This window comes from Arthrobacter sp. LAR12-1-1.1 (assembly GCF_040676555.1).
Taxonomy (GTDB): Bacteria; Actinomycetota; Actinomycetes; order Actinomycetales; family Micrococcaceae; genus Arthrobacter.
This window is the reverse complement of sequence record NZ_JBEGIG010000045.1, coordinates 1-56,384: the sequence shown is the minus strand read 5'-3', so window position 1 is coordinate 56,384 and position 56,384 is coordinate 1. Positions and strand designations below refer to the sequence as shown.

The following is a 56,384-nucleotide window of genomic DNA, read 5'->3' as shown; positions in this document are numbered from 1 at the left end:
CGCGGGCGGGGTGGTCGGCCGCGACGATGAAGTTCTGCCGATGGGCCCTGACGCCGGGGTGGCGGCGGCGTGCCTTGGCAGCGCGCGCAATCGCTTCCGGGTCTTCGAGCCGGATGATGCTCAGGTGCTCGTAGCGGCGGGGATCATCGTTCACCGCGAGGGCGGCGGAGGCGGTGTGGACACTCACAGTATTGCTCCTTCGGTGGCGTAGGTACCCGGCACGAGGCGGCCGCGTTCGGCGAGCAGGCCGGTGACTTCCTCGGGCGTCGGCATCGCGTCGGCGCAGGACAGGCGGGAGGCGACGAGGGCGCCGGCAGCGTTGGCGAAGTCGAGCACCTGGGCGAGCGGCCAGCCGGAGAGGAGCCCGTGGCAGAAGGCCCCGCCGAAGGAGTCCCCGGCTCCCAGGCCGTTGACGGTTTCCACCGGCACGGGGGCGGAAACCACGCGCTCGGTGCGGGTCTTGGCCATGACCCCCTCCGGGCCCAGCTTCACGACGGCGATTTCGACGCCGGCGGCGAGCAGGCGGTCCGCCTGTTCGTCCGGGGTGCCCTCGCCGACGGCGACGGCGCATTCCTTGTCGTTGCCGATCGCGACTGTGACGTGCGGCAGAATCTTGGCGACCTGCTCCCGGGCTTCTTCCTCGGAGGCCCAGAACATCGGGCGGTAATCGAGGTCCAGGATGGTGAACTGGCCGGGCTTCAAACCGGTGCGGGGCCGCGCCTCGTGGGCCGTGAGATGGGCGGTCCGGCTGGGCTCCTGGCAGAGGCCGGTGACAGTGGACCAGAAGATTCCGGTGTCCCTGATGGCGTCCAGGTCCAGCTCCTCGGCCTTGATCTGCAGGTCCGGCGCCGTGGGAAAGCGTCCGTAGAAGTAGAGCGGGAAGTCTTCCGGCGGCTTGATTGCGCAGAACGTGACCGCGGTGGGCCATTCCTTGACCGCCGTGACGAAGGAGTCGTCCACGTTGAACTTGTGCAGTTCGCGGTGCAGGTATTTGCCGAAGGCGTCGTCGCCGGTGCGGGTGATGACGGCGGTGCGGCGGCCATGGCGGGCAGCGGCGACCGCCACGTTGGACGGGGATCCGCCAAGGTACTTTCCGAAGGACATGACATCCTCCAGATCCACCCCGATGTCGTTCGGGTAGATATCAACACTGATGCGCCCGATCGTGAGCAGTTCGTGGGTCACGGTGATCGTGGACCTTTCTGGTGTGAACTCGGTACCTTTGCGCAGCCGGAGCTTCGGTGATTAGGGGCCGGCGTGAGCCGGGCCACAACCACTACTTTGCCTTAGAATCCATGTACTGTCAAAGGTTTGTACTGACATATTTACAACATGACACAGAGGGCTGGAATTGCCCCGTCGCGCCGGTGTCATTGCGGCCGGGGAAGCGCCCTGCGGCTACCTGCCGGGGACTCCAAGTTCGCCGGTGACATACTGGGCCTGCCCGAAGCCGAACGACCAGTCGCCCGCGGTGTTCTCGACATATCCGATGAATACGTCCTCGCCGGCGACCCCCACAGCGGCCAGCCTGTCCGCAATGGCGGCATACAGGGACTGCTTGGTTGGCTGGCTGCGCCCGGCCTGGGTGAAGATCTGGATCATCACCACATCCGGCGTCCGCTCGAAGCCGAGCCCGGCATCCTGGGCGACAATCTGCCCGGCGGGGTGTTCCGTCAGCACGTGGAAGTAGTCCCGCTCCGGAATGCCAAATTCGGCCACGATGGCGGCATGGATTCCCTGGCTGAGGCCGCGAAGCTGCTCCGCAGTGCGGCCCTGGTTGACGTCGATTCGCACGAGAGGCACTCGCATCTCCTTCGGTAGTTTGTCCTGACATACTAACAAAGTAATTCGGAGCTGCGCAAGGATTCCGGAGCAGCACACAGCCACGCGGGTCACGCAGCGCCCGTTCCACCAGCCTGGACAGGAGCTAAGGATCCCCGCATTGGGGTATTGCGCAGAGGTGAAGCCGGGCGTAGCGTTAACAACCTAAAGGTTGATCAATGAATTAGTTGATTAGCATCTCATGTTGATTACCGTCTTTTCCGGCAGACACCGAGGAGGTGGGGACACCAAGTGGATTCCAGCGACGACGGCGAGCTCGATGCGGCGTTCCTGGCCCTCGCCGATCCGGTCCGACGCCGCATCATTGCCCGGCTCAGCCGGGGTCCGGCCACCGTCAATGAACTGGCGGAGCCCTTCGCGATCACCAAGCAGGCGGTCTCGAAACACATCCAGGTCCTCGAGCAGGCGCAGCTTGTCACGCGCACCCGTGACGCCCAGCGCCGGCCTGTGCACCTGAACCCCGCACGGCTGGAAGCGCTCACCGCGTGGCTCGACCAGTACCGGCTGGTCCGCGAGCGGCAGTTCCGCAGCCTTGACGCCGTGCTTGAAAATCGCGCCGCCCGAGGCGGCACACAGGCAAAGGATGCATCATGAGCAACGCACTGAAACTGACCATCCCCGAGGGGCTGCCCTTCATCGACTTCGAGCGCGAGTTCGACTTTCCCGTGGCCGAGGTCTTCCGGGCACACAAGGACCCCGAGCTCGTTGCCCAGTGGCTCGGGCCGCGGCAGATGACCATGAGCGTTAGCCATTACGACTTCAGGACAGGCGGCAGCTACCGTTACACCCACACCGCGCCGGACGGCAGCGCGTATGTTTTCAGCGGCGTCTTCCACACCGTCCGCGAGAACGACTTCGCCATCCAGACCTTCGAGTTCGACGGCTACCCAGATGTGGTGAGCATTGAGTTCCTGACTTTCGAGGACCTCGGCGGTGGCCGTTCGCGGCTCAGCGCCCGCGCGGTCTACCCCAGCATGGAGGCGCGCGATGGCATGGCGCAGTCCGGGATGGAGGGCGGCATGTCCGAAGGCTACGAACGGCTCGAAGAACTCCTCACCGGGGCAAAGGTCTAGGACCGCAGGGGCTGGACCCAAAGACTCAAAAGTTCGACGGCGGCAGGCGCCTTCGCCGGGAAGGTGGCCTGCCGCCGTCGTACTTAAAGCCGTAGTACTTAAAGAGGCAACGCGGGGTCACTTCGCTGCCCATCCCACCGAGTGGAATGAACCGCAAGTGACCCCGCGTTGCTGTGGTGCTGTGGTGCTTCGGACCTAGAGGGTCGCGAAGACCTCGCGCAGGAGCTTGGCGGTCTCGGACGGCGTCTTGCCGACCTTGACGCCGGCAGCCTCGAGGGCTTCCTTCTTGGCCTGGGCGGTGCCCGCGGAACCCGAGACGATGGCGCCTGCGTGGCCCATGGTCTTGCCTTCCGGAGCGGTGAAGCCGGCCACGTAGCCAACAACGGGCTTCGTGACGTGTGCCTTGATGTAGTCCGCGGCACGCTCTTCGGCGTCGCCACCGATTTCGCCGATCATGACGATCGCCTTGGTCTCCGGGTCGGCCTCGAACGCTTCGAGGGCGTCGATGTGGGTGGTGCCGATGACCGGGTCGCCGCCGATGCCGATGGCGGTGGAGAAGCCGAGGTCGCGCAGTTCGTACATCATCTGGTAGGTCAGGGTGCCCGACTTGGAGACGAGGCCGATGGGGCCCTTGCCCGTGATGTTCGCCGGGGTGATGCCGACGAGCGCCTCACCCGGGGTGATGATGCCGGGGCAGTTCGGTCCGATGATCCGGGTGACCTGCTTGCCGTTGGCGTCGACCTTGGACTGGGCCAGTGCCCAGAACTCGGCGGAGTCCTGGACCGGCACGCCTTCGGTGATGACCACGACGAGGCCGATGCCGGCCTCGATGGCTTCAACGACGGCGTCCTTGGTGAATGCCGGCGGCACGAAGACGATGGAAACGTCAGCGCCGGTTTCCGCCATGGCTTCCTTGACGGTGCCGAAAACGGTGATCTCGGTGTCGCCGTGCAGGACCGTGGTGCCGGCCTTACGGGCGTTGACGCCGCCAACAACGTTGGTGCCGGCCTTGAGCATCAGGGCGGTGTGCTTGGTGCCTTCGCCGCCAGTGATGCCCTGGACGATGACCTTGGAGTCCTTGTTCAGATAAATAGACATAGTCGAGTCCCTCTACTTCGCTGCGTTGGCGAGCTCGGCAGCCTTGTCGGCGCCGTCGTCCATGGTGGCGGCCAGAGTAACCAGCGGGTGGTTGGCTTCGGCCAGGATGCGGCGGCCTTCCTCAACGTTGTTGCCGTCAAGGCGGACTACCAGCGGCTTGTTCGCGGAGTGGCCCAGCTCGGCCAGTGCACCGACGATGCCCTTGGCGACGGCGTCACAGGCGGTGATGCCGCCGAAGACGTTGACGAAGACGGACTTGACCTGCGGGTCGCCCAGGATGACGTCGAGGCCTGCTGCCATGACCTCGGCAGAAGCTCCACCGCCGATGTCCAGGAAGTTGGCGGGCTTGACGTTGCCGTGGTTCTCGCCGGCGTAAGCAACGACGTCGAGGGTGGACATGACCAGGCCGGCACCGTTACCGATGATGCCGACTTCGCCGTCCAGCTTGACGTAGTTGAGGTCCTGAGCCTTGGCCTTGGCCTCGAGGGGGTCAGCAGCGTCCTTGTCTTCAAGGTGAGCGTGCTTGGGGTGGCGGAAGTCGGCGTTCTCGTCGAGGGAGACCTTGCCGTCGAGGGCAACGATGTCACCGGCACCGGTCAGGACCAGCGGGTTGACCTCCACGAGGGTGGCGTCTTCCTTCTTGAAAACGTCCCAGAGCTTCAGGATTACGCTGGCGACCTTGCCGCGCATTTCCTCAGCGAAGCCTGCGGCGGCGACGATTTCGTCGGCCTTGGCCTGGTCGATGCCTACGGCCGGGTCGATCGAGATCTTGGCCAGGGCGTCGGGGCGCTCAACGGCGAGCTGCTCGATTTCCATGCCGCCTTCAACCGAGCACATGGCCAGGTAGTTGCGGTTGGCCCGGTCCAGAAGGACGGAGAAGTAGTATTCCTCAGCGATGTCTGCGCCCTGGGCGATCATCACGCGGTGAACGGTGTGGCCCTTGATGTCCATCCCGAGGATGTTGGTGGAGTGTTCAAACGCTTCGTCAGCGGTCTTCGCGACCTTGACGCCGCCGGCCTTGCCGCGGCCTCCGGCCTTGACCTGCGCCTTTACGACAGTTACGCCGCCGATTTTCTCGGCAGCTGCCTTTGCTTCTTCAGGGGTGTGCGCCACGATGCCAGCAAGCACGGGTACACCGTGCGCCTCGAACATATCGCGCGCCTGATATTCAAACAGGTCCACGGTTTAGTGTCCTTCTACGTCGAAGTAGTTTCTGTACAGCCGGACCCCACGTACTCGCGGTTACCGGGCTGCGGAATAAACGCACCCTGCGACAAGCTTGGAAACGAGCCACACGGCGCAATGCTCCTTTGGGAACTCTAGTCCTTCGATCGGACCAGCCCGTTCCAGAGTACCGGTTATGTGAGTAAGGACACTATTCTATGGAGCGTAGAAAAACCCCTAGATTACGGGGTTTTTGGGGTGTCCGACGGCGTGCCGAAGGCCTGCGCGGCCGTGGCAGATGCGCGTTCGTAACCTCGGCGGGAAGAGGGCGGCGGCGGCCAGAACCGGCTTCCGGTGCCGGCGCGGACCGGCCTCCCCGGCTCCGCCGTGCGCGTTCAGCTAGGCGTCCAGCTGTGCGTCCATCTGTGCGTTCAGCTAGGCGTCCAGCTTGGTCAGCGGTGCGTAGCGCAGCAGCAGCCGCTTCTCGCCGACGTCGAACTTCACCTTGGCGACCGTCTTGTCCCCGGCGCCCTCCACCGCCAGGACGGTGCCGTTGCCGAAACTGGTGTGGTTGACCTTGTCCCCCACGCTGACGGCGACGACTTCCTTCTGCGGCTGGACCCGGTTCTTGGCCACCGCGGCGGGAACATCGGCGTTGAAGCCCGCGGACGGGCTGGCACCGGCGCCGCGGGCGGTCCCTGCGCCCCAGAACGATCCGCCGTAGCGGCTGGAACCGATCCCGGCACCGCTACCCCATCCTCCGCTCTGGCGGCTGGCGCCTTCCCGCTTCCATTCGACGAGCTCGGCCGGGATCTCCTCGATGAACTGGCTCGCGGGGTTGTACTGGCTCTGGCCCCACATGCTGCGCACCTCGGAGCGGGTCAGGTACAGCCGTTTCCGGGCCCGGGTCAGGCCCACGTAGGCCAGCCGGCGTTCCTCGGCCAGTTCCTTGGGATCCGTGGCGGAGCGCTGGTGCGGGAACAGCCCGTGCTCCATGCCGGTCAGGAACACGACCGGGAATTCCAGGCCCTTGGCGGTGTGCAGGGTCATCAGGGTGACGACTCCGAGCCGCTTGGCTTCGGCGACGGCGGCCGCCAGGTCTTCGGCGTCACCGCCGGGGGCGTCCGGGATCTGGTCGGCGTCGGCCACGAGGGAGACCTGCTCCAGGAAGGCTCCGAGGGAGCCTTCGGGGTTGTCGCGTTCATATTCGCGGACGACGGCGACCAGCTCGGCGAGGTTTTCCACCCGTGATTCGTCCTGCGGGTCGGTGCTGGAGCGCAGCCCGGCGAGGTAGCCGGTCTGTTCCAGCACGGCTTCCAGCGCCGCGGCCGCGCCGGAGCCGGAGGCCACCTCGGCGAGGTCGTCGAGGAGCTTCACGAAGCCCAGCACGGCGTTGACCGAACGGGTCGCCATGCCGGGGGCCTCCTCGGCGCGCCGCGCGGCGGCCATGAAGGAGGTGCGCTCACGCTCGGCCAGGGCCGCCACGGCACCCTCGGCGCGGTCGCCGATCCCGCGCTTGGGTTCGTTGAGGATGCGGCGGAGGTTGACGTCGTCGTCCGGGTTGACCAGAACCCGCAGGTAGGCGAGGGCGTCCTTGATCTCCTTGCGCTCGTAGAAGCGGGTGCCGCCGACCACCTTGTAGGGCAGGCCCACCCTGACAAGGACGTCCTCGATCGAGCGGGACTGGGCGTTGGTGCGGTAGAAAATGGCGACGTCGCCGGGGCGCAGGTTGCCCTCGTCCTGGAGCCGGTCGATTTCCTTCGCGATGAACTGGGCCTCGTCGTGTTCGTTCTCGCCGACGTAGCCGACGATCTTTTCGCCGTCGCCCTCAGCCGTCCAGAGCCGTTTCTCCGGCCGGTTGGGGTTGCGGGAGATCACCGAGTTGGCGGCGCTGAGGATGGTCTGGGTGGAGCGGTAGTTCTGCTCGAGCTTGATGGTGCGGGCGTCCGGGTAGTCCTTCTCGAACTCCACGATGTTGCGGATGTCCGCGCCGCGGAAGGCGTAGATGGACTGGTCTGAATCGCCGACGACCGTGAGCTCGGCGGCGTCGGGGCCCTCGCCGACGATCTCGCGCACCAGGGCGTACTGGGCGTGGTTGGTGTCCTGGTATTCGTCCACGAGGACGTGCCGGAAGCGGCGCCGGTAGGAGTCGGCGAGCGCCGGGAAGGCCCGGAACATGTAGACGGTCTCGGCAATCAGGTCATCGAAGTCCATCGCGTTGGCCTGGCGCAGGCGCTGGGTGTATCCCTTGAAGACCTCGGCGACGGCCTGCTCGAAGGGATCGTTGTAGTTGGCGCTGGAGGAGTAGCTGTCGGCGTCGATCAGCTCGTTCTTGAGCGCGGAAATCTTGTGCTGGATGGCCTTGGGCGCGAAGCGCTTAGGGTCGAGGTCCAGGTTCTTGGCGACCAGCGTGATCAGGCGCAGCGAGTCCGCGGAGTCGTAGATCGAGAAGTTGGAGTTGAGCCCGACGTTCTTGGCCTCGCGGCGCAGGATCCGGACACAGGAGGAGTGGAAGGTGGAGATCCACATGGTCTTGGCCCGGCCGCCGACCAGCGCCTCGATCCGTTCCCGCATTTCGGCCGCGGCCTTGTTGGTGAAGGTGATGGCCAGGATCTCGCCGTGGTGCGCCCGCCGGGTCGCGATCAGGTAGGCGATGCGGTTGCTGAGCACGCGCGTCTTGCCCGAGCCCGCACCGGCCACAATCAGCAGGGCACTGCCGGCGTGCTTGACCGCTTCCTCCTGCTGGGGGTTCAGCCCTTCCAGAAGTTCGCCGGCGTTCGGGAGCCGCGGGGCGTCCCGGTCCCTCTCGTGGCCGCCCTCGGCGCTGTTTGGGCCCCAGCCGGGAGCGGAACCCACCGCTGCCGCGCCCGTTCCGAGGGACGATTTTGTGGCTGCCGCCGTCCTGGAGGCAGCTTGGAAGGGTCCGTCGGCGTAAGGGTCAAACAACATATCCATGGTGTTAACAAGTCTAGGCGGTGCCACTGACAGCGGCGTCCGCCCCTCGGGACATGCCCTCCCCTGCCCCCGCCCGGTGGACATAATCCCCTTATGCCCAGCCCTTACCGCGAAGAATGAGCATGCCCCACGGACACGGCACCGCGTAACGAGCATGCCCTCTGCCGCCCGTGCCCAGTGGACATAATCCCCCTATGCCCAGTCCTGGTCGCGAAGAATGAGCAATCCCCACGGATACGGCACGTCCTGACCGCGAAAAATGAGCATGCCCCACGGACACGGCACCGCGGAACGAGCATGCCCTCCGCCGCCCGTGCCCAGTGGACATAATCCCCCTATACCCAGTCCTAACCGCGAAGAATGAGCATGCCCCACGGACACGGCACGGCGGAGCGAGTATGACCTCCGCCGCCCGTGCCCAGTGGACATCATCCCCTTGAGCCCAGTCCTGGCAGCGAAGAATGGGCATGCCCCACGGATACACCACTGCGGAACGAGCATGCCCTCCGCCGCCCGTGCCCAGTGGACATAATCCCCCTATGCCCAGTCCTGGTCGCGAAGAATGAGCATGTCCCCCGGACCCGCACCGCGGCACGGGCATGTCCTCCGGCCAGGTCCTGCCGGCGGGAAGCCTAGCCGACGGCGCCGGAGCTGAGCGCGGCGCGCAGCTGCCGCACCGCCGTCGCACCTCCCGCGATGAACCAGTTCAGTCCGTTGACGCGCACGACGTCGGTCGCCCCGCCCGCCGCTTCTACGATGGCTTTCCCGGGCAGCCAGTCCCATTCAGGGCAACTGTGCTGGAACCAGCAGCCGAGCTGCCCGTCCGCCACCCGGCCGAGGTCGCAGGAGCCGGATCCGAACATCCGAAGTGCGGCCGCCGACGTCGCTGCTGCGTGCCAGGGCATGGCACACATTGGATCGGCAAGCCACGTCGGGTGGATGTACGTTGCCGCGCCGAGTTCAGACACCGGGGTGTCAGAACGCCCCGTGCCGCCGGACGCGCTGGGGAAGAAGGTGACCAGTTTTTCGCCGTTGAGCGTGGCCGGCCGGGACGTCCCGCCCAGCCAGAGTTTGTCCTCCTCCGGCTGGAAGATGGCGCCGAGCCCTGCACCGGAGGAATCCTTCAGGGCAATGGCCGAGCACCAGTACGTGGATCCGTGCAGGAAGTTGAATGTCCCGTCGACGGGATCAATGACCCAGGTCCGGCCGCTGCTGCCCGTCACGGAGGCGCCCTCTTCGCCCAAAACAGAGTCATTTGGCCGGCAGCGCCGAAGCTGTTCCAGCACGTAGGACTCGGCGGCGTGGTCGGCCGCGGTGACCACGTCCGAGACCGACGTCTTCTGCCTGCCCTCAAGCCCCGCCTGCCGCATCAACAGCGCCAGCGTGCCGGCCTCGCGGACCAGGGCCTCGGCCAGTTGGTAGTCGTCCAGTGACGGGTCGAGATCTGCGGTGCTGTGCCGGCCAAGCCGGTGTTTTCCTAGTTCGGTCACGCGTTCCAGACTATCGGCGCCCGCTGGCCCTGAACAGCCGGCACGGGAGGCTGTGCAGGTCGGCCGCACAGGACGGGCGATAATGGAGCCATGGCCAAGACACCCGCGCAGCGGATCAAAAAGCACGGCGCTAACGCGGCGGTCCCCCAGCACCATCTCCCGCCGGTGATCAATCCGACCACCAACCGGACACCGCAGAAGGCACAGAGCAACAGCAATCTGATTGTGATCGCCGGCGTCGTGGCCAGCCTCTTCCTGTTCTGGTATCTGCACCTCCTCACCCTCAACCAGCTCACGCAATTGTCGGACGGCCTGGCAATGCCGGACTCGTTGATCGGCGGTTTTGACCAGGGGTTCGTGGAGCAATTGCGCGCGGCCATGGACGCCGACGCCGTGGGCCAGCTGAGCTACGTCCACAAAACGGCCGGGATGCTCTTCCCGCTGATCTTTGGCTTCATCTGGCTGCTGCTGATCGGAACCAACGTGGCCCGGAAATCCCTGCGCTGGGCGCTGTGGTCGCTGCCGTTGCTCTTTGCGGCGGTCAGGCTGTGGGGCAACACCGTGATCGATGCAATGATGTCGGCCGGAAACCTCGACGGCGGTCAGGTGGCCCTGGCGTCCATGCTGACCGTCGCCGGCTGGGTACTCCTGGCGCTGAGCCTCGTCGCCGGCGGTGCGGCCGTATTCCTCGGCCGCAAGGCCTCCGCTGCTTCCCCTGCCACGGGACATGCCCAGCCTTAGCCGCGGCGGCTGGAGTCTTCCCTTGCACCTGACCTCGGGCGCGGGACATGCCCAGCCTTAAGCCCGGCCGGCGGACATCTTGCCATTATGTCCAGGGCTCACGTCCAGCGGAGGGCATGTCCACCTCAGCGCAGGGTCAGGGCACGTCGTTCAGGAATTCAAGGGCCTGCTCCGCACGTTGCGGGGCTCCTGATTTCTCAAAGTGGTCGGCGGCTTCCATCAAGTACTTCCGGGCCTCGGCCCGGTTTCCCAAGGCGGCGTGGGACCGGCCCAGCAACAGAAATACCTCGCCCAGAATTTGCGGTGATGTTTTCTCGGGGACCGGGAAGATGCTTTCGAGGGTGTCGACCGCCGCTTTTTGGTCCCCGGCAAGGAAATTCCAGTGTCCGCGGTTTAGTTTGAGCAGTACGTGATCTTCCTCAGTGCCGCCAATGACGTCGGTGGCCAGCTCAGCGCGTTCGATGCAGCGCAGGGTGTCCGCGTCCGCAACATCGGCTGCGAGCCGCATGGCCGCGGACGCCTTGTTGAATTTTGCCCAGACAGTGAGGTTTCGGGCCGGTGAAAAGGTGGCAGCGGCGAGCTCGTGATAGTGGAGCCCCTCGGCGACTTTGCTGCAAAGGAATGCGACGTTTCCAATGACCCAGTACGCCTTACCTACGATTTGGTCATCAACTTCGCCCGAAATGATGTCGGCCATGACGAGGCTTTCCGCCCACGCTTCGTCAAGCCTCCCGCTGTCGGCGAGAGCCGCAATGAGGGCCTGCCGGGCCTTGACCGCGATTTCTACGTCGTCCTCGTCGTCCATGAGGTCCGCAGCGATCCTGGCCTCATCGGCGGCCTCTTCGAGCAGACCCATGCCCCGTCGGGTCAGGGCCAGGAGGATATGTACCTGGGCCTGGAGCTGCAGGTTCCCGTCCCGGGGTTCAGCAATCAATGTGGCGGCAAGTTCCGCGCAAGCTTCAATTTCTCCGGCGGCAATGAGGCTCTCGGCCCGGAACAACGTCATGTGCCACCACGAAGACGAATCACCTTCGGCACTGGCAATGTCTGCCGCCGCCTGCGCGGCATTCGCGGCCTCGCGGAAGTCGTGGCTGGACCGGAACTCGCGCGCCTGCAGCTCTGCAGCGGCGTACGAGGGTGAAACGGAGCTTTGTTGCATGTCCCAATTATCCGTTGCCGCGGGAGCGGAAACGAACAAACCGCGCAAGCAAGACCTGCGCAGTATTGACTCAGGACTTCCGCAGCTTCGCGCGAATATCACGAATCCGCTCGCAGCGGAACGAATTGTTACCCAACGGCGTGTCGTTTGGCCCTATACTAAATCTGCACCACAAGTCACACGCGTCACATCAGCCTCTTACGTATCAGGAGTCCTTATGAAGAAGACCCTTGCAACACTCCTCGTCGCCGGTGCGCTGGCAGCCGCGGGCATGTCCGCCTCCGCAGCGATTTCTGCTGCAGCCGACACCTCCGGCCAGAGCTCCGTCGCCGCTATCGGTTGGTGGCCGGACTCCATCAAGAAGTAACGGAGACTGCTTTGACAGGCGGCGGGTGCTGGAAGTGATTCCAGCACCCGCCGCTGCTTAACTTCCGAAAATAACCATCAAGACCGGCGCTAAGAACCGAATTTACCCCGGTTGATCAGCGCCATAATCTCCTCCGCCGGTGCCGGCCGGCCGAAATAGTAGCCCTGGCCGCTGCCGCAGCCCATCTCCCGGAGCACATCGGCTTGCTCCACCGTCTCGATGCCCTCGGCCAACGCTTTGAGGCCGCAGGCGTGAATGAGGTGCAGCACCGCGGCCACAAAGTCCCGCTGTTGCTCGTCGGCACCGAGGCCGCTGATCAGGCTTCGATCGATCTTGACCACGTTCACCGGCAGCTTGCGCAGGTAGCTAATGGAGGAATAGCCGGTCCCGAAGTCATCGATTTCAAGCTGCACGCCGAGGCGCCGCAGGCCGTTGAGCGAATACTGGTCGACGTCCCCGCCGTTGACGGCCATAGACTCCGTCAGCTCCACGATCAGGTTTGATGCGTCGACGCCGGTTTCCCTGAGGATGTCGCGCACGTGTTCGATCAGTTCGAGATTCTGAAGTTCGGTGGTGGAAATGTTGACGCGGACGTTGAACGCGCTGTCCACCTGCAGATCCTGCTGCCATTTGCGCAATTGACGCACGGAATTGCGCAGTACCCAGTGGCCCAGGTCCACAATCATGCCGGTTTCCTCGGCCAGGGGAATGAACTGGTCCGGCATGAGGAGACCACGCTCCGGGTGATTCCACCGGACCAGCGCCTCGACGCCCTCGATCCGGCCCGAGGCGAGGTCCACCACCGGCTGGTAGTGCAGGGTCAGCTGGTCCTGCCGGATCGCTTCGCGCATTTCCGTGACCATGACGCTCTGCAACCGGCGGGCGTACAGCAGGGCCGGTTCGAACACTTTGATGCTGCCGTGCGGCTGGGCCTTGGCCGCGTACATGGCGGTGTCGGCCTCCATGACCAGGTCGTCCACGGACTGGCCAGGTTCCGCGATCCGCAGGCCGATGCTCGTTCCGCACGTGATTTTCAGGTCCCCGACGGCGAGGCTCTCGCTGAGCGCCGTGAGGATCCTGTTCGCCACCCTGCGTGCCCTGACCAGATTGGACTTCGGCAGCATGACGGCGAATTCGTCGCCGCCGAGGCGCGCCACAGTATCCGTTTCGCGGACGGCGTCCTGGAGCCGGCGTGCGATGACCCGCAGCACGTCGTCGCCGGCGCTGTGCCCGAGCGTGTCGTTGATGCCTTTGAAGGAATCGAGATCGAGAATCAGCAGTGCCGGGGGCATCTCGCCGCGCGAGGACTCCGCCAGGGCATGGCTCAGGGCCGAGTTCAGTGCCGTCCGGTTGGCCAGTTGGGTCAGGGGGTCGGTGAGCGCCATGCGTTCGAGTTCCACCTGCGCCGCTCGCAGCATGGCCGTACGGCTTTCGACCCGCTCCTCCAGCTCCTGGTATATGGTCTGCAGGTCATCGGCCATCAGGTTGATTCCGGCAATGACGGCGGCGACGTCGTCGCGGGCTCCGGAATGCGGGATCCTGGTGCTCAGATCGCCTCCGGCGATCCGCACGATGCCTTCTACGAGGGCATGCAGCCTGGGGTCCGGCGCCTCATTCTTCACGGGTGTACTGCCTTAACCATTCGACGGCCGCGGATTCTGAGGTGAAGAACTGCGCGGGGATCGTCTCGCTTCTGGACCGCAGGAGATAGTGGGCAATAACCCGGTCCACGGGGCTCTCGCCCACCAGGGCGAACGCTGTCGCCGCTATGGAACCGCTGTAGACCTGCCGCGCCTCAATACTGACACCGACGACGCCGGTGATCACCAGGAGCACCGGCATCCGCCGTCCCGCGGCGAGCGTACGGACGGTGTCACCGGCGATGCGCGCCTCCGGACCCTCGATCTCCTCGTTGGCGGGCAGCAGGACCTCGATGATTCCGCCGTCGATCATCCGTACGCCAATGGCACGGGCCGCGGCGCCGTCAACACCACCGTCCACATCACGGTCCGCGAAGGCCCCGTCGATCGCCCGGGGCGCGGCCACAGCCGCCACTCCCAGGCCAGCGCCGGCTGCGGCACCGGCTGCCTTGTCCGGCAGCTGTCCGTCCGGCAGCTGTCCGTCCGGCAGCCGCCCCTCGGGCCCGGCCAGGGCCTCGAGCGTCATCGCACCGCAATTCGACGGCGGCGGCCGGTGGAGCCCCGGAGGTCACGGTTCAGCCGTCGGTCGCCGTGGTAAGGAATCGTTTCCCCGTCGACTTCCTCGGTTGTCTTGGCAATCACGGGGTGCTCCTTCACTTTCTTGGGCCGGGAACTGACATACACGGAACGCCCCTCGGCGCCCCGTTGCAGGCGCCTGATCGCAACCTTCTGTTCGGTTGTCACGCTCTCCGCATCCAAGCGCGGCAAGACAAGCTGCTCTGGCATTCGTCCCCATAAGACTGCAAAGTCGGCATACTGGCGTGCGCCGACGGCAAATCCCGCACGCCCGCACCGGAATGTTCCGGTGAGTGCCCTCATGATAATGCAAGCTCAGACGGTTGCCAGTTATCAGACACTCCGGAAATGCCTCAGCGGGCCTGGGCCCGGGCCAGCTTGCGCACTGTGCGTTCGTGCTGGACCCGCTGGGCGATGACCAGTCCGGCCGCGGCGATGCCAAGCGTTATGGGGTAGCCCATGAGTCGCTCCAGGGCGCCGGGTTCCGGCACGTGCATGCCCGTCAGGCCGCCCGCAATGAGCGCCGCCAGGGACACGGCGCCGCAGGCAAGAATGAACCACCCGAGCGGCGTCTGCCGCAGCCAAAGCCAACCGAGGACCAGGAGCGCCAGGGCACCGGCCGCGAAGTACATCAGGGCGCCGGCCACGTGCCAGGCTGATCCCGTGTCTTCAGGCACCAGCCCCACGATGACCGTTCCGGCCCCGGCGGTGCCGGTCAGCAACCGTGCGGCGCCTGCTGCCACCGCTCCCGCGCCCCAGCCCGCCCGGCCGTGCGCCCGGGCAGCCATCCGGCCCGGCATCCGGCCGCGCCTGAGGGGCACGCCGGGCCGCGCGGCACAGCACAGAAGCGCAGAGCCGAGCAGGAGCGCACCGACCACCATGCCAAGGCCCTGGACCACAAAGGACGCGTTCATCAGCAGATGCGCCGGCGAGCAAACGTCCCGGCCGTCGAAATCCCCGCACGCCAAAGCACCGAGGTCGCTGATGTAGCCGGTGCGGCGGCTGTATTGTTCCGCTCCCGCCCAGGCGCCGATCACAGCCGCCTCCGCCACGAAATACTGCAGCACGCTCAGCTTCGCCAGGGCCCCGACGTAAAACCGGGTCGCGGCCACATCCGGGTAGTAGAGGGCTCCGGCGGAAAGCTCGGTGGTTCCTGCAGTCATGCCAAGAGCGTAGTACGCGCGCTCACCTTGTATGCTTATATCCGTGTCCGACCGGACCGGCCCCCTGGCCGCCCGCACGCGGATGCCCGCCCTCGTAGCTCAGTGGATAGAGCACGGCTCTCCTAAAGCCGGTGTCGTTGGTTCGATTCCAATCGAGGGCACTTGAACATTCCTGCCCCGGACGAAACCCCGGACACGGGTCCGGGCTTTGACCTCCGCGCCTACCTGCGCGGCTCCTGGTCCGTCGACCGCACCCTGCTGGACCGCAGCACCGGGACCAGCGGAACCTTCACCGGCGTCGTACGCTTCACGGCCAACGACGACGGCGGCCTGTTGTGGCGTGAAGAAGGCACCGCGCGCTGGACATCCGTGGGCGGCGCGCCGTTCACCGGGCCGGCGAGCCGGGAATATCTGTTGCAGCCGGCGGACACGCCCGATGTTTTGGACGTGTACTTCCCGGACGGCCGCCCGTTCCACCGCATGGGCTTTGCCGGGGAGGCCAACCAGGACGTGCACTGGTGCGACCCTGACACCTACTGCGTGACGTACAGGTTTCTCGGGCCGGACGAATGCGGCTACCGCTGGGACGTCACCGGGCCCGCCAAAGACCAGTTGCTGGAGTCCGTCCTGCACCGGCTGGAAGCAGAACCAGACGAAGCACCCGACGCAGCAGGCGACGCAGCACCTTACGCCGCTCCGGACGCAAGGCGTGCGGAGTGAACCCGCGCATTGTCGTCTCCGCCGTCTGCGTGTTCGATCGCTCCGGACGCCTCCTGACCGTCCGGAAACGGGGCACCGACAAGTTCATGCATCCCGGCGGCAAACCCGAGCCCGGCGAAACGGCGGCCCAGGCAGCGGCGCGTGAGCTCCAGGAAGAGGTGGGGATCGTGCTGGCCCCGGACCGGCTGGACCTGCTGGGCTGCTGGCTGGCGGATGCCGCCAACGAGGCAGCCACCCAGATTGAGGCCACCGTCTTCACGGCTCCGGGTGTGTGGAGCGCCCGGCCGTCGGCGGAAATCGCCGAGATCCGCTGGCTGGACCTCGCCGCCGAGCTGCCGGGCGATCTCGCCCCGCTGCTGACGGACCATGTGCTGCCGGCCCTGTCCGACAAACCGTCAGCGGGCTAGGACCCGTCCCGCACGGGCCCCAAACACCCGCCCCCAAACACGCTGCCAAACACCGCCCCAAACACCCAGGCTCGTTATCCGGGCACAGCCTCCTGCGCGAACGCGCTGGCCTCGGAGAACTGCGTCCGGTACAGCTCCGCATAGCGGCCCTCCGCGGCAAGGAGCTCCTTGTGGGTGCCGCGCTCCACGATCGAGCCGTCCTCCACCACGAGGATCGCGTCCGCTGCGCGGATCGTCGAGAGCCGGTGGGCGATCACGACGGCGGTGCGGCCTTCCAGCGCGGCGCCCAGGGCCTCCTGGACGGCGGCTTCGTTGGTGGAGTCCAGCGCGGCGGTGGCCTCGTCGAGGATGACCACCCGCGGCTGCGCGATGAGCAGCCGGGCGATCGTCAGGCGTTGCCGCTCGCCGCCGGAGAGCCGGTAGCCGCGCTCCCCCACCACGGTATCCAGGCCATCGGGCAAGGACAGGATCATGTCTTCGAGCCGGGCACGCCGCAGCGCATCCCACATCTGCTCGTCGGTGGCCTCCGGGCGGGCCAGGCGCAGGTTGGAGGCGATGCTCTCGTGGAACAGGTGACCGTCCTGCGTCACCATGCCGAGGGTTGCCCGCATCGAGTCGAACGTGAGGTCGCGGACGTCCACGTCCGTGCCGGGCGCGGTGCCGCCGAAGCGGATGGCGCCCGAGTCGACGTCGTACAGGCGCGACAGGAGCTGCGCGATAGTGGACTTGCCCGCTCCCGAGGAGCCGACGAGCGCAACTGTCTGCCCTGGCTCCACCCGGAAGCTGATGCCGTGCAGCACTTCCTCGCCGCCGCGGGTGTCCAGGGTCCGCACGTCCTCCAGGGAGGCCAGCGAGACTTTCTCCGCCGAGGGGTAGGCGAAGCGGACGTTGTCGAACTCCACCGAGAGCGGACCCGGCGGGGATGCCACCGCGTCCGGCTTCTGCTGGATGAGCGGCTTGAGGTCCAGGATCTCAAAGACGCGTTCGAAGCTGACCAGGGCGCTCATAATCTCCACCCGTGCGTTCGAAAGTGCCGTGAGCGGCGCGTAGAGGCGGGTGAGCAGCAGCGCGAGCACCACGACGTCGCCCGCGTTCAACTGCCCGGCGAGGGCGAGCCAGCCGCCCAGGCCGTAGACCAGCGCAAGGGCCAGCGCCGAGACCAGCGTCAGCGCCGTGACGAAGGTGAACTGCAGCATGGCGGTGCGGACGCCGATGTCCCGGACCCGGCCGGCCCGGAGGGCGAACTCGCGGGACTCCTCGTCGGGGCGGCCGAAGAGCTTGACGAGAGTGGCGCCGGGTGCGGAGAAGCGCTCGGTCATCTGGGTGCCCATGGTGGCGTTGTGTTCGGCGGCTTCGCGCCGCAGATCGGCCAGTTTGGAGCCCATTCGGCGTGCGGGGATCAGGAAGATCGGCAGCAGGATCATGGCGAGAACCGTCACGAGCCACGATTTGTTCAGCATCACGGCAAGGGTCAGCGCCAGGGCCACGACATTGCTGACCACGCCGGAGAGTGTGCCGGCGAAGGCCGACTGCGCGCCAATGACATCGTTGTTCAGCCGGCTGACCAGGGCCCCGGTCCGGGTCCTGGTGAAGAAGGCGATCGGCATCTTCTGGACGTGGTCGAAGACCTTCGTGCGCAGGTCCACGATGACGCCTTCACCGATGGTGGAGGACAGCCAGCGGGTCACAAGGCCCAGCCCGGCCTCGGCAACCGCGACGATGGCGATCAGGACGGCCAGCCAGAGAACCGTTCCGACATCCGCATGGGCGATGATCTCGTCGACCACCTGCCCGGCGAGGACCGGGGTGGCAACGGCCAGGACGGCCATCACAATGGACAGCAGCACGAAGGCGATCAGCCGGCTGCGGTGGGGGCGGGCAAAACTGAAGACACGCTTCAGCGTTTCCTTCGAGAACGGCTTGGACCCGCTGGAGGCGCGGGTGATGTTGTAGAGGGAGCTCCAGGCAACCCGGTCCATGCTCATTTGGTGTTGCCTTTCGGGGCATCGGCGTGCAGCTCGGTGACGACGCCGTTCTCGACGTTCCAGCGCGCGTCAAGGTGGACGTTTTCCAGCAGCCGGCGGTCGTGGGTGACCAGCAGCAGCGCGCCATCATAGCTGTCGAGGGCTTCCTCGAGCTGTTCAATGGCGGGAAGGTCGAGGTGGTTGGTGGGTTCGTCCAGCACCAGCAGGTTGACGCCGCGGGCCTGCAGCAGCGCCAGGGCGGCCCGGGTCCGTTCCCCCGGGGAGAGGGAGTCGACGGACCGGTTGGTGTGATCGGCTTTGAGGCCGAACTTGGCCAGCAGGGTGCGCACCTCCGCCGGGGTCTGATCGGTCAGTACGGCTTCGACGGCGTCTGCGAGCAACAGCTCGCCGGCCAGCAGGCCGCGCGCCTGGTCGATCTCGCCGACGGCCACGGACGCACCCATGGAGGCGTCACCGGAGTCGGGCTGCTGGACGCCGAGCAGGAGCCGGAGCAGGGTGGATTTGCCGGCGCCGTTGGGGCCGGTGATCCCGATCCGCTCCCCCGCGTTCAGCTGCAGGTTCACCGGGCCCAGGGTGAAGTCGCCCTGCTGCGCGACGGCGTCGCGCAGGGTGGCCACGACGGCGCTGGAGCGGGGGGCCGCCCCGATGCTGAACTGCAGCTGCCATTCCTTGCGCGGCTCTTCAACTTCTTCGAGCCGGGCGATGCGGGACTCCATCTGCCGGACCTTCTGGCCCTGTTTCTCGGAGGACTCGGTGCTGGCGGCACGCCGGATCTTGTCATTGTCCGGGTTTTTCTTCATGGCGTTCCGGACGCCCTGGGAGCTCCATTCGCGCTGTGTGCGGGCCCGGGAAACGAGGTCGGCCTTGGTGTTGGCGTACTCCTCGAAGCGTTCCCGGGCGTGCCGGCGGGCGACGGCGCGTTCCTCCAGGTAGGCCTCGTAGCCGCCGTCGTACACCGCCACGGAGTTCTGCGCGAGGTCCAGTTCCACGATGGTGGTGACGCAGCGCGCCAGGAACTCGCGGTCATGCGAGACCAGGACGGCGCCGCCGCGCAGGCCCTGCACGAAGGCCTCGAGCTTGGCCAGCCCGTTGAGGTCCAGGTCATTGGTGGGTTCGTCCAGGAGCACGATGTCGAACCGGCTCAGCAGCAGGGCGGCGAGCGCCACGCGGGCCGCCTGGCCGCCGGACAGGCCGGTCATTCCGGCGTCCGGCCCCACCTCGAGGCCAAGGTCCGCCAGGACGGGCGGGATGCGGTCCTCCAGGTCGGCGGCGCCGGAGGCCATCCACCGGTCGAAGGCCAGGGAGTAGGCGTCATCGGAGCCGGGAGCGCCGGAGCCCAGCGCCTCGGCGGTGGACTCCATCTCTATGGTCGCCTGCGCGCAGCCTGTGCGCCGGGCGATGTAGTCTGCGACCGTTTCGCCGGCAATTCGTTCGTGTTCCTGCGGCAGCCAGCCCACAAAGGCGTCGGCGGGGGCCAGGCTCACTGTGCCTTCCTGCGGATTGTCGACGCCGGCCAGCAGCCGCAGCAGGGTGGATTTGCCGGCACCGTTGGCGCCGACGACGCCAACGACGTCGCCGGGCGCTACGGTCAGGGACAGCTTCGAGAAGAGTGTGCGGTGATCGTGACCACCGGAAAGGTCCTTGGCAACAAGGGTTGCAGTCATTAGTTCATCCTCTCACTGCGGCCCAAACGGGCCGTCCCGACTGGGAGAAACCGCCCGTCGCGGCTGGCCGAAAACCAGCCGGGCATAGAAGAACCCGCCGGTCCGGACTTGGGGGGTGTACGGACCAGCGGGTTCGACCATTTAGCATAGTTGAATTAGGACCTCACGTAAAATCCCAGCCCACACCTCCACACCGCTTCCATCCCCCGCCCCAATCGCCGCTGCCCCACCGCATGACAGTAGCCATACTGCCCGTCGACTCCGCAGGAAGCCCTAGATGCCACTACCCGCAAAGGCGTTCCAACTCTGGCTTCACCGGGTTGCCCCGTCGGCGAGCACAGCCGATATCTGCAGGATCTCCGGGATCAAGCGCACCACCCTGGCCCAGCAGCTGGTGCGCGGGAAAGTGGCCGAGACCACCCTGGTCAGCATCAGCCGGGCCCTGGACTTGAGTCCGCTGACGGAACTGGCTTCCTTCGACCACTATGCGGAACTGGCCGCCCCGCCGCAGCCGCCGACCCCCGCCGAGCTTGTCAGCCAGGTTGCCACCATGGACCTGTTGCGCGCGGTCATTTCCCGTTCGTCCCCGGCCTACGGCGGCTACGGTGACCATGGCAGCTCCATGACTCCGCCGCTGAGCCCCGCCCCGCACGCCACTTCTGTCCGGAACTGGGTGGACGCGATTGACGACGGTGAGTTGCGCCACCGGGTTTCGGCTGCCACCGGCGTGGCACCCCAGAACTATTCGGCCCAGCTCACGGCCAACAGGCTGTCCCCCGAGCTGGCGGTCGCGACTGCCCGCGCGGCGGGCGTAGGATTCACGGGCGGGCTCGTCGCCACGGGCTTGATAACCGAGGATGAGGCCGGCTGGATGCCAGGGGCGAAGCAGGCCGCGCTCGATGCCCTCTCCGCCGGAGACCTTAGCGCCCTGGCCGGGGAGCGTCTTCAGGCGCTCGGAAAATCGCTGCGGCGCCATGAGCAGGAGCAGGCACAGACAGAAAAAATTTGGGAGAACCTCGGATGATCGCGATCCTGCAGTGGACCACGCTGGCGGTGTGCGGCGTCGTCACGCTCGCCCGCGTGCCCAGCGTCCTCCGCGGTGTGAACCGGTCCCTGTTCGCCATCTTTGCGCTGATGACCCTGGCGATCCTGCTCAGCATCGATGCCCCGTACCTGGCCGTGGACCAGATCCTGGGCGGCATGAACATCGCCAACGTGGTGCTGCGCTTCGTCATTTTCGCCGCCATCTTCTTTCTTGGAGTCCGGGTGGCCCGGGGCTTCAGCGCGGACGACGCCCTGCGGCTCATCACCGGTCCTGTTGGAATTGCGGTAGCCGCAGCCGCCTCGGCGGTGGTGGTGCTGGTCTTCCTCACAATGGACACCGCCGGCTCCTCGGCGGGGCTGGTCGCCCTGTCCGCCAAGGATGACCGTAATGCCGCCTTGGTGGAGTACTACGGGGCCGCCGGGCGCCTCTACCCGGCGTTCATCACCGTGGCCCTGTTTCCGGCCATGGTGCGGACCCTGCGCAGCGGCCTCCCCGTCCTGGTGCGGTCCAGCGCGGCGTTGCTCGCGCTGGGCACCGTGGCCATCTCCCTGAGCCTGCTCTCCCCGGTCATTCCTCCGTCCCTCGGATTCATGCGGTTCGTCTTCAACTACTCGGCCGTTCTGTGCCTGGTCCTGGGACTGTCCCTGATCTGGTTGGCCAAGACGCTTGCGAAGCGGGCGCCGAAGAAGCAAGCTGGCATGACCTGACCATCTCGGGGCTGAGCAGGCAAGTGACGTGGGAGAACCCGGAATGATTGCAACCCTCCAGTGGGGCACGCTGATCATCTGTTCCGTGGTGCTTCTCCTCCGCGTTCCGGATGCGATCCAGGGGCGGAACAGGACCGTTTTCTGGATCCTGGTTCTCGCGACCCTGTGCAGCCTGCTCTCGGTGCCCGGCCCCTACGAGGCGATCGACGCGGTGCTCGGCGGTTGGAACCTCACCCACCTGATCCTGCGCTGCCTCGTGTTCGCGGCGGTCCTGCTGGTCGGTCTGCGCGTCGCGACCGGGCTGGCCGACCCCCGCGGCTACCGCCTCATCGCGGGCCCGGCCGGGCGCTGGGCCCTGGCCATCAGCGCTGCCGCCGTGGCGGTGACCTTCTTTCTCATGGACACCCGCGGGTCCTCGGCCGGCATGCTGGACATCACGGACAACGGCGGACCCAATGCCGTCCTGGCGCCGTTCTACGCCGCGGCAGGACGTACCTATCCTGCCTTCGTCTCCCTCGCCCTGCTGCCGGCTTTGCTGGCCACCACCAGGAGCCAATTGCCGCGGCTGGTGCGTGCCGCGGCCCTCCTGACATGCCTCGGCGCCCTCGCCACCGCCTGCAGCGTCCCAGCCTCCTTCGCACCTGGCCCCTGGTTCCTTGCGCAGCAGACGGTCAACTATTTGGCCGTCCTGGGCTACGTCCTAGGCCTGGGACTGTTCTGGGCTTCCGGGCTCGCCGCCAAGGAATCGCGTAACGCTCGCGCAACATTCCGCAAGAACAAAGGGTAAGGCATTCACAAAATCATTAGACCGTGAAAGAATCATGAATGTGTGAAAGCGGCATTCGCTTCGTGTACGGAAGTCAGCCGTGCGAAGCAGAGGCAGCCGTCCAAGCGCCATTGGGGGGATGAGTGGTAGCGGTCCGCAAGGACCGCTCCCACTCAGCCTGTTTAAGGGGTTTTCCGGTGTGGTCCCTGCTGTTTTGTCCTTGCTGTTTTGTCCCTGCTGGGGGCTGGGACCACGGCCCTGCCTGTCAGCGCACAAACCTCAGCGTGACCAGCTGGAACGGCCGCAACGTGAGCTCCGCGGAATCGAGGCCTGCCCTCACGCCCGGGGCGTCGACGGGCCGTTCCAACAAATCCACGGCGTGCAGCCCGCGGACCGGGAAGTTGGCTTTCAGGAGGCCTGTGGATCGTTCCCCCAGCGATTCGTAGAGCCGGACTATTACGTCGCCGGAGCCGTCTTCAGCGAGTTTGACCGCTTCAATGACGAGGGCCGGATTGAACGCGGTGACCAGCGGCTCCACCCCGTGGGCCCCTTGCACCACGCGCGGGGCCAGATTGGTGCGGTAGCCCTCCTCGACGGCGTCCGCGATGGTGGCGCCCGGCCGGATCGTGACGTGCAGCTCGTGCCTGCCCTGGTCCGCGTACGGATCCGGAAACTTCGGCGCCCGCAGGAGCGAGACCCGCACCGTGGTGGTGGTGCCGCCGTCGGCGCCCCGGACGTTGCGGGTGACATCGTGGCCGTAACTGGAGGCGTTGGAGATGGCCACCCCGTAGCCCGGCTCGGCGACGTGGATCCAGCGGTGGGCGCAGATTTCGAACTTCGCGGCCTCCCAGGACGTGTTGACGTGGGTGGGGCGGAACACGTGCCCAAACTGCGTCTCGGCCGCCGAGCGGTCTGCCCTGACGTCCAGGGCGAAGCCCAGCTTGAGCAGTTTTTCGCTCTCGTGCCAGTCCACGAGGGTGGTGATCGCGAGCGAGTCGGCGCCTGCGGCGAGCGCTATCCGCTGGGTCACGGGCGAGGAGCCGGCCATGCGCTCCACCACCACGACGGCGCTCGGGCTTTCCCCTTGGGGGCCGGGCTCCAGACTCACCGAACGCGCCTCGACCAGTCGGACAACGTTCCTGCGGTAGAAGGCGTCGATGTCCCACGCGTCCCATTCATTCGGCGTGTCCCGGTGCAGCTCCAGGAGGTTGCCGAATTCTCCGGGAGCAATCGCGTCGCGTCCGGTGCCACGGTCTGTGAGCGAGGCCAGCAGTCCGTTGGCGTCCACGACGGCCCGGATGATGCCGTTGTCCAGGATGTAGCCGCCGTCTGCTTCGGTGACCTCGACCGGCTGCCCGGGCCGGACCGGCTCGGCAGCGGCCAGGGCAGGCACGCCCTGGCGCTCCTGCGGGGCAGCGTTGAGGAGGAATTCCCGGCTGCCGGTGCCGAGGGCTGCGGCCGCGGCGTCCGTGATGATCGCCTCCAGCCCCCGTTCGACGGCGGCATAGTTCCGTTCGGCGTCCTGGTGGACCCACGCGATGGAGCTCCCCGGCAGGATGTCATGAAACTGCTGCAGCAACACCAGCCGCCAGAGGCGCTTGAGCTCCGCGGCAGGGTAGCTGTGCCCGGAACGCACGGCAGCGGTGGCACTCCAGAGTTCGGCCTCCCGGAGAAGGTGCTCGCTGCGCCGGTTTCCCAGCTTGGTCCTGGCCTGGCTGGTGTAGGTGCCGCGGTGCAGTTCCAGGTACATCTCCCCCACCCAGACCGGCAGGGGCTCATACTCGGCCTGGGCCTGGCCAAAGAAGCTGGCTGCCGAGCCGATCCGCACTTTCGGGGATCCTTCCAGGTCGGCCGTGCGCTGCGCCGAGGCCAGCATCTCGCGTGTTGGCCCGCCGCCGCCGTCGCCATATCCGAACGGAACCAGCGAGGAGCCTCCGCGTCCGTGGTCCCGGTAGTTCCGCTCTGCGTGCGCCAGGTCCCGGGCACTGAGATCGGAGTTGTAGCTGTCCACCGGCGGGAAATGGGTGAACACCCGGGTGCCGTCGATTCCCTCCCAGTTGAAGGTGTGGTGGGGCATCCTGTTGACCTGGTTCCACGAGATCTTCTGGGTGAGGAACCAGCGGCTGCCTGCGGCCTTGATGATCTGCGGCAGGGCCGCGGAATACCCGAACGTGTCCGGGAGCCACGCTTCCTCGCATTCCACGCCGAATTCGGCCAGGAAAAAGCTCTTGCCCTCGAGGAACTGCCGTGCCATGGCCTCGCCGCCGGGCATGTTGGAGTCCGATTCGACCCACATCCCGCCGACGGGAACGAACCGGCCGCCGCGGACTTTGTCCCGGATGCGCCCGAAGAGCTCCGGATAATACTCTTTCATCCACGCGAGCTGCTGGGCCGAGGAACACGAAAAGGTGAAATCGGGATACTCGTCCATCAGCGCGACGACGTTGGAGAACGTCCGGGCGCACTTGCGGATGGTTTCCCGTACCGGCCACAACCAGGCCGAATCGATGTGGGCGTGGCCTGTGGCCACGAGCTGGTGCGCCGAGGCGTAGGCCGGCCGGGCCAGGACGTCGGCGAGGGCGGCCCGTCCGGCCTCCGCGGTACCGCCAACGTCGTCGGGGTCCATGATGTCCAGCATGCGTTCGAGCGCCCGCAGGATTTCGTGGCGGCGGGGCAGGTCCATGGGCAACTCGTGCATGAGCCCGGCAAGGGTGAGGATGTCCTGCTGCAGTTCCCATACCGTCTGGTTGCGTTCAGCGATGGCGATCATGCCGAGGCGGTACTTCGGTTCGCTGCCCGCCGTCGCCTTGTCGCCGTAGGGAGTGGCGGCGAATGTCCAGTTCTGGGACAAGTCGGGGTTGGCCGCGGCTTCGACGTAGAAGTCGACAGCCATGCCGGTGCCCAGGAGTTTGAGCGGAATGTGCTGGTTCCGAGGCGAAATCGCCTTGATAATGGTCCCGTCGGACCGCCAGGCAATGCCTTCGCACTGGAAGCCCGGGAGCTCGCCGCTGAATCCCAGGTCCACGAGGATTTCCACCGACGTGGCCGCCGCGGTTCCCCAGGTGTCCGGCACTTCACCCCGGAGCCGGAGCCACTTGGTGCTCCACGGGCGGCCCCAGGCCGCGCCGTGTTCCTGCGGTGTGAACTCGTGCCGCAGGGCGTCCAGCACCGGCACGGGTTCGTCCGGCGCGTCCCAGCTGCTCAGGGTCAGCGGGACGCTGCGCGGGTAGACCGCGGGGGCGACGCGGTCACGCAGAAAGCGGTCCAGCCGGACTTCCGTAAGACGGCGGTCATCGTGCAATGTGTTCCTCTTCAGCGCTGGCGGTCCGATTGGCTCCAATCGATGGATAAAACTTACGCCGCGGGGAACCTGTTGGCCAAGTGTTGCCCCTAGCCGGCCGCGGGGGCCGGGACCGCGACGCGCTGCTGGCCCGCATACACGTTCAGGCTGGTCCGGCGGCTGAACCCGGCCAGGGTCATCCCGCTGGCCTCGGCCAGCTCGACGGCCAGGCTGGAGGGGGCACTGACAGCGGCAAGGACCGGGATCCCGGCGAGAGCTGCCTTTTGGACGAGCTCGAACGATGCCCTGCCGGACACCTGCAGCACGGTGCCCCGGAGCGGCAGCAGGCCTTCGCGAAGCGCCCAGCCCACCACCTTGTCCACCGCGTTGTGCCTTCCGACGTCTTCGCGGAGGCACAGCAACTCCGCCGAGCCGTCGTCGGCGATTCTGAAGAGTCCGGCGGCGTGCACGCCGCCGGTGGCGTCAAAGACCTCCTGGGCGGACCGGAGGGTGTCCGGGAGGCCCGCGAGCGTTTCCACGGGAACGGTCAGCGGATCCTGTGCCGGGCTGTAGTGCGAGGACTTGCGCACGGCATCGATCGAGTCCGTCCCGCAGATGCCGCAGGAGCTGGAGGTGAAGACGTTTCGTCCGGTCTCGGGCCGGACGACGTCGGGCCGGAGTTGAGCCTCCACGACGTTGAACGTTTGGATGCCGTCGGCGTCTTCGCCGGCGCAGAACCTGAGCGAGACCAGCTGTTCGGGAGCCCAGATGATCCCCTCTGAGACGAGGAACCCTGCGACGAGGTCGAAGTCATTGCCCGGCGTTCGCATGGTGACGGAAAAGGACATGTCTCCGAGCCGGATTTCCAGCGGTTCCTCGACGGCAAGGACGTCCTCCCGGTGCCGGACAGGGAATTCGAGGGCCTGAGGGGACCCATCCAGGACGATCTTGTGCACTTTGCGGCGTTGCGTGACACGGCCCATCCGGTGCTCCTAAGCAACATGTTGTGCGGTTGTCGTGATTCTTTGGCTGGTTCCATCATTGTAAGTGCCTGATCCTGAAGCCAGCGCAGGGGGCCAGGGCTCAGCCCAGGAGGGCACTCCAGTCCACCGGCCCGTCGCTGGCCGCGGCTTTCCTGGCGGTCCGCTTCGCGGCCGGCTTCTGCGCGGCGGAGGCTGCCGCCGGGTCCGGTAGCGGCGTCCCCCAAGGGAGTGCGAAGGCGGGGACCAGTTCCCCCAGCTGCACGCCATGGGGCGGGACCACCAGCACGCCGTCGGCGGCTGCCAGGCCCCGCATCATTCCCGGGCCGGTGTGCTGCGCCGGCGACGCCATGCCATAGAGCAGCCGGAAGGGCATGAGCCGTGTCCGGCCGGGATCGGCGTCAATCGTCGAGCCGCAGGGCACCTCGCCGAGCGGGGGAATTGGTCCGTGCCCCAGGGCCGCCAGGAGCGGGGCTCCGATCGTGGACAGTGCCATCATGGCCGCGAGCGGGTTCCCTGGCAGGCCGAGGATGTACCTGCCGTCCGGCAGCTCGGCCAGCACGGCGGGATGGCCCGGGCGCATGGCGACGCCGTCGATCAGCAGGCGGCCGCCGAGTTCGGTGACCGATCGGCGGAGGTGGTCCGTTCCGGAGCGACCCGTGCCGCCGGTGGTGATGACGACGTCGGCAGGCAGGTTTTCGGCGGCAGGATCGGTGTCCTCGAGCGCGGCGAGCCATTCGGCGTAGGTATCCCCGATTTTCACTTCTTCGGTGCAGATCCCGCCAAGCATTCCCACCACGGCTGCCAGTTGGGGTCCGAAGGTGTCCCGGACCTGCCCGGGTGCCGGCACCCCGGACGTCACCACCTCCGAGCCGGTGAAGACGAGCCGCACCAAGGCCTTGCCGAGCACCGGAAGGGTGTCGCTTCCGGCCAGCGCGGCGAGGGCCAGGTGGGCGGGGTTCAGGACGGTGCCGCCCTTGATCAGGACGTCTCCGGCGGCGGCTTCCTCCCCCGCTTTCCTGATGTGGTCCCCGTTCCGCGGGTCCCCCGGTTTCGCGTTGCCGCCCAGTTTCAGGACAGGCAGGCCGTCCTCGTCGGCGTCGATGATGCCGCTCTCGCTGCGCAGCACCGCCTTGGCCCCGGCCGGAATGAGGCCTCCGGTGGCAATCGGACTTGCCTGATGCGGTGCCAGCAGCTGGTTGGGTTCGGCCAGGATCCACGGACCGCTGCCGTTGACGGCCCAGCCGTCCATGGCAGAGGAAGCGTAATGGGGCATGTCCTGCAGGGCAACGATGTCCGCTGCGAGGGTCCGGCCCAGCGCCTGCCGGAGCGGGACGGGGGCAGCCGGGATGGGAACGGCGCAGTCGAACGCGAGTTGGCGGGCCTCCTGCCACGTGTGGGCCAGGTGCCGGTGCGGCTCCCCTGCCGTGTCCTGGCCGGCAGTGTCCTCGTCCGTTGAATCTTCGTCCGTTGAATCCGGGTCCGTCGGGTCCGGGCCCGCCGGGTCCTGGCCCGCCGGGATGGGAGGGTCTGCGGGGCCCTCCGTGAAGCCCTCTCTGAGGCCGTCTTTACCGCCGTCGCTGCCTGGGGCAGTGGGTCCGCTGCCGTCCGGGGCCGCCGCCGTCATGCCCCGGGGGCTTCGGCGGCTGCGTAGTCCTTGGCGAGCCGGCGCGCCACGGCCATCGCGGACTCCATGGACACGGAGTCCGTGGCCTGCCCGGAGCCGGAGGCCAGACCCGCGGCAAAGCCGGCAATGAACGTCGTCAGCGGCGCCGCCGGGCGCACCACGGAGTGGGCAGCCACCCCGGCCAGGGCGAGGACCTCGTTCACGTCAATCTCAACGTCTTCCAGCTCCAGGGCCTGGAGCAGGGCACGGCACCAGTCTTCCAGCGTTTCATCCTGGCTTTTCACCGTTTGCCTCCATGGTCGAGTTCAGCTGCGGAGTTCCGGACCGGCGCCCGGACCGCGGTCTGGAAGCCTACCGGAAACGCCTAATGCGGACGCGTCATCCCAGGTGTCGACATCATCCGTGGAACCGGGGGGAACGCGAACTTCCCGCACGTCCAGCCTAGCAAGAAGGGCGAAGACCGACGCGTTTTCCAGGCTGCCCCTGGCCGCGGCGTCCGCAACACAACGTTGTAGCGCAGCTGTGCCATAAAACCCCGCGAGTGGTTGCTTCCGGCCTTCGGCCGAGACGGCCATGACGCCGTCGCCCCCGTCCCGTTCCGGCGCAACTGCAACAGACGCGGCCAGCGATTCGGCCAGGGCGCGGACTGCCTCGGCCGAGCGCGGCATGTCACAGGCAAGGACCAGGGTAAACGGCGCCGGCGCGGCTGCCCCGTGCCGGCCGGGGTGGTCCGCGTCCAGCGCGGCCAGTCCCGCGGCGATGGCGGCGGCCGGCCCCGCGAAGGGCGGGTCTTCCCTGCAGCTCAGCACGCCCCCGGGCAGGTCCCCGGGGTCAGGACCGACGACGACGGTGCGCCCTGCCCCGCCCGCGGCGCGCAGTGAGCGCTCAAGGAGGGTGGCGCCGTCGTAGATCAGCCCGGATTTGGGCACGCCGCCCAGGCGGGAGGACCGTCCCCCGGCGAGAATAATGGCATCGAACTCCACCGGTTCAGCCTAGCGCGGCGCCGGCTGCCGCCGAATCAGCCATGAACTGCCCGGAGGCAGTTCAGGCAGCAGTCCAGGCAGCAGTTCAGGCCGCTGACTCAGGCAACAGGAACGGGTCCCAAGCCGGCGTCGGCTTCTCGAGCTCCTTGATTTGCCAGATGGCGCCCTTTGGCGGGCCCGGAACAAAACCGATCTTCCAGCCCATCTCCGCCGGGGTGTGGTCGCTCTTGGCGTTGTTGCACCGCAGGCACGCCGCCACCAGGTTCTCCCAGGAATCGGCCCCGCCCCGGGATTTTGGCTGGACGTGGTCGATGGTGTGGGCAGCCTTGCCGCAGTAGGCGCAGCGGTGGGCATCGCGGCGGAGCACGCCGCGGCGGCTCACCGCTGTCATGGTGTTGTACCTCGGCCGGATGTAGCGGTTCAGCAGGATCACGGACGGGCGGCCCAGAATATCCTGGGGGCCGACAACGGGGTCGTCCCCTTCGGCCACCACGCTGGCCTTTCCGGTTAGGACAAGGACGAGCGCCCGGCGGAAGGTGATGACCGCCAGGGGTTCATATCCAGCATTCAGAACGAGAGTGCGCATCCGCATACCTCTTCACGGCCGCACCCGCCAGCGGCACGAGGGCCGGCTGCCCTCTGCATGGTCGGGCTATGGATCGACAACACAAGAGTAAACACTCAGGTGCCGGATCACCGAATATTTTTTCACGGGCGCAGTCTTCAGCGCGGAAAGTTCACGGTGCGGCAACGCAAAAGACCCCCGCCAAGAGGCGGGGGTCTTTCGAAGGTGCTGGGATCTTGCTTAGGCGCCGACGCGGATGAAGACCGGGCCGGAGCCGACGTTTACGCTGTACAGCGCGGTGGTTCCGCCGTTCCAGCCGCCGTGGACTGCCATGCCGTTGCCGACGTAGACCGCGATGTGAGCCATGCCCACGCCGCCGTTCTGGTAGTAGGCGAGGTCGCCCGGGCGTGCCTCGGCGGCGCTCACGGTGCGGCCCAGGGACAGGTAACCTGCCGGCCAGCCGTGGTAGTGGATGCCGGCCGCGGCCAGCGCGTTGGTGGCGAGGGCGGTGCAGTCCTGCGCCACGCCGATCTGTGCGTAGGCAGCGGCGGCGATGGTTGCGCCGGAGCCGCTTCCGATGCCGGCGGGAGCCTGGGCAGCGACGCCGCCGCTGACACCAAGCTCGGTGCCACCGGCGCGGGAGGCGTTGGAATCCTGGACCTGCACGACGGGCTTGGGGGCCTCGACGACGGGAGCCGGCGACGTGGTCACAGCGGGCTTCTCGTAGGAGATCGCGATGGTGGAAGCGGCCGAGATTGTGGCCGGAGCGGCGGACTGGACTTCCAGGGCCGAAGCGGAGGTGGATTCGCGCTGAACATTGGTCTCAGCAGCGTTGGCTGCGATTCCACTGGTCAGAACCAGACCGGAAGCTGCGGCGATGACCGCGGCCTGACGGCCCACGCCGCCGGCGTTGTCGCCGACAGCCTTGGCAATAACAGCCAGCGAGTTGGTCTTGGTGACCTCGGCGCGGTGCCGTGCAACAGTTGCACGAGTAGTCATTAAGTTCTCTCTTTCGTGATCCTTGGACCGCGCGCTTTCGGGCACGGACTGAGGACGCTCCGGCATCTTGGGGGTACGCCGGATCGCCCCGAAATGGGTTACTTAGCGAAGGGTGTACTGCGAAGACGCGCCAAAAGCGGAAACTGCATGCTGTCCGGGCTCGGTAGAGAATGAGCCTGCGGAACGTGATCCAATCCGGGCGCCGGCAAGGGCGGCACGTGATGTGGATTCCAGCGGGCTCAAAAGAGCCTCGCCGGTGCGCATGCGCGCAGAATTGTGGCGTGAAGACACGAAAGTAGCCTCTCCCAATGCCTACGAGGTGAGCTGTCGGATTCGGATGGGAGTCACCCGGCCGCGCTGCTTCCTGGGAAGCTTTGCGACTTAACCCCAAGGCCTTCTTTCGAAGGCCAAAATTGGTTCCCCCGCCCCTGCCAGACGATGTAATGCGAACGGACCTTGAGCGGTGGCAGAGCTAGGCAATCCACTCAAGAGCGCCAACTTCGGAAAAGTTGGCGTGCTTCAAACCCTACAGGAGTCCGGACCCAATGTCACATTCAGATCACGGCGTGTCACAAGAATCTGAGAGTGGTCCATCGTCTTTGTTAGAGCCAGCCGAGGGGGTCAACGACGTCGCCGTTGACCATCACTTCAAAGTGGAGGTGGCAGCCCGTGGAGGCGCCGGTGGTTCCGCTCATGGCGACGACGTCACCGCGCGATACCTTCTGGCCGACCTCGACCGAGGCAGAGGACAGGTGGTTGTACGTGGTCTCCAGGCCGTTACCGTGGTCGATGACCACCCGGTTTCCACCGCCGAAGGGATGCCATCCATTGAAGGTCACGGTGCCGCTGGCGGCTGCATGGACCGCCGTGCCGCACTGGGCAGCGAAATCCTGGCCGCGGTGGAACTCCCCCGCGCCTCCGGTAATGGGGCTGACGCGGTAGCCGTAGGGCGATGCCGTGACCAGCTGATCCAGCGGCCCGCCAAGTGTGCCCGCCGATGCGGCGCGGGTGATGCTGCCCACAGACTGGGCGCTCAGCAGCTGCTTGAGCTTCCCGTCCGGATCGCCCTTCGTGGTGACGGCAGTGCGGCTGAAGTCGACCTTTGCCGCGGCAGCGGCGGTGACATCCGGCTGAACGGCGGCCGAGAGAGCGCCGGATCCGCCGGGATTGGAGGCCATCACGGGGCTCGTGACGGGGACCGTCACGGTGAGAACCAGACCAGTTGCGGCCAGGGCGATCCCGGCTTTCTGCCCGACTCCGCTGGCCGAGGCAAACTCCGTTACCTGACGGAACGGACTGCGCCGGCGACGCCGTTCATCGCGGTGCGCGTCGCGCGGGCGTTCGGCCATATGCGCGACGACGGGACGCGGCTCCGGAGCGGGACCGGTCGCGCGGCGACGGCCCCTGGCGGTCTGGGTGGTCAAGAACGGTTCCTCTCTGGAGAGCCTGCGAAGTTAGCTGTCGGATTCGGGTCAGAGAGATCAAAGACCCGGTCCGCCGTTGCAAGCAGCCAGGCACAGGGGTATCCCCAGGGGATCCTTCGGTGGAAGCTGCTTGCCGCTGACGGACTTCACCCCAAGGCTGCTTAAGTAGCAGCCGAAAGTGGTTCCCCCGCCCCTGCCAGAAGGTGGTTCAGCGACTAATCCGCTGGCAGGGCTCGGCTTCGGATCAGGTAACGCTTTGGTATCGGTACTGGCCACTAACTATAGGGGATTAAGCCGCCCGGTGATAAATCCGTAATCGCAACTGTGCAGAACTCATGGGTCGTCCCACAACCGGCCCGTTGCGGCCGGTCAGGCGACCGTTACAAAGACGTGCGCGGCAACCTCGGGCGGCAGTTCCAGGGCTCCCTCGATATCGGGGACGCGGACCGAGATGTACTCCCCCACACGCTCCAGCGAGACCAGCGCGCCAGGCCGGATTCCGCCTTCGTCGAGCTGGGCCAGAAGCTCCGGCTCCACCTGGATCGGCTCCGCGAGCCGGTTGACCGTGATCCGCGAACCCGCACCGTAACCGGCCATGGCCTCCAGGAGGTTTACCGCCCTGTCCGCGGGGGCACCATTGGGCACCCCGCCAAGATCTGCCAGCCCCGGAATGGGGTTTCCGTAGGGCGAAACTGTCGGGTGGTTGAGCATCTCGAAGATTCGGCGCTCGACGCGTTCGCTCATGACATGCTCCCAGCGGCACGCTTCCTCATGGACGTAGGCCCAGTCGAGTCCGATCACGTCCGCGAGCAGTCGTTCGGCGAGGCGGTGCTTGCGCATGACACCGATGGCGCGTTTCCGCCCGGTTTCGGTCAGTTCAAGGTGCCGGTCACCGGAAACAACCACAAGCCCGTCACGCTCCATGCGGCCGATGGTCTGGGAAACGGTGGGGCCGGAGTGGCGGAGCCGTTCGGCGATGCGGGCACGGAGGGCAACGATGTTTTCTTCTTCAAGTTCCAGAATGGTCCGAAGATACATCTCCGTGGTATCGATCAGATCCGTCATTCAGCTCAGCTCCTCGAGCGCAGTCCTTGCGTCATTCCCACCGTACCGCGTGCGGGCTGCATGCAGGATGCGCCCTGGCGGGATCCGCCGTACGTTCGCATGCCAGCCTAGCCTATTTTGAATTACTCCGGATAATTTTCGTTCGGCCCGGGACTGCCCTCCCGGCGCCCGTAGGCCGGCAGCCCCCGGCGTCTCAATGACCTGACTGTGACAGGCCTTTTTCCATATCGCCGGGACCCGTCAGGCAGAATGAAACAGGCAAAATAGAACAGGCAGAATGAAAAAGGGGTGTCCGTTGTAGCCATCCCTGCCAGGCCACCTCCCAGCCACGCTACGAACCCGCCGAAAATTGGAGCCACTGTGAGCGACACGAGCGTCACGATCCCCGCCAACCTCCTGCCCAAGGACGGACGGTTCGGCGCCGGCCCGTCCAAGGTCCGACCGGAACAGATGGACGCCCTCGCCGCGGCATCGGCGAAGCTGCTGGGGACCTCGCACCGCCAGGCACCGGTGAAAAACCTGGTCGGCTCGGTACGCAGCGGCCTCAGCGATTTCTTCCGCGCGCCCGAAGGCTATGAAGTCGTGCTCGGTGTGGGCGGATCCACCGCGTTCTGGGACATCGCCAGCTTCGGACTCGTAGAGAACAAGGCGCAGCACCTGTCCTTCGGCGAGTTCGGCTCGAAGTTTGCCTCGGCCACCAACAAGGCGCCGTTCCTCGCCGAGTCCTCCATTATCAAGGCCGAACCCGGCACCCGCCCCTCCGCCCGGGCGGAGGCCGGCGTCGACGTCTATGCGTGGCCGCAGAACGAAACCTCAACCGGCGTGGCTGCCCCCGTCCAGCGCGTGGCAGGCGCCGACGAGGGGTCGCTGGTGCTGGTGGACGCGACCTCGGCCGCGGGCGGGCTGGACGTGGACGTGGCGGAGTCCGACGTGTACTACTTCGCGCCGCAGAAGAACTTCGCGTCCGACGGCGGCCTGTGGCTGGGCCTGTTTTCCCCCGCGGCGCTGGAGCGGGCGGCACGGATCAAGGCCGGCAACCGCTGGATCCCCGACTTCCTGGACCTCCAGACGGCGATCGACAACTCCCGGCTCAACCAGACCTACAACACCCCGGCGCTGGCCACCCTGGTGACCCTGGATGCCCAGGTGCAGTGGCTGAACGCCAACGGCGGCCTGGACTTCGCAGCCGCCCGGACCGCGGATTCCGCCGGCCGCATCTACCGCTGGGCCGAGGCGTCCGGCTACGCCACGCCGTTCGTGGCCAAGGCCGAGGACCGTTCCAACGTGATCGCCACGATCGACTTCGACGAATCGATCGATGCCTCGGCCATCGCCAAGGTGCTCCGCGCGAACGGCGTCGTCGACACCGAGCCGTACCGCAAGCTGGGCCGCAACCAGCTGCGCATCGCCACCTTCGTGGCGATCGAGCCGGACGACGTCTCGGCACTGCTCGAGTGCATCGATTTCGTCGTGGCTGAACTGAAAAAGTAGCCTCAGCGCCCGGCGGCGCCGTCACGGCCCATGAGAACTCAGGCCGCGGCGGCGCCGTCATCGTTTCAGGCCGGTCCGCCCGGCTGCACATTCTGTTGTGAGCCGCGCCGCGCACCCGGCTGGGAACCAGGGCTGGCGCCGGCTGGACCGGTCCCGCTTTCGACGTGGAAGTACCGCAGCCCGCGCGCGCGACGGTTGAAGTGGAGCCGCAGGTGCTTCGCCCGGATGATCCACACCAGCCCGATCAGGGCCGCCAGCAGGCCGGCGCCCGCCGCAACCGCCATGGACCAGCGGGGGCCGGCGGTGTTTGCCACCCAGCCGACGAGCGGCGCCCCAATGGGAGTTCCGCCCATGAAAATTGCCATGTAGAGGGCCATCACCCGGCCCCGCATTACGGGGTCCGTGGTGGTCTGGACGTACCCGTTGGCGCTCGTCATCATGGTGATGGCGAACAGACCCACGGGCACCAGAGCAACGCCGTACCAGAAGTAGTTTGGGGCCATCGCGGCGATGCCGGAGGTTACGCCGAAGGCCGCTGCCGCCCCGAAAATGACCCGCAGCCGGGGCTTGCCGCGGCCGGCGGACAACAGCGCCCCGGCGACGGATCCGATGGCCATGATCGAATTCATCAGGCCGAAGGCCCCCGCGTCGAGGCCGAATTCCTTACCCACCATGGCCGCAATGAACAGGGCGAAGTTCAGCCCCAGGGTTCCCACGATGAAGATCGCTACGAGCACCACGACGAGGTCCGGACGGAACCTGACATAGCGCAGACCCTCCCGGATCCTGCCCTTGCCCGCCCGTGCCCGCGGCAGCCGCCGCAGCGACGCGGCCGGGATTTTCGCCAGGCTCACCAACATGGCCACGAAGGTGAGCGTGTTGATGAGGAAGACCCAGCCGGGCCCGACAACGGCAGTGAGCACGCCGGCGACTGCCGGGCCTATCATCCGGGCGACGTTGAAGGAAGCACTGTTGAGGGCCACGGCATTGGGGAGGTAGTCGTCCTGGACCAGTTCCGAGACGAAGGTCTGCCGCACGGGAGCGTCCAGGGCGGAGACCACCCCGAGCATTAGGGCGAAAGCGTAGACGTGCCAGAGCTGCGCCGCGCCCGAGACCACCAGGATGCCCAGTCCGGCGCTCAGCAGCGCCATTGCGGACTGAGTCAGCACCAGGAGCCGCTTACGGTTGAAGCGGTCGGCGAGAAGTCCGGCCACGGGCGCCAGGAAGAGCTGCGGGCCCAACTGCAGGGCCATCGTGATCCCCACCGCCCCGGCATCGTGCGCCGTCAGGTGGGCGAACACCAGCCAGTCCTGGGCGGTGCGCTGCATCCAGGTGCCAATGTTGGAGATGAGCGCACCGATGAACCAGATGCGGTAGTTCAGGATGTGCAGGGACTTGAACGTGGACATCAGCCCCAGCCCTCCCCAGACACGCTCCCGGACGTTTTCAACCGTTAGTCGGCCTCGCCCGCAGAGCGTTCCCGCTCGTCGTCGTCGGTCTCCGAGGCGCCGGGCTCGGCAGCATCCTGGTCGGCAGTACCCTGCTGGTCTGTATCGTGCGTATCCTGCTGGTCAGTATCCGACTGGTCTGTATCCTGCTGGTCTGTATCCTGCTGGTCTGTATCCTGCTGGCCTGGGGCCGACGCCGGCGACGGCGTTGGGGAGCCGGACGCCTCGTCGGCGGCCTCGTCATCTTGTGCGTCTTCCGGGCGGACCCGCTCAGCCCACGGAATCCACGCCGGCGCCAGGACGGAGTCTTCGGAGGGCAGCAGGCCGAGTTCATCCACCGTGACCACCTTGGACCGCGAGTTGCGGGTCAGTACGGCGTACCACTGCCAGCCCAGGTACCCGGGCAGCCTGGATTCGAAGAGATGGGTCACCAGGCGGTCGCCTTCGCTGCGGGCACCGATGTGCTCGCCGATCTGCTCGGCGGGAGCAATGCCTTCCACCGCGGTACGGGCGACGTCGACGGCGGCGGCCAGGAAGGCGTCGGGCTTGCCGGTGCGCCAGAAGGGCACGCCGGCGCGCGGGCGCGTTCCCTGCTTTGAGCCTGCTGTCTTGGATCCGGCAGGCAGGGTGGATCCGGCATCCGGCGCCGGCAACCGATCAGGTTCCTGAGTCATCAAGAGCCTTATACGTCCAGCTCGTCGGCAACCTTACGGAGGGCCGCTGCGATCGCCTTGCCCTTGTTGCCTTCCGGGTACTTGCCCGCGGACAGGGTCCCGGACAGGTTGTCCAGCACGCTGACGAGGTCCTGCACCAGCGGGGCAAGGTCCCTGGCACTGGGCCGCTTTGCCTTGGCGATAGACGGTGTCTTGTCCAGCACGCGCAGGCCCAGGGCCTGGGCACCCTTGCGTCCGTCGGCTACACCAAATTCAACGCGCGTTCCGGCCTTGAGCTCCGTGACACCCTCGGGCAGCGCGGACTTGGGCAGGAAGACCTCCTGGCCGTCCTCGCCCGCGAGGAATCCGAAGCCTTTTTCCTTGTCATACCACTTGACCTTGCCGGTAGGCACGTAATCAACCTTCTTCGTTCTGCGGGGACACGGCCGGCGGTCACCGCATCCGCATGGATACGCGGGTTCAGGGTATGACTGCCCGGACCGTGTTGGTCTGTACCTCCAAGGTTATCCTGCCTGGTTCACTTTAACGGCGTGAGGCGCGGGCGATGCTGGACTGTTAGCGTTGCCCACATGACACTGACGCGTTACCGGCGGCCTCTGATGATCATCGCGGCCACCCTTGCTGTGCTGTCCCTTGCCGCCGTCGGCGCTGTCATGGCCATGGCCTTCAACAATGTCGTGGCGCCCGCCTGGATTACCTCAACGGCCCTCTACGGGCTCCCGGTGGCATTCCTGCTCATGCTGGCGCTCGTTGTAGACGCGGTGGCCGCACGGCGCCGCCCGCGCGGGCCCGGCGAAAGGTAACGTTGGAGCGATGTCCCTCATCCGCGCGCTGAGCAAGGAACTTCAGGCACGAAGCGACGAGTCGCTGCGTGCCCTGTTCTCCGCGCGGCCGGACCTGATTTCTCCCGGCGTCCCGGACTTCCCCGCCCTCGCCGCCCGTGCCAGCGGACGCGTCAGCGTCCAGCGGGCGCTCGAGCGGCTTAACCGTCCACAGATGCAGGTCCTGGAAACCCTGCACCTGTGCACCAACGCCGATACCGGGCACAGCGCCTCGGCGGCGATGCTGAAGAAACTGATCAACGGCTCCTCGGCTGCCGCCATCGACCGGCTCCTCCATTCCCTGCAGGACCTGGCCCTCGTCCACCGCGCCGATCCCCCGCACGGTGCCGCCCCCGCCGCCGCCAAGCAGCGCCACTACCTCCCGGTAGGCAGCCTCAAGGATGTGATCGGCATCTACCCGGCGGGACTGGGGCGCAGCTACACCGAACTCGTGCGGCTCCAGCCGGCCTTTGCGCAGCGCGTGGTGCAGCTGGTGGGGGAACTGCACCGCGCCGGGGCGTCCATCTCCCCCGCCACGACGCCGATGGAAGCGGCCCTGTCGCTGCAGCACTGGACGGCAACACCGGAATCGCTCCAGCAAATCCTGACCACCGCACCGGATCGGACCGCCGCCCTGCTGGCCCGGTTCGGAAACTGGGCCATGGGCGCCGTTCCGCAGGCGCAGCGCCGGGCTTCCGTGCTCCACGAAAGCGCCGACGTCGGCCCCGTGGACTGGCTCCTGGCGCGGGGGCTGCTGGTGCCGCTGGACGCCGCCCACGTCGAACTGCCGCACAGCGTCGGAGTGTCGCTGCGCGGCGGGTTCGTCATCGAGAGCTTTTCCCTGATGCCGCCCGTCCCCCACCTTGGCCACACGAGCGCAGGGCTGCGCCGGAACGCCGCCTTGGGCGCTATTGCCGAGACGCTGCGGCTCGTGGGCGAAGTGCTCTACACCGTGCGCGAACAGCCCCTGGCGACGCTGCGCAGCGGAGGCGTCGGGGTCCGGGAGATGAAGCGGCTGGCGGATTCCCTGCGGATCGACGTGCACGAGGCCGGCGTACTCGCGGAGTTCTGCGGACTGGCCGGTCTGCTGCGGCTGGACGTCGACAGTTCGGCGTGGGTGCAGCCGCCGCAGCTGGAGTGGCTGGCGCTGCCGCGGCAGGAACAATGGCTATGGCTGGTCAATGCCTGGCTGGCCAGCGAGCGCGCGCCGTCCCTGGTGGGCCAGCCCGTGAATGCCGCCGGCCCGGCCGGCCATCGGGGCGCGGCCGGCACCACCATCAATGCGCTCTCTGCCGAGGCGCAGCGGCCCGACGCCCCGGTGGTCCGTAAACGGGTCCTGGAAATCCTGAATGAACTCACCCTCGAAGCCGCGGCGACCGACGGGCAGGCCCCCGTTCTCGATGCCGCCGCGGTGCTGGAGCGAGCCGAGTGGACCCAGCCCCGGATGGCCCGGCGCTTCAGCTCGCTGATCCGCGGCATCCTCACCGAGGCCGAGATGCTTGGCCTGATCGGCTCCGGGGCGCTCAGCCAGCTGGGCGCCGCGATCGCCGCCGAACAGCCGGATGATGCGTTGGGGATCCTGGGCGAACACCTGCCGGCAGCCCTGCAGCATGTGCTGCTGCAGGCGGACCTGACGGCGGTGGCTCCGGGTTACCTCGATCCCGAACTGAGCGAACGGCTCCTGACCATGGCCGCGGCCGAAGGGCAGGGCCCGGCAACCATCTACCGGTTCTCCGTCGCCTCCGTCCGCCGGGCGCTCGACGCCGGCCAGGACGCAGCGGCGATCCTGGACTTCCTGCGCCAGCATTCCGCCACCGCCATTCCGCAGCCGCTCCAGTACCTCATCGAAGACACCGCCGCGCGCCACTCCCGGCTCCGCGTGGGGACAGCAGCCAGCTTCATCCAGAGCGAGGACGACTCTGCCTTGCTGGAACTGCTCAACGCCCCGGCCGCCGCCAGCCTGGGGCTGGTGCGCATCGCGCCCACCGTGGTCGTCTCACACGCCGCACCCCGGGAAACCGCCCAGATTCTCAGAGCCCTGGGTCTCGCCCCCATCCTGGAGGAAGCAGCATCCGCCGTCGTCCGGCTGCGCCGCAGCACCCCGGGTCCCGGCAGCGGCCGGCCCGTCTACACCGCCCCGCGGACCGCTCCGCCGGAGGCCGACATCGACGCCCAACTGGCCGTGTTGCGCGGTGACGGGTCCCGGGCACCTGGCTCCGGCGCTCACTCGCCGGCGGCTGTCCCTGGCAGCGAGGAAGCGACCCAGCTGGGGCTGGAGACCCTCCTGAAAGCGATCCGCCTCCGGCAGCGTGTGGTCATGAACGTCGTGGACAGCATGGGGAATGCCAGCCGCGAGACGGTTGTTCCGGTAGCTGTGAATGGCGGGCGGGTGCGCGTGTTCGATCCGGTCAAGGAGATCGAGCGGGTCCTGTCCATCCACCGGATTATCGACGTAGAAGCTACAGAGGAATTGTTCCAGTGAATGACGGGCCCCTGATCGTCCAGAGCGACAAGACCATCCTGCTGGAGGTCGACCACGAACTCGCAACCGAGGCCAGGCACGCCATCGCGGCGTTCGCCGAGCTGGAACGGGCCCCGGAGCATGTGCACAGCTACCGGCTGACGCCGCTGGGTCTGTGGAATGCCCGGGCGGCCGGACTGGACGCCGAAAAAGTGCTGGACACCCTGCTCACGTACTCCCGGTTCCCCGTGCCGCACTCCCTGCTGATCGACGTCGAAGAGACCATGTCCCGGTACGGCCGGCTCCGGCTGGAAAAGGACCCGCAGCATGGCCTGGTCATGCGCACGTCCGACTACCCCGTGCTCGAGGAGGTCAGCCGTGCCAAGAAGATCGCCCCACTGCTCGGGCCGCGGATCGACGGCGAGACCGTGGTGGTGCATTCCTCCCAGCGCGGCCAGCTCAAGCAGCTGCTGCTCAAGATTGGCTGGCCGGCCGAGGACCTCGCCGGCTACGTGGACGGCACGCCGCACCCCATCATGCTCAACGAAACCGGCTGGAAGCTGCGGCCTTACCAGCAACTGGCGGCGGAGAACTTCTGGGCCGGCGGCAGCGGCGTCGTCGTCCTTCCCTGCGGCGCCGGCAAGACGCTGGTCGGGGCGGCCGCCATGGCCACAAGCTCCACCACCACGCTGATCCTGGTGACCAATACTGTCGCCGCGCGGCAGTGGAAGGACGAGCTCATCAAGCGCACGTCACTGACCGAGGAGGAGATCGGCGAGTACTCCGGCTCCGTCAAGGAAGTCCGTCCGGTCACGATCGCCACCTACCAGGTCCTGACCACGAAGCGCGGCGGCCTGTACCCGCACCTGGAGCTCGTGGACGGCAACGACTGGGGTCTGATCATCTACGACGAGGTCCACCTGCTGCCGGCACCGATCTTCCGGATGACGGCCGACCTGCAGGCCCGGCGCCGGCTGGGGCTCACGGCCACGTTGGTGCGGGAGGATGGGCGGGAGGGCGAGGTCTTCAGCCTGATCGGTCCGAAGCGCTACGACGCGCCGTGGAAGGACATCGAGACCCAGGGCTACATCGCCCCCGCCGATTGCGTGGAGGTCCGGGTGGACCTGCCGCGCGAGGAACGGGTGGCCTATGCCATGGCCGAGGACGCCGACAAGTACCGGCTGTGCGCCACGTCAGAGACGAAGACCCGGGTGGTGGAAGAACTTGTCGCCGAACACGCCGGCGAGCAGCTCCTGGTGATCGGGCAGTACATAGACCAGCTAGACGAGATCGGCGAACGCCTGGGCGCGCCGGTGATCAAGGGCGACACGTCGGTCAAGGAACGCCAGCGGCTCTTCGACGCCTTCCGCGCAGGCGAGGTGCAGACCCTGGTGGTGTCCAAGGTGGCCAACTTCTCCATCGACCTGCCCGAGGCGTCGGTCGCGATCCAGGTCTCCGGGTCGTTCGGTTCCCGCCAGGAGGAGGCCCAGCGCCTGGGCCGGCTGCTGCGCCCGAAAAAGGACGGCCGCTCCGCCAGGTTCTACTCGCTCGTGGCCCGGGACACCCTGGATCAGGACTTCGCCGCGAAGCGGCAGCGTTTCCTCGCCGAGCAGGGCTACGCCTACCGGATCATGGACGCCAAGGACGTCGGCACCGCCGGATAGGCGGGTGCCGTCCCTGGTGCGTGCCCCGGCGCGGCCGCCGGGGCACGGCCCATGCAACACACATCTGCCATTCAGAAAACTCCCAGAGTCTGGGAGCATCATGGGAACATGAAAAAGAACGGACCCGAAGCCAAGCTGCTCGTCGTCGATGACGAACCGAACATCCGCGAGCTGCTGTCGACGTCCCTGCGCTTCGCTGGTTTCGAGGTTGTCTCGGCCGGCAGCGGGCGTGAGGCACTGGCCGCCGCAGAGCTGCACGCCCCCGATCTGGCAGTGCTGGACGTCATGCTGCCGGACATGGACGGCTTCACCGTCACCCGCCGCCTGCGCGCCGCCGGCAAGCACTTCCCCGTCCTGTTCCTCACGGCCAAGGACGACACCGAGGACAAAGTCACCGGCCTGACCGTGGGCGGGGACGATTACGTCACCAAGCCCTTCAGCCTCGACGAGGTGGTGGCCCGCATCCGCGCGGTGCTCCGGCGCACACAGCCCCAGGTCGACGACGACGCCGTGATCCGGGTCGATGACCTCCAGCTCGACGACGACGCCCACGAGGTCCGCCGCGGTGGCACCGTGATCGAGCTGTCGCCCACCGAGTTCAAGCTCCTGCGCTACCTCATGCTCAACCCGAACCGGGTCCTGTCCAAGGCCCAGATCCTCGATCACGTGTGGGAGTACGACTTCAACGGCGATGCCTCGATCGTGGAGTCCTACATCTCCTACCTGCGCCGCAAGGTGGACATCGATCCCGATGCGCCGGCACTGATCCAGACCAAGCGCGGCGTCGGCTACGTTCTGCGGACTGCCGAGAAGCGCTGACCTTGTTGCACCGCTGGAAATCGGCCTCGCTGCGCTCGCAGCTCGTGGCCATCATGATGGCGCTCATGGTGGTGGCCCTCACGGCCACCGGTGCGGGCACGCTGACGCTGCTGCACAGCTTCCTGCAGGGACAGGTAGATGACAAGCTGCGGGCCGCCGTCGAATCCGTGCGGCTGGAGAAGTCCTTCACCCAGCTGCAGGAGACCAGCTCCACCGTTCCCACCGACTACTCGCTGATGCTCTTCAGCCCGGGCCTGCCGCCCATTCCGTTCGGCGGCGACAAGGACTCCCACCCCGCCATCAGCACCTTTTCCACGGTCGAGGCCCGGGAACGCCAGCAGGTACCCTTCCAGGTCCCCGGCTCCGAGGGCGGCAACTGGAGGGTTGTGGCCCTGAGCGTCGTGGACAACAACCAGCGCAGCGCGGTCGTCGTCATCGGGTTGCCGCTGGACCCCGTCGATTCCGTGATGGAACATGCCGCCCTGGTGGTGGTGGGGGTGGGCCTGCTGACACTCGTGCTGGCGTTCTTCATTGCCACCTGGACCGTCTCGCGGTCCTTCCGGCCGCTGGCCCGGGTAGAGAAGACGGCCGCCGCGATCGCCGCCGGAGACCTCTCCAGACGTGTGGAAATCGAAAACCCCAATACCGAAGTGGGGCGGCTCGGGAGCTCGCTCAATGCCATGCTCGCGCACATTGAGACAGCGTTCGCCGCCCGGATGGCGTCCGAGGCACGGATGCGTCGCTTCGCCGCCGACGCCTCGCACGAACTGCGGACCCCGCTGGTGACCATTCGCGGGTTCTCCGAGCTGTATCGGCACGGGGCGCTGTCCACCCCGGAAGACGTGGCCACGGCGATGGGGCGGATCGAAAGCGAAGCCAAGCGCATGGGAGCCATGGTGGAAGATTTGCTGCTGCTGGCCCGGATCGATGAGCAGCGCCCGCTGCAGCAGAAACCCTCGGATCTGCTGCTGCTGGCTAACGACGCGGTGGTGGACACCCAGGCGAGTGACCGCAGCCGCACCATCACCCTCTCCGGGCTCGACGGGGCGGCCCCGGCGCCCGCCCCGGTCCTGGGCGACGAGGCCAAGCTGCGCCAGGTGGTCAGCAACCTGGTCGGCAACGCCCTGCGCTACACGCCGGAAGGTACTCCGATCGAAATTGGCGTCGGGACCCGGAGCGCACCGGACGGAACACGGCAGTCCGTGATCGAGGTCCGGGACCACGGACCGGGCGTCCCGGATGAGGAAGCGGCCCGCATATTCGAACGCTTCTACCGGGCGGACACCTCCCGGACCAGGGAGACCGGTGGCAGCGGACTTGGCCTGGCGATTGTGGCCGCAATCGTCGGTTCGCATTCCGGGTCCGTGCGGGTCGGGGAGACTGACGGGGGCGGTGCCACGCTGGTGGTCAGCATCCCGTTCCTGGACGAAGACGCCAAGGAACTGTCCACAGCCGATTTGTCCACATAGGGCCCGACGGCGGTGTCCGGCCGGTGCGCTGCCCGCCTACGCTCGGGGTGTCCGGAAAATCCGGACGAGGCAGCCGCTCCCCCACAAGCCTTCACCGCAAATTCTCACCGCAAGTTCTCACCGCGGACCCCCGCGGCTGACGTTCACCGTGCTCCGCCGGGCCGCGGCTGCCTCCCCGAACATTCGAGAGGCATTCCCATGAGCATCATCTCCGTCGACACGGAACTCCTCCAGCTCAAATCCGCCAACGTGCAGGCCACAGTGGAGCGGATCAGCGCGGACGTCCACGCCATGAAACGAGGGCTGGACGAACTCCAGGGCAGCTGGCGGGGCTCCGCGGCGACAAACTTCCAAACCCTGGTCGCCGAGTGGACACTGACCCAGGGCAGGGTCGAGGCCTCCCTGGCGTCCATCAACCTTGCGCTCAATTCCGCCGCTGCCACCTACGCGCAGGCTGAACTGGGCAATGCCCAGCGCTTCACGTGAGCCTCACACGGTGTCAGGCCTCGGGTGTGCCCTGATGGAAGCGCAGACGCCATTGCGCGCCTTCAAGGACCCACAGGGAGCTGCGCAGGGCTGATCCCTCGCGGGTGTGGCTGCGGTAGGTCAAGAGCATGGTCTTCTCGCCCAGCCGGTCCGCGCCCAACAGTTCCAGGTCCACAGGTCCGCCCGGGTTGTCCTCCAGTGACATCATCATGGCGTCGCGGGTCCAGATCCGGCCGGAGCTGCCGATTTCGGTGAAGTCCGGATGGAGCAGGACGCCTGTGCGGCCCACGTCCGCCCGGGTTTCCGGGCGGAGCAGTTCCCGCTCAAGAGATTCGACGACGGCTTCGGGGCTGGTCTCCGCCAGGGCCGCCGGTTCTTCTTCGAGTTCGCTGAAGAGGTCCGGTTCGTCGTAGGCCCCCGGTGCGCCAAAGAGTTCCTGCTGGCCGGAAGGGGCCGGGGCTGCCTGTGCCCGAGTTGCGGCCTGCGATGGGGCGGGTTGTGCTGGGGCCGTCCGCGGGGCGGCCTGCGGCATCATGGAGTCCGCCTGGCCTGCCGACGGCGTCCCGCCCTCCGGCGTCCCGAACCCGGGGCCCTGCCGGACGGCCACGTCCTGCTGGTACGCCGTGGCCGCTGCCCGGGCGCGGACGTCTGCCGCTTCGTTGAGCTCGTGCCCGGCATGACCCCGCACCCATTCGAAGGTGTACTTGCGGCCCACGAGCGCCTGGTCGATTTCCTTGAGGAGGTCCACGTTCAGCACCGGCTTGCCGTCGGCCTTGCGCCAGCCCTTGCGTTTCCAGCCCGGCATCCACTTGGTCACGGCGTTGATGACGTACTGGCTGTCGCAGAGGATCAGCAGGTCTTCCCCGGGTACGTGTGCCGTCGCCCGGAACAGGTCCAGCACCGCCATCAATTCGCCCTGGTTGTTCGTGCCGTGGGGCCAGCCACCGGCCCGCCAGCAGTCGTCATTCACGTACCAGGCCCATCCGGCCGGGCCGGGATTTCCTAAGGCCGAACCGTCGGCCGCTGCTGTAATCGTCACTGACCTATCCTGCCAGAGACTGCCGACACCCAGCGCAACGGCTGCGGGAGGGTGCTGGCCGGAGGCTGCGTTAAACCGGCAACGGCGGCCCCACCCGAAGGTGGGACCGCCGTCGTCGAACAGCCGGTGGAGGCTGGCGCGGGTGGTTAGAAACCGCCCATGCCGCCCATGCCGCCCATGTCGTCGCCGCCGCCCATCTGGGCGCCAGCCTTCTCGGGCTTGTCAGCTACAACGGCCTCGGTGGTGAGGAACAGGCCGGCAATGGAAGCCGCGTTCTGCAGGGCAGAGCGGGTTACCTTGACCGGGTCGTTGATGCCGGCGGCCAGCAGGTCGACGTACTCGCCGGTGGCTGCGTTGAGGCCGTGGCCTGCGGGCAGGCCGCGGACCTTGTCCACTACGACGCCGGGCTCGAGGCCGGCGTTGAAGGCGATCTGCTTCAGCGGGGCGTCGATGGCAACGCGGACGATGTTCGCGCCCGTTGCCTCGTCACCGGAGAGCTGCAGGTTCGCGAATGCCTTGGCGCCAGCCTGGATCAGGGCAACGCCACCGCCGGCGACGATGCCCTCTTCGACAGCAGCCTTGGCGTTGCGGACGGCGTCCTCAATGCGGTGCTTGCGTTCCTTGAGCTCGACCTCGGTTGCGGCGCCGGCCTTGATGACTGCAACGCCGCCGGCCAGCTTGGCCAGGCGCTCCTGCAGCTTCTCGCGGTCGTAGTCGGAATCCGAGTTCTCGATCTCGGCGCGGATCTGGGACACGCGGCCGGCAATCTGGTCGGCGTCGCCTGCACCTTCGACGATGGTGGTCTCGTCCTTGGTGACAACAACCTTGCGGGCCTTGCCAAGGAGTTCGAGTCCGGCGGTCTCAAGCTTGAGGCCGACTTCCTCGGAGATGACCTGGCCACCGGTGAGGATGGCGATGTCGGCCAGCTGCGCCTTGCGGCGGTCGCCGAAGCCCGGGGCCTTGACGGCAACGGACTTGAAGGTACCGCGGATCTTGTTGACGATCAGGGTGGCCAGGGCCTCGCCCTCGATGTCTTCGGCAATGATCAGCAGCGGCTTGGAAGACTGCATGACCTTTTCCAGGACAGCAACCAGTTCCTTGACGTTGGAGATCTTGGAGTTGACGATCAGGATGTACGGATCCTCAAGGACCGTTTCCTGGCGCTCGGCGTCGGTGACGAAGTAAGCCGAGATGTAGCCCTTGTCGAAGCGCATGCCTTCGGTCAGCTCCAGCTCGAGGCCGAACGTGTTCGACTCCTCGACCGTGATGACGCCTTCCTTGCCGACCTTGTCGAGGGCTTCGGCGATCAGGGCGCCGATCTCGTTGTCGCCGGCGGAGATGGACGCGGTGGCGGCGATCTCTTCCTTGGTCTCGATTTCCTTGGCGGAGGCCAGGAGCTCGACGGTGACGGCGTCAACAGCCTTCTCGATGCCGCGCTTGAGGGACAGCGGGTCAGCGCCGGCCGCGACGTTGCGCAGGCCTTCCTTGACCAGGGCCTGTGCGAGCACAGTTGCCGTGGTGGTGCCGTCGCCTGCGACGTCATCCGTCTTCTTGGCAACTTCCTTGACCAGCTCGGCGCCGATCTTCTCGTAAGGATCGTCCAGCTCGATCTCCTTGGCGATGGAAACACCATCGTTGGTGATCGTGGGGGCGCCCCACTTCTTTTCGAGGACGACGTTGCGTCCCCGCGGGCCGAGGGTGACCTTGACGGCGTCGGCGAGGATGTTCAGGCCCCGCTCAAGACCGCGGCGTGCCTCTTCATCAAATGCAATGATCTTGGCCATAACGGCAGTAGTCCTTTCGGGACAGTCGTTAAGAATGAACCTTCGCTGTGGTGCCCGCGACGGACGATCCCTACCCCGCGGCCTCTGTATGCCGCTGGGTCCGGGATCTCACCCCAGCAAGGTGTTCCTTTAGCTCCTGGACCGGCTGCCCCACTTCGCGGCCGGGCGGACCGGGCGTCGTGTTAGCAGTCAGTGCGCTGGAGTGCTAAATCAATAATTAGCACTCCCCCGGGGAGAGTGCAAGCAGTGCCCGGCCCGAACCGCCCGCCACGCGGGCACAATACGCTAGGAGCGATCAGCCGCCACTGCTGCTGGCGGTCTCCGTGCCACTCATTGTGGGCAGGTTGTCCTCGCCGTAGGTGTAGACCCTGTGGTTCGCTTCGGTGATGTCGCCGTGGGAATCAAAGTTGATCCGTCCGGACTGGCCGTCATAGTCCGGGCGCTTGCCTGCCCGGAGGACGTCGACGCAGCCCTTGTAGCTCGTGCACGGCTCGCTGGCGGGCTGGCCGCCACCCGCGGCATTACCGCCTGCTGCCGCAGCTCCGCCGGAGACAGCCACGAGGGACGCCGCGATGGAGGTTCCGGCGTCGTCTTCCGCCGCCGCGGCAGCGACGGCGGCGAGGATGACCGCGTCGTACGTCTCGGCGGCAAACACCATGTCCTTCAGTCCGGGGTCAACGGCAACAAGGTCCTTCTGGAAGGCGGCCGAGGGGAACACGCCGGGCAGGACCCCGCGCGCGCCGTCGAGTGCCCGCGCGCCCAGGCCGGAGCCATACCGGCTGACTGCCGCGTCGCTGAGGACAAGTTTCTTGCCGGCGAGGCCGGCATTGTTCAGTTCGGCGATGGCACCCTGCGCGCCGTCGCGCGAGACCAGGACGACGGCGTCGGGATTTGCGGCCTTCGCGGTGGCGGCGGCCTGCTGCGCCTGGCCGGCGGTGAACTCCGCGTCCGCCACGACTTCCAGTCCGGACTGTTTCGCCGCACCCGCGACGGCGGCGGCGACATCCTTGCCGTAGGCGCCGTCCTCGTGCACCACAGCCAGGGTCTTGGCGCCGCCGTCCTTGGCCAGCTTGGCGAGGACAGAGGCCTGGGCGACGTCGGCCGCCGAGGTGCGGAAATAGTAGCCGCCGCTCTTGTAGTTGCTGAGCGCGCTGGCAGAGTTGGCCGGTGAGATGACAGCCACCTTGGCGTTGGCCAGCACGTCGATCGCGGCCGGGGCACGGCTGGAATCGGTCGGACCGATAACGACGTCGGCCTTGGCGGCAACCAGCGCTTTCGCCTGGGCGGCGGTGTCAGTGCTGATGGTTTCCGGCAGCAGCTCCACCGGTTTGCCTTTGTGGCCGCCGGCGGCGTTGATCTCCTTGACGGCGAGTTTGGCCGCCGCGAGCTGTGGGGCGTTGAGGAAGTTCTGCCGCCCCGTGTTGTCCAGGATCAGGCCGATGCGCAGGGTGCCGTCACCGCTCGCGTCTGCGCTGGCCACGCGGGCGCTGCCTGCAGGACCCAGGCAGCCCGTCAGGGCCACGGCCGCGAGTGTGCCCGCCGCCAGGGCGCGGCCCAGCGGCAAAGCTCCTTCCGGACGCCCTGCCGCGTTCCGCGGGGCGTTCTTGACGGCAACCAGTGCCACTAGGCGGGCCGGACGCTTTCAGCCTGCGGGCCCTTTTCGCCCTCGCCGACTTCCAGCTCCACCCGCTGGCCCTCGTCCAGGGCGCGGTAGCCTTCCCCGACGATCGCGGACCAGTGCACGAAGACGTCGTTCTCGGAACCGTCCACGGTGATGAAGCCGTAGCCTTTTTCGGCGTTGAACCATTTGACGGTTCCCAGTGCCATGGTGTCCACACTTTCAGCTAGCTTGCGTGCGGCCCACCTCGATGTGCACCGCGGACTGCGAAGAGAAATCCGCAGATACTGTACCCACAGCGTCCCTCAGGAACGCCGACGGCGGGCAGGTCCTCCCCCGAATAGTTATTGAGGCGTAACCGGAATAGTTACTGGAAGCCGGGGCCGAGCACAACCACAAGGGGCAAGTTGAACTCGGCGGAGTCCACGAGGGTGTCGATGCCCAGGAGCGTTCCGAGTGCCTCCGCGTTGCCCTTCTGTTCCACGCCGCTGTAGAAGATCACCGACGTCTGCTGCGGGACGCCGCCCCAGTTGCCCGTCTGGCCCAGGATCCAGCCGTCGGAGCTGATGGTGCCGCCGACCCGGTTGGCGAGGCCAGCGGTGGTGGTCCCGTTGTAGACCGTCACCGGCGCCGTCTTGTCCACACCGGCGGCAGTGGCGCTGGGCGTCGCTGTGGGTGCTGCCGCGGGGGCTGTGGCGGCAGGTTCCGTGCTGGCCGGCGCCGGGCTCGTCGGCGCGGGGCTGGGGCTCGCGGGGCTCGTTGCGGACGCGCTGGCGGTTGCGTTGTCACCGACGGCCGCGGCCTGGCCAGCGGAGAATCCGAGCTTCGGCAGGATCAGGAACGCCACCAAGCCGATGGCCAGCGCTACGAAGCCGGCCGCCAAGATGGGGGTCAGGCTCCGGCTGCGCGATTCGGCGACGGCCCGGTGGACACCCTGCCGGGCAGAGGTCTCCGGGACCCGATCAAATTCATCCCGAGCGTATTTGGTCATGGTAAAACGACGTCCTTGCTGATTTCAGACGGGGTGCCCGAGGCCGGAAGCGGGCGCAACAGGACGTGCGCATCCGGCTGCGCGTGACGCGACTTTACGAATCTGTTCCCAGACGACGGGCAGTGCGGGCACGTTGGCGTGATGTACGTAGTCTACGCAATCTCTTGACCAGCATGGGATCGTGGGCCAGCGCATCCTCGGTATCAATCAGGGCATTGAGGATCTGGTAGTAATGCGTGGCGGAGAGATCGAACAGCTCGCGGATGGCCTGCTCCTTTGCCCCTGCGTACTTCCACCACTGCCGCTCCAGGGCCAGCATCTGTTGGTCGCGGGCGCTCAGCGGAGACTCCGCGGACACCTCGTCCAGGCTCGTGCCGGCAGCGGAGAATCCGGCAAAATCCCCCGCGAGCACGTGCTCTTGCGCTGCTTCGGCCACGACACACTCTCCCTGTTTGCTTCCGAAAAACCGGCTGGATCCGGTAAAAAGCCATTCCCATGCTACGGCCGAATGACAGGGTTGTCATTCGGCGGGGTGCCGGGGCGGACTTCGTCTGCGGAAGAATGGGGCTGTGGCTGATTCCGAGTTTGATTCCGACGCGCTGTTCGAGCTGGAACCCGCCGCCGACGGCCCCAGCTTCGCGGACCTGGCGCGCCGGCCGCTGAGCGAGCTGGTCGCTCCGGACTGGGCGGAAGCGCTGGCGCCGGTGGAGGCACAGTTGCGGGAGGCGCTCACCTTCCTCGCCGGCGAAGTGGCCGCCGGGCATGGCGTGCTGCCGTCGCCGCCAAATCTACTGCGGGCCTTCCGTCAGCCGCTGGCTGGTGTCCGGGTGCTGGTGGTCGGACAGGACCCCTACCCGACGCCGGGGCACGCCGTAGGGTTGTCCTTCGCCGTGGACGGCGCCACCCGGCCGATCCCCCGCAGCCTGGCGAACATCTACAAGGAACTTCAGGCCGATCTGGGCGTCCCGCCGCGCGTCCACGGGGACCTTGGCCGCTGGGCGGAGCAGGGCGTACTGCTGCTGAACAGGGTGCTCAGTGTCCGGGCAGGCGCGGCGGGCTCGCACCGGAACAAGGGCTGGGAGGCCGTCACGGCGGCCGCCATCCGGGCCGTCGCGGACCGCGCATCCGCCGCCGGCGCGGGCCGTGCTCCCCTGGTGGTGATCCTGTGGGGGAAGGATGCCGAGTCCGTGCGGCCACTACTGGGATCCGCTGCCGTGATCGCCAGCGCCCACCCCAGCCCGCTCTCAGCCTCGCGCGGTTTCTTCGGGTCCCGGCCCTTCAGCCGGGCCAACGCCCTGCTGCAGGAACAGGGCAACGGGACGGTTGACTGGGAACTGCCGCCGCTGCCGTAACAGGCTTCCGGCCGGGAGCTCCGGCCAGGGTTCTTGGTTAGGCTTACCTCATGACCTCCCTCCCCGCCGCCACTACCGCATCCCGGAACTCGCGTCCCCAGACCGATTTGACGGTCCTGCGCAGGGAACAACTCTCCCCGCACATGGTCCGGATCATCGCTGGCGGCCCTGGCTTCGCCGGGTACGTCAACAACGACTATGTGGACCGATACGTCAAGATCGTGTTTCCGCAACCCGAGATCGAGTACCCGGAGCCGCTGGACCTTTGGGCCATCAGAGAAGCCATGCCGCGCAGCCAATGGCCGCACACCCGGACCTACACGGTCCGGTGGGTGGACACGGCGGCGCAGGAACTCGCCATTGATTTTGTGATCCACGGCGACGAAGGCCTCGCTGGCCCCTGGGCGGCCTCGGCCCAGCCCGGCGATCGCCTGACGTTTACGGGCCCGGGCGGCGGTTACAACCCGGATCCGGCGGCGGACTGGTACCTGTTTGCCGGCGATGAATCCGCGCTGCCGGCCATCGGCGCCGCGATCGAATCCCTGCCGGAGGATGCCCGCGGCCTCGCCCTGCTCGAAGTGGACAGCGACGCCGACATCCAGGCCATCGCAGGGCCAGCCGGCGTCGAACTGCGCTGGCTGCTGCGCGGTGGCGTCCCCGCCGGAGAGAGCGAGCTGCTGGTCACGGCCGTGCGCGACGCCGAATGGCCCGGGGGCCGGGTGCAGGTCTTCGCCCACGGCGAGCGGGGCTACATGAAGGGCCTCCGGGACGTCCTCTACGTGCAGCGCGGACTGGAGCGGGCCCAGGTTTCCCTCTCGGGCTACTGGGCCAAGGGCCGTGTGGAGGACGACTTCCAGGCGGAGAAGAAGCTGCCCATCGGGAAGATTTAGCCGGGAAGATTTAGCAGGCAAGATTTAGCCGGCAAGGTCCAGCGGCAACATTTAGCGGCAAACAAAATGTCGCCGAATTTCCCCACGTTTGCCGCCACGACGCCGGGACACGCCAGCGTGGCGCGACGACCCGCCGTCGGAATCTGGCAAAGGCGGGGAAATCCGGCAGGGCAGGGACACGGACGGCCCCGGCGCCGGAGGCAAAACCCGCCAGCCGCGTTCGCAGTCTGCTTAGCGGCGGCGGGCCCTGCGCCGCTCGTTGCTCGCCAGGCTCCGGGTCAGGGGCCGCGCCAGGGTGTCACCGAGCACGATGCCTGCAGCGACTCCGAGCACGATCGCCCCGGCGTTGAGCATCCCGCCGGCACCCATAAGAATCTCCGATTCCTCAATGGTCAATACATACATGGACCGGAATATAGTGAGCCCCGGGAGCAGGATGAGGGCGGCGGGGACGGCCACGACCAGCTGGGGAGCACCCATCCGGAGGGCCACCACACGGGCCAGGAGGCCGATCACCACAGCGGCGAGGGCCGGCGCGAAACGGGACCCGATGCCCAGGGCGTCGCCGCCGATCAGGACCAGATAGCCCACCACGCCCACGGCCGCCGTCGGCAGCAGCAGCTTCCAGCTGGTCTGTTCGGTGATGCCGATCATCAGCACCGCAATGGCGATCAAAATGACCACCACCCACAAGTCGTACGCGGGCGGGAATGTTTTGGTGACGTCTATTGGGTCCATGCCGGTCATGTCTCCCACGACAAACCCGACGGCAATGCCGGCCACCAGCGCCCCGAAGGTCAGCATGGTGGACAGGAACCGGCCGGCGGCCGTGACCGGGAAGCCGTTGATCGCATCCTGCACCGAGGACACTAGGCGTCCCGTCGGCAGGAGCAGCAGGATCCCGCCGACCACCACGATCTCGGGGGGAATCTGCACTCCCAACGGGGTGCCGAAGCGCCACAACAGCAGGGCGACGATGGTCACCAGGAACGAACACGAGGCGATGATGAAGAAGTCCGGGGTGCGCCAGCGGCCCAGCTGTCGGGCCAGCAGGCTCACCAGCAGGTTGGAGAGGAACGCGACTATTGAGGCACCCAGCCCGCCGCCCAGGACGCCGACGAAGACGGCAGAGAACACGCCGAAGGCCACAGTGACCATCCACCGCGGGAAAGGCTTGGGGCTACGGGTAATGTCATCGAGCCGGCGCGCGGCTTCCTCGCGGCCGACGCCGCCGGCCACGATGTCCGTCACCAGCTGGTGCACCTGGGAGAGGCCCGCATAGTTGTTGGTCCAGGACCGTACTACGCGCAGCAGCGAGATGGGCGTCTGGTCTCTCGGGGCATAGTTGATGGCCACCGACTGGTTGGTGATGTCCACCTCGATGTTCTTAAGCCCCAGCGCGGCGGTGATCGCGATGATGCTGGTCTCAACTTCGAGGGCACCTGCCCCGTACCGGAACATGGATTCGGCCAGTTTCAGGGCGAAGTCGATGGTCTTGCGGGCTGCGGCGTCCACCCCGCCGACCTGGATCATCGGGTTGGCGTAGGGGCTGCCGGCGAGCCGGTCCACGATGCTCATCGGCGCCGTCGGCGGGTTTTCGCCCTGGACCAGCCGGCGCAGCATCCTCTTGGCCGCGGCGTTCTGGCGCACCTGCGTTGCCGACATCGGCTGCGTCCGGGGCAGGCCGTCCGTGGGCGGCCTGCGGTGGCCGTCGTTTCCGTTGTTCATTCCGGCCTCCTCACTGTCCTAGGCTGTCCTTGCCTGTCCTTGATTGTCTTTGTCTCGGGTTAGTAGAACTGCTGGCCCGTGCGCCGGGTGTAGAGCTGGCGTGCCACGCGCTCCCCCGCCGTCAGCCAGGCCTTGTACTTCAGCGGGCTCAGGACCTGGTCATAGCAGCCGACGAAGTCGGTCACGGTCTTGCTGAAGCTGGTCTTGAACAGGCCCAGCCCATGGAACGGGTTCGAGGTGTCCTTTAGCTTGTTGCTTGGCGGGGTGCCGCAGAAGTCGTATTCGGTGCAGCCGAGTTCCTTGACCTGGCTGATCGCAGTCCACTGCACAAGGTGCGAGTCGCCGTACTGGCCGCGCTTCTGCAGGGAGCCGCCGTCTTTGTACGTTCCCTTGCGGCCGTAGTTGATCACAAACGCGCCAACCGAGGGCACGTCGTTTTCGTACACGAAGAGCAGCCTGCCCTGGTCACGGGCCAGGAAGTTGCTCCAGAACTGGCGGTAGTACTCGTACTCGCGCACCCGGACCTGGGATTTGGCCTCCACCGTGTTGGTCATCAGGGCATACATGGCCCGGAAGTTCTCTTCCGTGGGCTCGACGTTGTGGACTTCCACGCCCTCGCGGATGGCGCGGCGCACGGCGTTACGGCCCCGGGAGTGGAGATTGCGCAGCAGCTGGTTTTCCTCGGGCGCAATATCGAGCAGCGCAGTGGAGTCGTTGGGTTGCAGGTTGTGAGTCTTGACCAGGCCTGCCCCCTCGACGACCCGCGCGGCGTCGTCCGACAGGACAATATCCGGCTCGATCTTGATCGCGAAGACGCCCAGTTTGGCCCTTTTCACGAAGTCCGCGTTCGCCGCTGCGATCCCGGGGATGTCCTCGACGGACGCCACATCGGGTCCCTTGATCAAGTACCAGAGCTTGCCGAGAAGCGGAAACGACTTTTCCAGGATCAGGTTGTAGCTCGTGTAATCGGCCGACTCATAAACAAGGTGCAGAGGCCTCCAACCAAAGTGCTGCTTGACCTCGGCGAACGCTTCCGATTGAAGGAGGTTGCCGCCATTGGGGTTCGCGGTGACGTGGGCATCCCAGTTGTCAATCTCCTCGGCAGAGGCAAAGCGGGCAGTGAATTCACGCAAGGGTGCGGTATCCAATCATTGCGGTACGAGCTTCGGCGGCATGCGGACATGCAGCCTCAAGTCTATCGGCCCGGACCCTGCCGCCGGTCCGGGCAAGGCGGTTACGCTGGTCTCATGCAGGCTCAGCAACAACCGTTGGAAGGCCGTCCCGGGGCGCACGGCGGCCGCTCCCGAGGTGCCGGCAGAGGCGCCGGCAGCGGCTCCCAGGTGATCGCGCTGCTCCTGTTCCTCGGCGCGTCGGCCCTCGTTGCGGCCCTCGGTGGCCTGGCCACGGCCAAGCACGTTAACGGCTGGTATGCCTCAGCCGACACGGCGCCCTGGTCCCCGCCCAACTGGGTCTTCGGTCCGGTTTGGACGATCCTGTACGCCGCCATGGCGGTCGCGGCGTGGCTGGTCTGGCGCAGCCACGCCGAGGGGTCCAAGGCGGCCCTGACGGCTTACGGCGTGCAGCTGGTGCTGAACCTGCTCTGGACCCCGGTCTTCTTTGCCCTGTACCCGGTGCTCGGGACGCCGGCGCTGTGGATCGCGTTCGGGATCATCGTGGCATTGGCCGTAGCCGTTGCCGTTACGGTGGTGCTCTTCGGCCCGATCAGTCGGACGGCAGGACTGCTGATGCTTCCCTACCTGTCCTGGATCGTGTTCGCGTCCTCGCTGAACCTATGGGCCGCCCTGCATAACTAGCGCCAGTTCAACTAGCGCCTGCCAGCCGCAATCAGCTCCCTAGCACTCCACCACGTTGACGGCGAGGCCGCCCATGGCCGTTTCCTTGTATTTGGAGCTCATGTCCTTGCCGGTTTCCCGCATGGTCACGATGACCTCGTCGAGGGAGACCCGGTGCGTGCCGTCGCCCCAGAGCGCCATCTTGGCGGCGTTGATGGCCTTCGCGGCGGCGATCGCGTTCCGTTCGATGCACGGGACCTGGACCAGCCCGCCGATCGGGTCGCAGGTCAGGCCCAGGTTGTGCTCCATCGCGATTTCCGCGGCGTTCTCCACCTGCGCCGGCGTGCCGCCCATGACCTCGGCCAGGCCGG

53 protein-coding genes, 1 tRNA gene and 2 riboswitches (1 of these 56 running past the window's edge) are annotated in these 56,384 nt (G+C 67.0%); of the genes, 20 read left to right on the top strand and 34 right to left on the bottom strand.

Translation table 11 applies throughout. The annotated features are described in order from the left end of the window. The 3 genes from MRBLAR12_RS18885 to MRBLAR12_RS18875 form a co-directional block, all read right to left on the bottom strand. Positions 1–187, bottom strand: the beginning of a protein-coding gene (locus MRBLAR12_RS18885) for a Cgl0159 family (beta/alpha)8-fold protein (protein WP_364747600.1). The gene continues 794 nt to the left of window position 1, outside the view; 187 of the gene's 981 nt are visible here — the first part of the coding sequence; it begins with the start codon at positions 185–187; its stop codon lies off the left edge, out of view. After that, the gene (gene iolC, locus MRBLAR12_RS18880) at positions 184–1,185 is read right to left on the bottom strand and encodes a 5-dehydro-2-deoxygluconokinase (protein WP_229995784.1); all 1,002 of its coding nucleotides are present in this window, start codon (positions 1,183–1,185) and stop codon (positions 184–186) included. Before iolC ends, MRBLAR12_RS18885 begins: the two co-directional genes overlap by 4 nt. Before the next feature lie 213 nt (positions 1,186–1,398). Beyond that, on the bottom strand, positions 1,399–1,803 hold the full coding sequence (locus MRBLAR12_RS18875; protein WP_364747598.1) for a tautomerase family protein: 405 nt from the start codon (positions 1,801–1,803) through the stop codon (positions 1,399–1,401). A 270-nt stretch (positions 1,804–2,073) separates the two neighbouring features. On the opposite strand from MRBLAR12_RS18875, the gene MRBLAR12_RS18870 reads away from it, so the two are divergent. After that, the gene (locus tag MRBLAR12_RS18870; protein ID WP_229995782.1) at positions 2,074–2,436 is read left to right on the top strand and encodes an ArsR/SmtB family transcription factor; all 363 of its coding nucleotides are present in this window, start codon (positions 2,074–2,076) and stop codon (positions 2,434–2,436) included. Beyond that, positions 2,433–2,915 (top strand): SRPBCC family protein, encoded by a 483-nt coding sequence (locus MRBLAR12_RS18865; protein ID WP_229995781.1) that lies wholly within the window; start codon positions 2,433–2,435, stop codon positions 2,913–2,915. Before MRBLAR12_RS18870 ends, MRBLAR12_RS18865 begins: the two co-directional genes overlap by 4 nt. 195 nt (positions 2,916–3,110) lie before the next feature. On the opposite strand, the gene sucD is transcribed toward MRBLAR12_RS18865, so the two are convergent. The 4 genes from sucD to MRBLAR12_RS18845 form a co-directional block, all read right to left on the bottom strand. After that, positions 3,111–4,013 (bottom strand): succinate--CoA ligase subunit alpha, encoded by a 903-nt coding sequence (gene sucD / locus MRBLAR12_RS18860; RefSeq protein ID WP_018776033.1) that lies wholly within the window; start codon positions 4,011–4,013, stop codon positions 3,111–3,113. A gap of 12 nt (positions 4,014–4,025) precedes the next feature. After that, positions 4,026–5,195: an ADP-forming succinate--CoA ligase subunit beta gene (gene sucC / locus MRBLAR12_RS18855; RefSeq protein WP_364747595.1), complete on the bottom strand. Its 1,170-nt coding sequence runs from the start codon at positions 5,193–5,195 to the stop codon at positions 4,026–4,028. Positions 5,196–5,612: 417 nt separating this feature from the next. Continuing rightward, entirely contained in the window at positions 5,613–8,126 is a 2,514-nt protein-coding gene (gene pcrA / locus MRBLAR12_RS18850; protein WP_414645543.1) for a DNA helicase PcrA, read from the bottom strand. Between the two features lie 638 nt (positions 8,127–8,764). After that, positions 8,765–9,622: an inositol monophosphatase family protein gene (locus MRBLAR12_RS18845; protein WP_364747593.1), complete on the bottom strand. Its 858-nt coding sequence runs from the start codon at positions 9,620–9,622 to the stop codon at positions 8,765–8,767. A gap of 90 nt (positions 9,623–9,712) precedes the next feature. Between MRBLAR12_RS18845 and MRBLAR12_RS18840 the strand changes: the two genes are divergently transcribed. Beyond that, entirely contained in the window at positions 9,713–10,363 is a 651-nt protein-coding gene (locus tag MRBLAR12_RS18840; protein WP_364747591.1) for a hypothetical protein, read from the top strand. A 136-nt stretch (positions 10,364–10,499) separates the two neighbouring features. Here the strand turns inward: MRBLAR12_RS18840 and MRBLAR12_RS18835 are convergent, their stop codons facing one another. Further along, positions 10,500–11,522 (bottom strand): tetratricopeptide repeat protein, encoded by a 1,023-nt coding sequence (locus tag MRBLAR12_RS18835; protein ID WP_229993790.1) that lies wholly within the window; start codon positions 11,520–11,522, stop codon positions 10,500–10,502. 217 nt (positions 11,523–11,739) lie between these two features. Between MRBLAR12_RS18835 and MRBLAR12_RS18830 the strand changes: the two genes are divergently transcribed. After that, on the top strand, positions 11,740–11,889 hold the full coding sequence (locus MRBLAR12_RS18830) for a hypothetical protein (protein WP_229993791.1): 150 nt from the start codon (positions 11,740–11,742) through the stop codon (positions 11,887–11,889). Between the two features lie 89 nt (positions 11,890–11,978). Here MRBLAR12_RS18830 and MRBLAR12_RS18825 read toward each other — a convergent pair whose 3' ends face one another. The 3 genes from MRBLAR12_RS18825 to MRBLAR12_RS18815 form a co-directional block, all read right to left on the bottom strand. Next, positions 11,979–13,511, bottom strand: a complete 1,533-nt coding sequence (locus MRBLAR12_RS18825; protein WP_229993792.1) for a putative bifunctional diguanylate cyclase/phosphodiesterase — start codon at positions 13,509–13,511, stop codon at positions 11,979–11,981. After that, positions 13,501–14,055 (bottom strand): hypothetical protein, encoded by a 555-nt coding sequence (locus MRBLAR12_RS18820; protein WP_364747589.1) that lies wholly within the window; start codon positions 14,053–14,055, stop codon positions 13,501–13,503. The genes MRBLAR12_RS18825 and MRBLAR12_RS18820 overlap by 11 nt, the downstream gene beginning before the upstream one ends. A gap of 403 nt (positions 14,056–14,458) precedes the next feature. Next, positions 14,459–15,268: a hypothetical protein gene (locus tag MRBLAR12_RS18815; protein ID WP_364747587.1), complete on the bottom strand. Its 810-nt coding sequence runs from the start codon at positions 15,266–15,268 to the stop codon at positions 14,459–14,461. Between the two features lie 88 nt (positions 15,269–15,356). Between MRBLAR12_RS18815 and MRBLAR12_RS18810 the strand changes: the two genes are divergently transcribed. The 3 genes from MRBLAR12_RS18810 (at position 15,357) to MRBLAR12_RS18800 (ending at position 16,395) form a co-directional block, all read left to right on the top strand. Then, positions 15,357–15,429, top strand: a tRNA-Arg gene (locus MRBLAR12_RS18810). Between the two features lies 1 nt (position 15,430). Beyond that, positions 15,431–15,988, top strand: a complete 558-nt coding sequence (locus MRBLAR12_RS18805; protein WP_364747585.1) for a DUF6314 family protein — start codon at positions 15,431–15,433, stop codon at positions 15,986–15,988. Next, positions 15,985–16,395, top strand: coding sequence for an NUDIX hydrolase (locus MRBLAR12_RS18800; RefSeq protein ID WP_364747583.1), 411 nt, complete (start codon positions 15,985–15,987; stop codon positions 16,393–16,395). Before MRBLAR12_RS18805 ends, MRBLAR12_RS18800 begins: the two co-directional genes overlap by 4 nt. Positions 16,396–16,469: 74 nt before the next feature. Here MRBLAR12_RS18800 and MRBLAR12_RS18795 read toward each other — a convergent pair whose 3' ends face one another. Together MRBLAR12_RS18795 and MRBLAR12_RS18790 are read right to left on the bottom strand one after the other, a co-directional pair. Next, complete coding sequence (locus tag MRBLAR12_RS18795; RefSeq protein ID WP_364747581.1) at positions 16,470–18,380, bottom strand: ABC transporter ATP-binding protein; 1,911 nt, start codon at positions 18,378–18,380, stop codon at positions 16,470–16,472. Then, entirely contained in the window at positions 18,377–20,044 is a 1,668-nt protein-coding gene (locus tag MRBLAR12_RS18790) for an ABC-F family ATP-binding cassette domain-containing protein (RefSeq protein WP_364747579.1), read from the bottom strand. Before MRBLAR12_RS18790 ends, MRBLAR12_RS18795 begins: the two co-directional genes overlap by 4 nt. 277 nt (positions 20,045–20,321) lie before the next feature. Between MRBLAR12_RS18790 and MRBLAR12_RS18785 the strand changes: the two genes are divergently transcribed. Genes MRBLAR12_RS18785 through MRBLAR12_RS18775 form a run of 3 tightly spaced genes read left to right on the top strand, consistent with a single transcriptional unit; the run spans position 20,322 to position 22,583 of the window. Beyond that, positions 20,322–21,068 carry a hypothetical protein gene (locus MRBLAR12_RS18785; protein ID WP_364747577.1) on the top strand — a complete coding sequence of 249 codons (747 nt, stop codon included), beginning with the start codon at positions 20,322–20,324 and terminating at the stop codon, positions 21,066–21,068. After that, the gene (locus MRBLAR12_RS18780; RefSeq protein WP_229993800.1) at positions 21,065–21,796 is read left to right on the top strand and encodes a hypothetical protein; all 732 of its coding nucleotides are present in this window, start codon (positions 21,065–21,067) and stop codon (positions 21,794–21,796) included. Before MRBLAR12_RS18785 ends, MRBLAR12_RS18780 begins: the two co-directional genes overlap by 4 nt. A 43-nt stretch (positions 21,797–21,839) precedes the next feature. Further along, positions 21,840–22,583 carry a hypothetical protein gene (locus MRBLAR12_RS18775; protein WP_364747575.1) on the top strand — a complete coding sequence of 248 codons (744 nt, stop codon included), beginning with the start codon at positions 21,840–21,842 and terminating at the stop codon, positions 22,581–22,583. 244 nt (positions 22,584–22,827) lie between these two features. Here the strand turns inward: MRBLAR12_RS18775 and MRBLAR12_RS18770 are convergent, their stop codons facing one another. The 9 genes from MRBLAR12_RS18770 to MRBLAR12_RS18730 all read right to left on the bottom strand — a co-directional run bounded on the left by MRBLAR12_RS18770 (position 22,828) and on the right by MRBLAR12_RS18730 (position 33,485). Beyond that, a complete protein-coding gene (locus MRBLAR12_RS18770; RefSeq protein ID WP_364747573.1) occupies positions 22,828–25,863 on the bottom strand; it encodes an alpha-mannosidase in 3,036 nt (1,011 codons plus the stop codon). A gap of 89 nt (positions 25,864–25,952) precedes the next feature. Then, positions 25,953–26,825: a formate dehydrogenase accessory sulfurtransferase FdhD gene (gene fdhD, locus MRBLAR12_RS18765; RefSeq protein ID WP_229993803.1), complete on the bottom strand. Its 873-nt coding sequence runs from the start codon at positions 26,823–26,825 to the stop codon at positions 25,953–25,955. A gap of 100 nt (positions 26,826–26,925) precedes the next feature. Next, positions 26,926–28,449: a molybdopterin molybdotransferase MoeA gene (locus MRBLAR12_RS18760; RefSeq protein WP_364747570.1), complete on the bottom strand. Its 1,524-nt coding sequence runs from the start codon at positions 28,447–28,449 to the stop codon at positions 26,926–26,928. Next, a complete protein-coding gene (locus MRBLAR12_RS18755; RefSeq protein ID WP_364747569.1) occupies positions 28,446–28,733 on the bottom strand; it encodes a DUF6457 domain-containing protein in 288 nt (95 codons plus the stop codon). The genes MRBLAR12_RS18760 and MRBLAR12_RS18755 overlap by 4 nt, the downstream gene beginning before the upstream one ends. A 21-nt stretch (positions 28,734–28,754) precedes the next feature. Beyond that, complete coding sequence (gene mobA / locus MRBLAR12_RS18750) at positions 28,755–29,432, bottom strand: molybdenum cofactor guanylyltransferase (RefSeq protein WP_364747567.1); 678 nt, start codon at positions 29,430–29,432, stop codon at positions 28,755–28,757. A gap of 85 nt (positions 29,433–29,517) precedes the next feature. Next, on the bottom strand, positions 29,518–30,018 hold the full coding sequence (locus tag MRBLAR12_RS18745) for an HNH endonuclease (RefSeq protein WP_229993807.1): 501 nt from the start codon (positions 30,016–30,018) through the stop codon (positions 29,518–29,520). 219 nt (positions 30,019–30,237) lie between these two features. Further along, complete coding sequence (locus MRBLAR12_RS18740) at positions 30,238–30,996, bottom strand: NlpC/P60 family protein (RefSeq protein ID WP_229993808.1); 759 nt, start codon at positions 30,994–30,996, stop codon at positions 30,238–30,240. A 295-nt stretch (positions 30,997–31,291) separates the two neighbouring features. Next, positions 31,292–31,461, bottom strand: a riboswitch (cyclic di-AMP (ydaO/yuaA leader). 137 nt (positions 31,462–31,598) lie between these two features. Further along, positions 31,599–32,420, bottom strand: a complete 822-nt coding sequence (locus MRBLAR12_RS18735; protein WP_229993809.1) for a M23 family metallopeptidase — start codon at positions 32,418–32,420, stop codon at positions 31,599–31,601. Between the two features lie 4 nt (positions 32,421–32,424). After that, positions 32,425–32,644: riboswitch (cyclic di-AMP (ydaO/yuaA leader) on the bottom strand. Between the two features lie 145 nt (positions 32,645–32,789). Further along, positions 32,790–33,485 carry a metal-dependent transcriptional regulator gene (locus MRBLAR12_RS18730; RefSeq protein ID WP_229993810.1) on the bottom strand — a complete coding sequence of 232 codons (696 nt, stop codon included), beginning with the start codon at positions 33,483–33,485 and terminating at the stop codon, positions 32,790–32,792. Between the two features lie 360 nt (positions 33,486–33,845). On the opposite strand from MRBLAR12_RS18730, the gene serC reads away from it, so the two are divergent. Then, positions 33,846–34,976: a phosphoserine transaminase gene (gene serC / locus MRBLAR12_RS18725; RefSeq protein ID WP_229993811.1), complete on the top strand. Its 1,131-nt coding sequence runs from the start codon at positions 33,846–33,848 to the stop codon at positions 34,974–34,976. Between the two features lie 65 nt (positions 34,977–35,041). Here the strand turns inward: serC and MRBLAR12_RS18720 are convergent, their stop codons facing one another. The 3 genes from MRBLAR12_RS18720 to MRBLAR12_RS18710 are packed head-to-tail and all read right to left on the bottom strand — an operon-like array spanning position 35,042 to position 37,490. Next, positions 35,042–36,385: an MFS transporter gene (locus tag MRBLAR12_RS18720; protein ID WP_364747563.1), complete on the bottom strand. Its 1,344-nt coding sequence runs from the start codon at positions 36,383–36,385 to the stop codon at positions 35,042–35,044. Between the two features lie 44 nt (positions 36,386–36,429). After that, positions 36,430–37,098 carry a DUF3027 domain-containing protein gene (locus MRBLAR12_RS18715; protein WP_364747561.1) on the bottom strand — a complete coding sequence of 223 codons (669 nt, stop codon included), beginning with the start codon at positions 37,096–37,098 and terminating at the stop codon, positions 36,430–36,432. 8 nt (positions 37,099–37,106) lie between these two features. Continuing rightward, positions 37,107–37,490 carry a cold-shock protein gene (locus MRBLAR12_RS18710; RefSeq protein ID WP_090582694.1) on the bottom strand — a complete coding sequence of 128 codons (384 nt, stop codon included), beginning with the start codon at positions 37,488–37,490 and terminating at the stop codon, positions 37,107–37,109. A gap of 177 nt (positions 37,491–37,667) precedes the next feature. On the opposite strand from MRBLAR12_RS18710, the gene MRBLAR12_RS18705 reads away from it, so the two are divergent. The 6 genes from MRBLAR12_RS18705 to MRBLAR12_RS18680 all read left to right on the top strand — a co-directional run bounded on the left by MRBLAR12_RS18705 (position 37,668) and on the right by MRBLAR12_RS18680 (position 44,818). After that, positions 37,668–37,901, top strand: coding sequence for a hypothetical protein (locus MRBLAR12_RS18705; protein WP_229993814.1), 234 nt, complete (start codon positions 37,668–37,670; stop codon positions 37,899–37,901). Positions 37,902–37,911: 10 nt separating this feature from the next. After that, a complete protein-coding gene (locus tag MRBLAR12_RS18700; RefSeq protein WP_364747559.1) occupies positions 37,912–40,401 on the top strand; it encodes a helicase-associated domain-containing protein in 2,490 nt (829 codons plus the stop codon). Next, on the top strand, positions 40,398–42,044 hold the full coding sequence (locus MRBLAR12_RS18695; protein ID WP_229993816.1) for a DNA repair helicase XPB: 1,647 nt from the start codon (positions 40,398–40,400) through the stop codon (positions 42,042–42,044). The genes MRBLAR12_RS18700 and MRBLAR12_RS18695 overlap by 4 nt, the downstream gene beginning before the upstream one ends. 108 nt (positions 42,045–42,152) lie before the next feature. Beyond that, positions 42,153–42,863 carry a response regulator transcription factor gene (locus tag MRBLAR12_RS18690; protein ID WP_229993817.1) on the top strand — a complete coding sequence of 237 codons (711 nt, stop codon included), beginning with the start codon at positions 42,153–42,155 and terminating at the stop codon, positions 42,861–42,863. Between the two features lie 2 nt (positions 42,864–42,865). Further along, the gene (locus MRBLAR12_RS18685) at positions 42,866–44,332 is read left to right on the top strand and encodes a sensor histidine kinase (RefSeq protein ID WP_364747556.1); all 1,467 of its coding nucleotides are present in this window, start codon (positions 42,866–42,868) and stop codon (positions 44,330–44,332) included. Positions 44,333–44,530: 198 nt separating this feature from the next. Further along, a complete protein-coding gene (locus MRBLAR12_RS18680) occupies positions 44,531–44,818 on the top strand; it encodes a WXG100 family type VII secretion target (RefSeq protein WP_026538909.1) in 288 nt (95 codons plus the stop codon). A 13-nt stretch (positions 44,819–44,831) separates the two neighbouring features. On the opposite strand, the gene MRBLAR12_RS18675 is transcribed toward MRBLAR12_RS18680, so the two are convergent. The 6 genes from MRBLAR12_RS18675 to MRBLAR12_RS18650 form a co-directional block, all read right to left on the bottom strand. Next, positions 44,832–45,857, bottom strand: a complete 1,026-nt coding sequence (locus MRBLAR12_RS18675; protein ID WP_364747554.1) for a ribonuclease HI family protein — start codon at positions 45,855–45,857, stop codon at positions 44,832–44,834. A gap of 146 nt (positions 45,858–46,003) precedes the next feature. Then, positions 46,004–47,641, bottom strand: coding sequence for a chaperonin GroEL (groL, locus tag MRBLAR12_RS18670; RefSeq protein ID WP_229993821.1), 1,638 nt, complete (start codon positions 47,639–47,641; stop codon positions 46,004–46,006). 295 nt (positions 47,642–47,936) lie between these two features. Continuing rightward, entirely contained in the window at positions 47,937–49,205 is a 1,269-nt protein-coding gene (locus tag MRBLAR12_RS18665; RefSeq protein ID WP_364747904.1) for an ABC transporter substrate-binding protein, read from the bottom strand. Positions 49,206–49,264: 59 nt separating this feature from the next. Next, complete coding sequence (locus tag MRBLAR12_RS18660; protein ID WP_026266832.1) at positions 49,265–49,468, bottom strand: cold-shock protein; 204 nt, start codon at positions 49,466–49,468, stop codon at positions 49,265–49,267. 158 nt (positions 49,469–49,626) lie between these two features. Continuing rightward, positions 49,627–50,250, bottom strand: a complete 624-nt coding sequence (locus MRBLAR12_RS18655) for a LytR C-terminal domain-containing protein (protein ID WP_229993822.1) — start codon at positions 50,248–50,250, stop codon at positions 49,627–49,629. 94 nt (positions 50,251–50,344) lie between these two features. Further along, complete coding sequence (locus MRBLAR12_RS18650) at positions 50,345–50,686, bottom strand: DUF3263 domain-containing protein (protein WP_414645538.1); 342 nt, start codon at positions 50,684–50,686, stop codon at positions 50,345–50,347. A gap of 133 nt (positions 50,687–50,819) precedes the next feature. Between MRBLAR12_RS18650 and MRBLAR12_RS18645 the strand changes: the two genes are divergently transcribed. Together MRBLAR12_RS18645 and MRBLAR12_RS18640 are read left to right on the top strand one after the other, a co-directional pair. After that, positions 50,820–51,602 (top strand): uracil-DNA glycosylase, encoded by a 783-nt coding sequence (locus tag MRBLAR12_RS18645; protein ID WP_229993823.1) that lies wholly within the window; start codon positions 50,820–50,822, stop codon positions 51,600–51,602. Between the two features lie 50 nt (positions 51,603–51,652). Next, positions 51,653–52,492 carry a siderophore-interacting protein gene (locus tag MRBLAR12_RS18640; protein ID WP_229993824.1) on the top strand — a complete coding sequence of 280 codons (840 nt, stop codon included), beginning with the start codon at positions 51,653–51,655 and terminating at the stop codon, positions 52,490–52,492. A 231-nt stretch (positions 52,493–52,723) separates the two neighbouring features. Here MRBLAR12_RS18640 and MRBLAR12_RS18635 read toward each other — a convergent pair whose 3' ends face one another. Both MRBLAR12_RS18635 and MRBLAR12_RS18630 read right to left on the bottom strand, forming a co-directional pair. Next, positions 52,724–54,220 carry a threonine/serine ThrE exporter family protein gene (locus MRBLAR12_RS18635; RefSeq protein WP_364747549.1) on the bottom strand — a complete coding sequence of 499 codons (1,497 nt, stop codon included), beginning with the start codon at positions 54,218–54,220 and terminating at the stop codon, positions 52,724–52,726. Between the two features lie 59 nt (positions 54,221–54,279). Then, positions 54,280–55,353, bottom strand: coding sequence for a lipid II:glycine glycyltransferase FemX (locus MRBLAR12_RS18630; RefSeq protein ID WP_364747548.1), 1,074 nt, complete (start codon positions 55,351–55,353; stop codon positions 54,280–54,282). A 114-nt stretch (positions 55,354–55,467) separates the two neighbouring features. On the opposite strand from MRBLAR12_RS18630, the gene MRBLAR12_RS18625 reads away from it, so the two are divergent. Further along, positions 55,468–56,034: a TspO/MBR family protein gene (locus tag MRBLAR12_RS18625; RefSeq protein ID WP_364747546.1), complete on the top strand. Its 567-nt coding sequence runs from the start codon at positions 55,468–55,470 to the stop codon at positions 56,032–56,034. A 39-nt stretch (positions 56,035–56,073) separates the two neighbouring features. On the opposite strand, the gene MRBLAR12_RS18620 is transcribed toward MRBLAR12_RS18625, so the two are convergent. After that, positions 56,074–56,384 (bottom strand): L-serine ammonia-lyase, iron-sulfur-dependent, subunit alpha (locus MRBLAR12_RS18620; protein ID WP_364747544.1); only part of this gene is annotated, 311 nt, incomplete at its 5' end.

Excerpts from the sequence above, each read along its gene's own strand:
- MRBLAR12_RS18865 (WP_229995781.1), top strand. The coding sequence starts at position 2,433 with ATGAGCAACGCACTGAAACTGACCATCCCCGAGGGGCTGCCCTTCATC.
- sucD (WP_018776033.1), bottom strand. The coding sequence starts at position 4,013 with ATGTCTATTTATCTGAACAAGGACTCCAAGGTCATCGTCCAGGGCATC.
- pcrA (WP_414645543.1), bottom strand. The coding sequence starts at position 8,126 with ATGTTGTTTGACCCTTACGCCGACGGACCCTTCCAAGCTGCCTCCAGG.
- MRBLAR12_RS18840 (WP_364747591.1), top strand. The coding sequence starts at position 9,713 with ATGGCCAAGACACCCGCGCAGCGGATCAAAAAGCACGGCGCTAACGCG.
- MRBLAR12_RS18835 (WP_229993790.1), bottom strand. The coding sequence starts at position 11,522 with ATGCAACAAAGCTCCGTTTCACCCTCGTACGCCGCTGCAGAGCTGCAG.
- MRBLAR12_RS18830 (WP_229993791.1), top strand. The coding sequence starts at position 11,740 with ATGAAGAAGACCCTTGCAACACTCCTCGTCGCCGGTGCGCTGGCAGCC.
- MRBLAR12_RS18820 (WP_364747589.1), bottom strand. The coding sequence starts at position 14,055 with ATGACGCTCGAGGCCCTGGCCGGGCCCGAGGGGCGGCTGCCGGACGGA.
- MRBLAR12_RS18815 (WP_364747587.1), bottom strand. The coding sequence starts at position 15,268 with ATGACTGCAGGAACCACCGAGCTTTCCGCCGGAGCCCTCTACTACCCG.
- MRBLAR12_RS18795 (WP_364747581.1), bottom strand. The coding sequence starts at position 18,380 with ATGAGCATGGACCGGGTTGCCTGGAGCTCCCTCTACAACATCACCCGC.
- MRBLAR12_RS18790 (WP_364747579.1), bottom strand. The coding sequence starts at position 20,044 with ATGACTGCAACCCTTGTTGCCAAGGACCTTTCCGGTGGTCACGATCAC.
- MRBLAR12_RS18785 (WP_364747577.1), top strand. The coding sequence starts at position 20,322 with ATGCCACTACCCGCAAAGGCGTTCCAACTCTGGCTTCACCGGGTTGCC.
- MRBLAR12_RS18780 (WP_229993800.1), top strand. The coding sequence starts at position 21,065 with ATGATCGCGATCCTGCAGTGGACCACGCTGGCGGTGTGCGGCGTCGTC.
- MRBLAR12_RS18775 (WP_364747575.1), top strand. The coding sequence starts at position 21,840 with ATGATTGCAACCCTCCAGTGGGGCACGCTGATCATCTGTTCCGTGGTG.
- fdhD (WP_229993803.1), bottom strand. The coding sequence starts at position 26,825 with ATGGGCCGTGTCACGCAACGCCGCAAAGTGCACAAGATCGTCCTGGAT.
- MRBLAR12_RS18760 (WP_364747570.1), bottom strand. The coding sequence starts at position 28,449 with ATGACGGCGGCGGCCCCGGACGGCAGCGGACCCACTGCCCCAGGCAGC.
- MRBLAR12_RS18745 (WP_229993807.1), bottom strand. The coding sequence starts at position 30,018 with ATGCGCACTCTCGTTCTGAATGCTGGATATGAACCCCTGGCGGTCATC.
- MRBLAR12_RS18740 (WP_229993808.1), bottom strand. The coding sequence starts at position 30,996 with ATGACTACTCGTGCAACTGTTGCACGGCACCGCGCCGAGGTCACCAAG.
- MRBLAR12_RS18730 (WP_229993810.1), bottom strand. The coding sequence starts at position 33,485 with ATGACGGATCTGATCGATACCACGGAGATGTATCTTCGGACCATTCTG.
- MRBLAR12_RS18720 (WP_364747563.1), bottom strand. The coding sequence starts at position 36,385 with ATGTCCACGTTCAAGTCCCTGCACATCCTGAACTACCGCATCTGGTTC.
- MRBLAR12_RS18715 (WP_364747561.1), bottom strand. The coding sequence starts at position 37,098 with ATGACTCAGGAACCTGATCGGTTGCCGGCGCCGGATGCCGGATCCACC.
- MRBLAR12_RS18705 (WP_229993814.1), top strand. The coding sequence starts at position 37,668 with ATGACACTGACGCGTTACCGGCGGCCTCTGATGATCATCGCGGCCACC.
- MRBLAR12_RS18700 (WP_364747559.1), top strand. The coding sequence starts at position 37,912 with ATGTCCCTCATCCGCGCGCTGAGCAAGGAACTTCAGGCACGAAGCGAC.
- MRBLAR12_RS18690 (WP_229993817.1), top strand. The coding sequence starts at position 42,153 with ATGAAAAAGAACGGACCCGAAGCCAAGCTGCTCGTCGTCGATGACGAA.
- MRBLAR12_RS18680 (WP_026538909.1), top strand. The coding sequence starts at position 44,531 with ATGAGCATCATCTCCGTCGACACGGAACTCCTCCAGCTCAAATCCGCC.
- groL (WP_229993821.1), bottom strand. The coding sequence starts at position 47,641 with ATGGCCAAGATCATTGCATTTGATGAAGAGGCACGCCGCGGTCTTGAG.
- MRBLAR12_RS18660 (WP_026266832.1), bottom strand. The coding sequence starts at position 49,468 with ATGGCACTGGGAACCGTCAAATGGTTCAACGCCGAAAAAGGCTACGGC.
- MRBLAR12_RS18655 (WP_229993822.1), bottom strand. The coding sequence starts at position 50,250 with ATGACCAAATACGCTCGGGATGAATTTGATCGGGTCCCGGAGACCTCT.
- MRBLAR12_RS18640 (WP_229993824.1), top strand. The coding sequence starts at position 51,653 with ATGACCTCCCTCCCCGCCGCCACTACCGCATCCCGGAACTCGCGTCCC.
- MRBLAR12_RS18635 (WP_364747549.1), bottom strand. The coding sequence starts at position 54,220 with ATGAACAACGGAAACGACGGCCACCGCAGGCCGCCCACGGACGGCCTG.
- MRBLAR12_RS18625 (WP_364747546.1), top strand. The coding sequence starts at position 55,468 with ATGCAGGCTCAGCAACAACCGTTGGAAGGCCGTCCCGGGGCGCACGGC.